A 56,079-nucleotide genomic window follows, 5' to 3' on the forward strand; every position below is an offset into this window, starting at 1 on the left:
GAGTACTTCTTGCAATGACACTGATCTTAGGAAGCATTTGAAGGAGTTCTTCGTCACTAATATCTGCTATTTCACTTGCCTCCACAGCAAGGCGTCCATTATCCAGGATATGAAGCTCATTTGCAATGGCAGTAGCAGTAATAATATTGTCTCCTGTAAGGATCTTTAAATCAACGCCAGCCATGCGGCAATGCTTGACTGCATCGTAAACATCAGCTCGGAGAGGATCGGAGATGGCAACAAATCCGTCAAAGACCATGTCTTTTTCCATGGCATTATGATGGAGCTCGTCTTCATAATCCTTCATTTCCATCAGTTCTTTATGTGCGAAGGCAATGACACGCATCGCCCTTTCCTGGGCCTTTACAATGTAAGCTTCAATTTGAGAACGCTTGTCATCGGAAAGAGAGCACATGGAAAATACGCATTCCGGACTGCCCTTTACGTAGGAGATGATCTTTCCGTCCACCTTACTGATGGTGGTCATATGCTTAAGCTCTGAGGAAAATGGAAAGGCATGAAGAACATCATGATCGGAGCGTTCTTCCTTATAAGATTTTCCGCTTATTTTATGTGCCTTGGAATTCTGGTAAAAGCTTAACATGGCACATTCCGTAGGATTCCCAATAAAGGAGCCGTCAGGGGAAATATCTGCAGTGGTATTCAAACAGATATTGTGTACCAGCCAGTCAGAATGAAGATCCCCGGTCTTTTCCTTCCATTCTCCGTCATAAAAAGCGGAAACAGTCATCTTGTTCTCTGTCAGTGTACCTGTCTTGTCGGAACAGATGACATTGATACAGCCTACGGTTTCAGATGCAATCATCTTTTTAACCAGAGCATTTTGCTTTGAAAGCTTAATGATATTGATGGATAAGGATACCGCTACAATGGTGGGAAGTCCTTCTGGTACGGCGGCTACAATCAGTACAATGCTGGTAACAAAGGCATCAAGAACTGCCTCAAGAGTAAGACCGCCGGAGAGGGAAAAGGAAATAAGCTCGGATACAAATACAATGGCAGCAGCAATGATACCAAGTATGGTAATGGTTTTTCCCAGCCTTGCAAGCTTTTCCTGAAGAGGTGTGCTGGCACGCTCTACATTGGTCAGTTCCCTTGCTATGTTTCCAAATTCTGTGTGGTCTCCAACGGCTGTTACTACCATTTTTCCGTATCCGCTGGTAATATAGTTGCCGGAATAAACCATATTGGCCCGTTCTGCAAGAGGTGTCTTTTCGTCTGGAATCAGAAGCTGTGCGTCTTTTTTTGCTGGCAGGCTTTCTCCAGTCAGTGCTGATTCATCAGAAGCCAGTCCGGAGCTTTGAAGAAGTCTTCCGTCAGCCGGAACCCGGTCGCCGGTAGCTATAAGGACAATATCTCCCACAACGATGTCTTTTTGGCTGAGCAGCACCGTGTTTCCGTCTCTGATGACCTTAATCATGGTGTCATCACTGATTTTTGATAAAGCTTCAAAGGCTTTGGCACTCTTGCCTTCCATAATGACCGTAATCAATACGGAAAGGAAGATGGCGGCAAAGATTCCCAGACACTCTAAAAAGTCTGCCTCTGAGCCGGTAGTGGCTCTTATGATGTTTACAATAAGGGCAATGACACCAGCCATAATGAGCATAAGAATCATTGGCTCGCTGGCGGCTTCTGCAATTCGCTTTAACAAAGATTCAGGCTTTTCCTTTGTCAGCGTATTGCTTCCGTATCGTTCCCTCTGAGCTTCCACCTGTCCGGTGCCTAGACCGACTGACCCGTCGGTGCTTAATCGCTCCAGTAAATCACGTGTGTTCTCCTGAAATTCTTTCAATGCAGTTCTCTCCTTAATTTGTTTATATATAACAAAAACTCATGCATAGACCAGCTACGCATGAGTCAAAAAAAATAGACCATGTATAGCCCAGTGCTATACATGAGTCTCGTTTATTAAGACAAGCCAGACCGTAAAACGGCCAGTATGTTGACTTGGCACGCAGATAAACTGCGCAAACTACTCCCTCAAGTGTTTTACTATCATACCATAAACGGATAATTTTTGTCAACAGTCAAGGGACAGGTTCCTTTTATTCTTTTCTTTGCTTCTATTCTATGTTAAATTATAGGAAATAAGAAAATAACACCGTACAGCTAATAGGAGGCAACTATGAATGGTAATACTACGAAGGACAATCAAGATAATCCAGAGCTGAAAGCAGCAATGGAATCTCTTAAAAAACATCGTATTGGCGCATACTTTGCAGCGGATAAAGAAGAGCTGTTCACGCTTTTAAATACATTTATTCCTGATCATACCACAGTAGGCTGCGGAGATTCTGTTACCTTAGAAGAACTTGGAGTACTTGATGAGCTTAGAAGACGAGATCTTGTATTCTTAGATAAATATGAGCCATCGCTGACAAAAGAAAAAAAGCGGGAACTATATCGAAAAAATTTCTTGGCTGATACGTTTATAACCGGAACCAATGCAGTTACCATGGATGGAAAGCTGTTTAATATAGACGGCAACGGCAGCCGGGTGGCACCCATGCTTTATGGGCCGGATCAGGTCCTTGTGGTAGTGGGCACTAATAAGCTGGTAAAAGACACGGAGGAAGCCATTAAGCGAACCAGACAGATTGCAGCCACATTAGATGCCAAACGGCTGAATAAGGGAACCCCGTGTACTGTCTTGGACCGCTGCATTGATTGCAGTCATAAAAACAGGATATGCAATGATTTTGTTTTGATCGCGGGGCAGTTCACAGAGGAGAGAATCAAGGTCATCTTTGTGGAAGGGGAGTATGGATATTAGGAAAAGAGAGTTTGAGAGCGGAAAAAAGATTTCGTATAGAAGGATAAAAATGCGTCTTGAAATGGCTGTTAGCCGGATCAAGACGCATTCTTTTAATTTCCGCTTTTTTTCGTTCGTTTAATCACCTTAAGCCTTGTAAATTCCTCCCTGTCTTTTTCCTCCAGGGAGTTTGATATGCTTTTTGTCAGTGATTCGTAGCGGGGGATGGTAATATTTTTCAGTGCATTTGCCCGTTTCTGGGTTCGCTTGATGCTGTTTGCCAGACGGTAAGCGGAGTTTTCCACGGAAGAGAGCTTTAAGGTCAGCTCCTTCACCTTTTCAAACTTAGAGCGGGCTTCATCAAGGGATTCCCTGGTGCTGTAGTAGGCATAGGTCAGATTTAAGGGCCTGCCTTCGTGTTCCACAAGAGGAATCTCTGTTCCCATAATGCTTCTGGTCTTAATGCGAACGGTGTCATCCACAGGAACAGCCATGGCAATGTCCTTCACGTAATCAATTCCCAGCTCGATGTTCGCCTTTTGCAGTGCTTTATAGGCGGAGGTAAAGGTCACGTCGATTTCAGACTGAATTCCCCTTGCCTCGTCGATCAGCTCCATCAGCTCTTTGATCAGGATATTCCGCTTTTTATCCATCAACTCATAGCCCTGTCTGGCCAGAGCGAGAGAGTTTTTAGCTAGAATTAGATTTCCCTTGGTGGGAAATGTATTGGGATTCATGAAATTCCCTCCTATTCATTCAAAGCTTCCGGGGCAGTTTCCTTGTAATATTGATCCAGGACCTTTGTATCCACACGGTCTAACTCTCCGCGAGGAAGAAGTCCTAAAAGCTCCCAGCCAATGGTAAGAGTCTCTAATATGTTTCGGTTGGTGTGGTCACCCTGTCCCACAAAGCGGTTTTCAAACTCCTTACCAAAGATCAGATATTTTTTATCAATGGGAGAGAGTTCATCTTCACCAATAACGGAAGCCAGCGCTCTTGCGTCTCCAACCTTTGCATAGCAGGAGAAGAGCTGGTTTGCCACGCCCTGATGGTCGGCTCTTGTAAAGCCTTCTCCGATTCCATCCTTCATCAGACGGCTTAAAGAGGGCAGTACGTTAATGGGTGGATATACGGACTGGCCGTAAAGGCTGCGGTCGAGAACAATCTGTCCCTCCGTTATATATCCGGTTAAGTCGGGAATGGGGTGAGTGATATCATCGTTTGGCATGGTTAGGATTGGAATCTGTGTAACTGATCCATGTCTTCCCTTTACAATGCCTGCTCTCTCGTAAATCGATGCAAGATCACTGTATAGATAGCCTGGATACCCTTTTCTGGAAGGAATCTCACCTTTTGAGGAAGAGACCTCACGGAGGGCTTCTGCATAAGCGGTCATATCTGTCAAAATAACAAGAATATGCATGCCTCGTTCAAAAGCCAGATACTCTGCAAGCGTCAAAGCCACCTTTGGAGTAATGAGACGCTCCACCACAGGGTCATTGGCCAGGTTGATGAACATGGCAACGTGGTCGGAAACACCGCTCTCCTCAAAGGTTCTGCGGAAGAAATCAGCCACGTCGTATTTTACACCCATAGCCGCAAAAACGACTGCGAATTTTTCGCTGGAATCCGCATCATCACCTAAGGATGCCTGCTGAACGATCTGAGCCGCCAGTTCATCGTGGGGAAGACCATTACCGGAGAAAATCGGAAGCTTCTGCCCCCGGATTAAGGTCATCAGTCCATCAATGGCCGAGATTCCGGTACGGATATAGTCTCTGGGATATTCTCGGGTTACGGGATTTAAAGGCTTTCCATTGATATCAAGTAAATGGTCGGAGCCGATATCACCAAGTCCGTCGATGGGAACGCCGATTCCATTAAAGGTACGTCCAAGCATATCTTCGGATACGGAAAGCTCCATCGGCCTTCCCGTAAGCCGGGTGTGTACATTTCTTAGTGCCAGTCCATCGGTGCCCTCAAATACCTGAATGATGGCCTTATCCTCATATACCTCAATAATTCTTCCAAGCTTTTTTGTCTTGCCGGCCACGGTCATTTCCACAATTTCATCAAAAGCAGCATTCTGGACGCCTTCCAATACGACCAGGGGGCCGTTGATGGCACTTAAGCCTAAATATTCGATTGCCATAATCTGCCTCCTTTCTAAGCGTTTCGTTCAATGACGGAATCATAAAAGGCATCAACCTGCTTTTTATAGTCATCAAATAAATCCAGCCGGTCATTGGGGACGTCGTATTTTAAGGAAATAATCTTATCGAAAATGGGATCCTCCCTTAATACAGACATAGGCATTCCCATGGAGATCAGGGAACGTGATTTCTTATATAGATACAGGATTAAATCCATCATTAAAAACTGTTTTTCCATGGGGACACAGGTATCCTCTTTATGAAATGCGTTTTGCTGAAGGAAACCAATGCGGATGACCTTTGCTATTTCAAGAATCAGCTTTTGGTCATCGGGCAGCATATCTCCGCCGATGAGCTTTACGATTTCCATCAGGCTGCTTTCCTGAGTCAGTATGAATACGAGACGGTTTCTGTAGTCCACAAATCGTTTATCCACGTAGTCCACGTACCATGGGGCTAAATCGGTTAAATATTCTGAATAGCTGCTAAGCCAGTGAATGGCAGGGAAATGGCGTTCGTTTGCAAGGTTACGGTCAAGGCCCCAGAAGCAGCGGACGAAACGCTTGGTGTTCTGGGTGACAGGCTCAGAGAAGTCGCCGCCCTGTGGGGAAACTGCTCCGATGATGGTAACAGAACCTTCCGTGCCGTTTAAGTTCTGAATCATGCCGGCTCTTTCATAAAAGGCAGATAAGCGGGAAGCCAGGTAAGCCGGGAAGCCCTCCTCAGCTGGCATTTCCTCAAGACGTCCGGATAACTCTCTGAGCGCCTCGGCCCAACGAGAGGTGGAATCCGCCATAATGGCAACATGGTATCCCATATCTCTATAATATTCTGCCAGGGTAAGACCGGAGTAAAGGCTGGCCTCTCTGGCGGCCACGGGCATATTGGAGGTATTGGCAATGAGCGTGGTACGGTCCATTAGTGGATTGCCGGAACGGGGATCCACTAGCTCTGAGAACTCCTCCAGAACCTGAGTCATCTCATTGCCGCGCTCGCCGCAGCCGATATAGATGATGATATCCGCGTCAGACCATTTGGCGATCTGGTGCTGAGTCATAGTCTTACCGGTTCCAAATCCACCAGGAATACAGGCAGTGCCTCCCTTTGCCAGAGGGAAGAGAGTATCAATGATTCTCTGTCCGGTAATCAGGGGCTTGGCAGCAGGGTAACGCTTTAGAGTTGGCCTTGGAATCCGGATAGGCCATTTCTGGGTCATGGTAAGTTCCTTTACGGTCCCGTCTGCCAGCTTAAGGGTAAGAATTGGCTGGTCAATGGTGTAGGAACCATCTGGGACCACGCTCTCTACAAAGCCCTCCATATCCGGTGGAATCATGACCTTATGGGTAATGGCCGGAGTTTCCGGTACCTCTGCAATAATAGAGCCAGGGAAAAGATGATCCCCCCTCTTAACGGTGATATGAGTATCCCACAGCTTCTTCGTATCAAGGGAATCGACCTGAATCCCCCGGTCAATATATGGGCCGCCTGTTTTGGCGATTTCCCTTAAGGGACGTTCAATTCCGTCAAATATGTTATTTAAGATACCAGGGGCCAGGGTAACGGACACAGGAAGTCCGGTTGAAATGACGGCTTCTCCCGGTTTTAATCCGCTGGTTTCCTCGTATACCTGAATGGTGGTCCGCCGGTCCGTAAGGCCGATGATCTCGCCCACCAGATGGTCTTTTCCTACGTAAACCATTTCATTCATTTTAAACCCGGTATCACCCTTTAAATAGATGACAGGGCCGTTGATACCGGAGATTTTACCTGTACTAGTCATTGGCCTCACCTCCCATAATATCCTTTATATCAAAGCGGAAGTCACGCTTCGCTTCGGAAAGCTTGGTCTGGAACGAATTATCGATTAAAATATGTCTTGATGGGATAACGGCCCGGATACCGCCCATAAAGGAGTATTCACTCACTAAAAGCTCCGCACTTTGGGGAATGCTTAAATCCTTAAGCTTTTCCTCATCCTGAGGATCAATGTAGATTGTGATAAAGTCTTTATCAGCCAGCTCTAAGGCTTTTCGCGCCTGATTATTTAGTAGCGCTTTATATTCCGGGGTCTTCCTATATTCTGTGAGCCGGTCTAAAAGTTCCTGAAACAGCTTTTCCTTTAGTTCGTCCTGCTTCTTTCCGAATTCCCGTCTGATATTAATCTGTTCCAGTGACAGCTTTTTGTTGGTTTCCCGCTCGATCTGCTTTTTCTCCAATTCCACCTGCTGTTCGGCCCGCCGGATGGCGTTTTGCTGATGCTCTGTAAAGGCCTCTTCCAGAGCGGCAGTATATTCATCAAGCATCTTCGCACTTCGGGATCTGGCATCTTCCATACAAAACTCCAGAAAATGCTGTAGTTTTTCCTCAGTTGTCAAGATGACCACCTCTTTCTTATAGTTTTAATCCGATAGCTTGGTTTACATAATCTGTGATAAAGTTGGGCTTGCGGCCGGTACCGTGGCGGTCAGGAATTTCAATGATCAGAGGCAGTTTCCGGTTTAATTTCACATCGTCAATGATGTCAGGAAACTCCCTGCCGAATTTTTCCGTCAGGAGTATGATCCCGATTTCCTTATCGGCCAGTACTTTATCCAGTTCATTTTTAAGCTCAGCTTTTTCATGTACGACAGCTCCTTCCACTCCTGCCAGCCGCATGCCGGCCCAGGTGTCTAAGTTGTCGCTGATTAAGTACATTTTCATGATTAAAGCTTTCCAAGGATCATGAAGGAAATGATCAGACCGTAAAGACAAACACCTTCGGCAAGACCTACGAAGATGAGTGATTTACCTAAAATAGTACTGTCTTCGCTGATGGCACCAAGTGCAGCACTGGCTGCAGCAGATACGGCAATACCACCACCCACACAGGCAAGACCAGTAGAAAGGGCAGCAGCCAGATAACCCATGCCAGCAACACCGGCAGTGGCTCCTGTGGCAGCAGCGGCTGCGGAAGCTTCCGCCTGGCCCTGGAACATTAAAACACTGGAAACGATGAGAGTGCCGAAGAATAAGAGTACATTGACGGATAATGCTGTTTTATAGCGTCCTTTTGTTTTTTCACCCATGGCGAATACAAAGAGGGGAAGAGCGATGCTTAAGGTTAATGCAATAGCTAAGGTAATTTTTACTAATATAGACATAATAGGTACCTCCTGATATGTTTTTTATATTTTTTTTCCGTATGGCTTAAATGCGCGGCCGGTTCCCCGGTAAAAGCGGCTGAATAATTCATAATATTCCAAACGCAGCACCTGGATACCAACAATCAGTCCCTCCATGCCGCAGACGAATAGATTGCCCAAAACCACAACGAGCCAGTTTACAGTTCCGGCTTCATGGCCGGAGAGCATTAGTACCACTTCCATCATGGCCGCATGACTGACGGCAAAAGCCCCCACACGGACAAAGGATAGTGTATTGGAAAAATAGCTTAAAAGCACTTCAAAGAGTTCAAAAAAGCCCTGAACTACAAACATGCCCTTTTCCTTAGGCATAATCCTTGACTTTCGCTCCACCAGATGGGTAAGAGGTTCCTTAAAGAACATGATGACAAGGGGAAGACCGAACATAATGACCAGTAAAGCAGAAGCTGGTATGGGGTTCTCGGTCATATAAAGTACAATTGTGAGCACCAGACCGGCATAAAATACAAATCCAGCCAGGCCATTGGTATCAAAAAAGGTTCGTTCCGGGTCTCTGGAACGGTAGCTGTTTATGATGTTTAGAATCATGGTAAGGAGTATAATTCCCATACCTAATAAGACTGCAACGATAAATACAGTGTTCAGACGTCCGATAAACGGAAGGTTCGTCATATGCTGCATGGGTCTTAGCCACACCGGATGGATGATATCTTCAAATCCGAAGATACTTCCAAACAGGAACCCGAATATGGTGGAGAAGAATCCGCAGCAGGAGACGATGGCTCCCAGGCTTAATTTCTTCATCCGGTAGAGGAGAAAGCCTCCGATTAATAGGCATAGTCCCTGTCCCACATCTCCAAACATGAAACCAAAGAGGAAGGAATAGGTGAGACCGATTAATATAGTAGGATCAATCTCATTATAGGCAGGAAGCCCATACATCCGGATAAACAGCTCAAAGGGCTTAAACAGTCCGGGATTTAAAAGCTTTGTGGGAGGACGGCTGATGATATTTTCATGGTTCTCCTCAACGATGCAAAAGGTCTTTTCATCCTCGGAAATGTCATTTTGAAAGGAATCGGCATCCCGGTGGCTCATCCAACCGCAAAGAATATAAAAGGTATTCCTGCTCTGTCTCGTACAGGCCGCTAATTTTCTTACATTAAAGTTGGTTGAAAAGCTTTCCAGCCGGTCTCTGGCGGATAGAAGATCATCCCGCTTAGATTCCAGAAAGGTTGAAAGCTGCTTTCTTAAATCATTAATCTCCAATTGGACTGTCTTCATATTATCTTCCAGTGTTTTGGTCGCCTCAAAGGGGGTACCCTTATACTCGTCCGGAACGGTAATCTGTTCGAAATGCATGGAAGCATAAATAGCATCAATCCGGTTTGAAATCGTATCCGGTACAAAATAGACCAACCAGACATATTCATCATCTTCTCTGCATTTGTATAAAACCGTATCAATGGTATCGTACACATAATCCTCAAACTTATGGTAATACTCGTGTGAAATGCGGCCAAAGCGGAATTTGATGTACTTAAAATGAAGGATGGAGCTTAAGTCGTAATTCAGTGCGGTAAATGGAAGAATCCGTTGCAGTGATTCCTTTAAAGAATCCCGCTTGGCTAACAAGGTCTCTTCTCTGGCTTTTAATTCTTCTGTTTCGTTCCCAATCGCTTCAATGATATCAGCTGCCTGAGAAACGGTCATTTTTTTGTGGCCCGTCTGTTCTCCGTCTGGAGAGAGAAGCTGGGAAAGCTCTTCGGCTCGCTGACTGATATCCTTGTATGGATTGGTCTCAACAAAAGGCCTTAAGTCTTGCACCGTTTTAAGTTCTGACAAGGCATTTTCCAGATGGATCTCATATTTGGATAGGTAGGTGTCTACTACCCGGTCGATATCCTCCTTGGGCCCGGTGATACTTAAGAATTTCATCTTTTCTATCACAGAAAATGCAACCCCCTTTACTGGTTTTCCACATAGGAGATAATTTCATCCGGACTTAGACGGTACCGGATGCTCTCTATGAGGGTAATAACTTTTTGAATCTCGGCCTCTTTAAAATAGAGGTAAGAATTCAGTGTTGCAATGGAGTACGGATTTTGCTGGCTGGTGGAACGGTAGATCTTGTCAAGTACCTCCTTTGTAAGCTTTTCCAGATCCGGCAAATCGAAAACCTCTATATCCGCTTTCCGGCCATAGTAGGTGGTTTTAAGCACCCCGTAGAATTCTTCTATGGAACCGGCCTCTGCCATTTTTGTAATCTGCTCCTTGTTTAGATGATAATTGGTGGGAATGAGAAGGGAATAAATGTCCGTAGATTGTAGATTGTAGTACTTTTTGGAGCGATAAATCCACTGGATATTAAGCAGGTCCAGCTTGCTGCCAAAGCAGCGGGAGAGCAGTTCTTTTTCTTCCTTCTTTAAATGTTTCCCCATAACCTTCCAAATCGACTTAAAATACAAAAGATCCAGATGGACCTCATAATCAAATAAGGTAGGTTCCCTTGTATCTGACAATCCTTGGAGAAAGTCATAATAAATAGAGCCTTCCAGGTTTGATAAGAAGTCAGAAAGACTTCTGGATGCGGACAGTTTCATTAAGTCCAGCTTGGAATGAAGCTTGAAAAAATCCTCAAAAACAGAAAGATCGATATCCACATGATTGTTTCCAATGGCGTTACGCAGACTTTTTTTCAGAATATCGATTTCAAAGTGCATAAAATAAAGATCAAGAAACTTTCGTTGGTTCAAGTTTGCAAATCGGTATAGCTTGGCAAAATCCTTGTAAAGGGAAAGGATCAGTTTTTGCTCAATGGCACCCCGGTGCAGACTGGTGCCTTCCAGGTCCGTAAAAAGACCTTCATAGGCTTTTAAGTGGCTTAAGTAATCCACAGCCTCGGCAACCGTTGACAGCCCGGCCATTTCTCGAAACTGATTCTCTGAGATCAGATGGCTTTCCATCGCCCTTACTTTGGTGGTAATGCCGCTGTAGGACAGCAGGTCCCCCATGAAATCACTCCTTTATCATAGTTTGAAATAAATCCTCCACATACTGGCTGTGCTGCTCTTCAAAATGGGTTTCCAGCGTGGTCAGGATTCGTTTTGAATCACTTAGCTGCTTTTCAAGCTGTCGGTTCATCTCGACTTCCAGCTGGTTCCGCAGTGCTTCAATCTTTTTATTTGTCTTTTCTTCTAAATCAGAATCGAATGCAGCCGTGCGGTCCTCCATTTCCTTGGCAAATGCTTTTTTTCGCTCGTTAGCGTTATCCATAATGGAAGTTGCTGCCGATTCGATATCAGATATCTTCTCAATAACCTTATCCATACCGTAGCCTCCTTAGTTATGTTTTGTTGAATAACGTATTGTATATATAATGATACTATAATTTGAAAAAAATACCATACCAAATGTGGGAAAATAGACAATTTTATGAAAATTTAATCAATAAGGACAACTTATGCATTACAAAACGCAATTATGCACCATTTATACAAAAACGAAGACAGGGAAAGTTTTCCGCTGTCTTCGTTTTCTCATGTTTATTGACCAGCTTTCTTCGTAGTTTCCGAAGTGGCCGTTGTCTCTTTGGTGTCGGTATCCCCAGTTCCTTCTGATACCGTTAAAAATTCTGTAGCAATGTAAGCTTCTTTACCTTCGAACGTGATGACAGTCCATGTGTCATCATATGTCTTTACAAATTCAACCTTAGTACCGGCTGCAAGGCTGCCAAGTTTGGTACCGTCGGTAGAAGGGGTGGAGCGCACATTCAGCTTGCTTTTTGTGGTATATGTCTTAGGCGCCTCTGTTTCTTCTTCTGTAACCGCCTCGGTGGTCTCCGGGCTGCTGGTGGCCTCTGTCTCGATTTGGGATGATGTCTCAGTTGGTGCCGGGTTCTGTTTTCCTCCCTTACCGGGAACCAGTTTTACAAAGATTAAAACAAGAACGAGAATCCCTAAAAATATCAATGCCGGCTTTAATAAGCCGCTGGTATCCGGCGTATTCCTTGAGGAGCGGCGTCTGCTCCGTCCTTTTGGAGTACCTCTTTGAACTTGTCTTGTTGTGGCTGTCCGATTGGCAGCTTTTCTATCCCCACTACCCTGAGGGTGTGGTCTTTGAGCTTGTCTCTGTCCCTGATGAGCATTGGCTCTTCCTTGGGTGCCTCTCCCTGCGCTGCTACTGCCGGAGCTGTTTCTTGCAGCACTGCTTCTTACGGCAGCACGATCGCCGGATGCAATGGGAACTGGCTTAAGGGGAGCGGAGCGCTGTCTGTAAGCAGCATCCTCCGGACTTTCCCTGTGAAATGTATGAGCAAAGGCATGTACTTCCGCTGCCAGAAGCTTTAAGGCTTCTCCGGCATCATAGGGACTGTCGCTGCCTTCGTGTACGGCTTTGTTGCCGATCATTCGTATTCTGTGATAATGGTCCTTGGAAGTTTGGGAAATCAGACGTCCTTCAAATAGCTGATCAATGCTGTCCGCTAAATCTCCTTCCACAATCAGGGCTTTTTCTCCTAAATAGTTTACCATATATTCCAGTGTCTGTCGGGCTTTGATCATGGACAGATTGAACTGCTGTTGATTCATGAGTATCTCTGTCTCCCTAAGACCCTGCTGGATTCTGATCCAGAAGTTGTTGTCGGTCGTTCCCATATATTTCCTCCTTTGCAAAAACGGATGTATTCCAATATATAGGTATTATACCTGATTAAAAGGGTTTTGGCACCTTTTATTTTTTTACGATTTTTTTTCTTTTATTAATTTTTTTCCGTATCTTGCACCTGTCCCTTCTAATATGATACAATCTACCTGCTATGCCAGAATGGATAGATAGAATACGATAGAACTATTTGGAGGAATTATAATATGAGGTTACGTCACATACCAGGCTCGGAAAAAGAGATTGCAGCCAGTCCATATGTGGTTCAGAACCCGGAGGAGAAAAAGGGCCGGTGGAACGAAGTCTTTGGAAATGAGAGGCCCATTGAAATAGAAGTAGGTATGGGGAAGGGCAGATTTATTATGGAACTTGCATCCCTTCATCCAGACATTAATTATGTAGGAATTGAACGTTACCCAAGTGTTCTGTTGCGTGGGCTTCAAAAAAGAGAAGGCTTAGAGCTTGATAACATTTTCTTCATGTGCGTGGATGCGAAGAATCTTATGGATATCTTTGAGCCGGGAGAGGTACAGAAAATCTATCTGAATTTTTCGGATCCATGGCCAAAGGACAGGCATGCTAAGCGCAGGCTTACCTCTGAGGAGTTCATGGAAGTCTATGATAAGATTTTAAAGCCAGACGGCGTGGTAGAGTTTAAAACAGACAACAAAGGCCTGTTTGATTACTCTCTGGAAGCCATTCCAGGGGAGGTGTGGGAGATTAAGGAATTTACCTATGACCTTCACCACAGCGAAATGGGTGAGGGAAATGTAATGACCGAATATGAAGAGAAGTTTTCCTCAAAAGGAAATCCCATTTATAAGCTGGTCGCAGGAAGAAAATAAAAAAATCAGTAACCGGTGCCAGTTTTTATGAACAGGGCACCGGTTTTGCATATAATATAGAAAAAGAAGATTCAGGTGAATGGTCATGGGAATGAAAGACAAGGTTACAAATAAGCTTCTTCAGGCAACCAGCGACAAGACTGACTTAAATAAGAAGCTTCTTACTTTTAACAAATCATTCGTAGAAGTGAACAAAACACTGGGTGGGAATTCAGGGAAAAATAAGAAAAATAAATAAAATCTAAAAAAGAGTAAATAATTTGTAAAAAAGGTGTTGACTTTTGTTGAATACGGTTATATAATTACACTCGTGCTTGAGACGAGAGCACAGGAAAAACGAAAGACAAGCGCCTTTAGCTCAGTTGGTAGAGCAGTAGACTCTTAATCTATTTGTCCGGGGTTCGAGCCCCCGAAGGCGCACTAAAAAAGTACTGGTTTTGCAGACAGAGAGCTGCGGGGTCGGTGCTTTTCCTTTTTTGAAAAATAAAATATCGGATCGATATTTTTATCATGCAGGATATGATATGCCTGCAATAGTGAAACTGGCGATGGGGAAAGTGTTCTATGACTCCATGCCGGTTTTTTATTGTTTTAATGCTATTTAGGAATCTCTTCTTACCATAATAATGGGACTTGGTTCATGCAATCGAATAAAATGGTAGATAACAAGCATAATAGCCTTAAGAAGCTGTAATTCTCATGTGGTCATCTTGTCTTAAGAAAGAGCTATAGGGAGCATGAAAAACCAACAAGTGAAATACTCCCTTGTAAGCACATCGAATTAAGAATTATTAAGCTGTGCTCCCGTCATTTTTTATTTCCAGTAAAATATTTATAAACAGTAAGGCGAATTTAAGCTTATATTAATTTAAAAGGCTTATTTATGTGTTCCATTTAATAAGAAGAAAAGGTGTTAAAGCCAGTATATTTCCATAGGGAGCATTTGTAGGATTTGTTATGGGGATGGAAAAAGTGGTGATTCATCGTATCTTTTTTTTCCATCAAATAAGTCTCTGGGATACCTTGCTTCGTAAGTAATGACGGTTAAAATTTATGTTATAAAAAAAACATAGTCATTTTTCATAAAATATAAAACAAAAAATTGTGATAAATCCTAGAAAATTGAATCTTAAAATCGTGACTTTACTTTTTTATTACATTTTAATTAAAAATATTGATAATAAAACCCGGATTATAACTGTTTAAGTTGTTTTAAATGTTCAAACAATAACCCGCATTAACAAGATGTTACGAAATATCTAAAAAGTTGACAATTTTCGCGGTTGAAAGTATGATACACCATATACCTCAAGGAAATTGTATGTCCAAAAATACAATTTTAAAAAGAGGATAACAATATAAAAAAGAGAAAGGCTGTCTCTAAGAAAGGAAGTGAGCATTACGGAGGATTTAGCAGAGAAGTTAATGGAAGAACTTAACTGCGAAACGGTATTTACCATCCCGGTATTCGGAGGAATTGGTATCTCAGAATCTGTTGTGGTAACGTGGGTTATCATGGCGGCCCTGACGCTGCTTTCCATTATATTTGTCAGGAACTTAAAGGTTGAGAACCCTGGAAGGAAGCAGCAGGTACTGGAGTTGGCGGTCGGTGGTCTTTATGGTTTTTTTGATGACCTGATTGGTGAAGAAGGAAGACGTTACATTCCCTACCTTGTGTCTGTGGCAATTTACATCGGTGTTGCGAATCTCATTGGTTTGCTAGGGCTTAAACCGCCTACCAAGGATTTAAATGCCACCGCAGCGCTTGCTATTATGAGCATTCTGCTGATTGAATATGCAAGCTTTCACAGAAAAGGCCTTAAAGGCTTTATTAAAGGCTTTGCGGAGCCGGTCGCGATTATCGCGCCGATCAATATCCTGGAACTGTTTATCAAACCGCTTTCCTTGTGTATGCGATTGTTTGGTAATGTTTTAGGAGCGTTCGTTGTTATGGAGCTTATTAAGCTGATCGTTCCGGCGATCATTCCAATTCCGTTTTCTATGTATTTTGACATTTTTGACGGATTGATTCAGGCGTATGTATTTGTATTTTTGACGGCTCTTTTCATCAAGGAGTCAGTAGAGTAAAACTAGTTCAAATTAAAAGGAGAGATTATTATGTTTACAGCTATTGGAGCAGGACTCGCAGTATTAACAGGTTTAGGTGCAGGTATTGGTATCGGTTTAGCAACCGCTAAGTCCGTAGATGCTATTGCTAGACAGCCAGAAGCAGACGGCAAGATCAGCAAGGCTCTCTTATTAGGTTGTGCTCTTGCAGAGGCAACTGCTATTTACGGTTTCGTTATTGCCCTTCTTATCATCTTATTCCTCAAATAATGCCTGAAATCAGGATTCGATTGGAAAATATAAATAGAAAGGCAGGCGGTAGAGATGCTTAGACTGGATATGAACGTTGTGTTTAATATGTTGAATCTTATTGTCCTGTATCTTTTGCTAAGGCATTTCCTGATTAAGCCGGTTATGGAAGTAATGAATAAGCGGCAGGCGATGATTGAGAACAGCATTTCAAATGCCAAAAATTCTGAGGGCCAGGCAGCAGAGATGAAAAAGCAGTATGAAGATAAGCTGGCGGAATCCTCAAAAGAAGGATTAAAGATTATCGAAGAAGCAAAAAATCAGGCCAAGGTTCAATATGACCGTATTTTAGAGAATGCGGAAGAAGAGGCTGGCCGGGTGATTTCAGAAGCACAGAGAAAAGCGGAAGCCGATCAGGAAAAAGCGCTTAACGAAGCTAAGGCTCAGATTGCCGGCTTAGTAATCGCTGCGGCGGCAAAGGTAGTCAATCAGGAAGCGAGTGCCATGGCAAACAAGGCGCTTTATGATTCATTTATAGCAGAAGCAGGTGATTCTCATGATGCAGGCAGCAATTAATTACGGACGGGTTCTTTTTGAACTTTCCATTTCCCAGACGGCCATAGAGGAGACGGCTCTGGCGCTAAAGACAGTGCCGGAGCTTAAGCGTGCCTTAAGCAGTCCTGTGATTCCAAAGGGCAGCAAGCATAAGGTGATTGAGCGCGTGTTTCCAAAAGAGATGATAACCTTTTTAAAGGTAATCGTGGACCGGAGAGATATGGACCTTGCAGATGATATCTTCGAGGCGTATCGTACGCGGGTAGCGGAGGAAGAGGGAGTTTTAGAGGCTTCCCTTTACTATGTTACGGAACCGGAAGAAGCACAGCTTCAGGAAATTAAGGCGATGCTTTGCAAAAAGTACGAGAAGAAGGACATAAGACTCCGCTTGATCGAAGACCCCGGTTTAATCGGTGGATTCATCATCCGTGTAGGAGATGTGGAGACTGACTGGAGCTTAAAGGGACGTCTGAGACAATTAGAACAAAAAATAATGCGGAGGTGAAAAACGTGGCTTCCATCAATTCAGATGAAATTATTTCAATATTGAGAAGTGAAATTGCAGATTATGACGCGCATGCCAGGGACCAGGAAGTGGGAACTGTAATAAGCGTTGGAGACGGCATTGCAACGGTATATGGTATTGACCATGCAATGTACGGAGAAATCGTTGTATTTGATAATGGAATTAAAGGAATGGTTCAGGATATCAGAAGAGAAGATATCGGATGCATCCTCTTTGGTTCTGACCGCGAAGTAAAAGAAGGTTCTAAAGTAACAAGAACCAAAAAACGTGCAGGTATTCCGGTAGGTGATAAGTTCGTAGGAAGAGTTGTAAACTCTCTTGGAGCTCCTATCGATGGAAAGGGTGAAATCGTTTCTGACGATTACCGTCCTATTGAAAATGAAGCACCTGGCATCGTTGACCGTAAGAGCGTATCCGTTCCTATGGAAACAGGTATTCTTGCCATTGACTCCATGTTCCCTATCGGACGTGGACAGCGTGAGCTTATCATCGGCGACCGTCAGACTGGTAAGACTTCCATCGCTATTGATGCGATTTTAAACCAGAAGGGCAAAGATGTGATCTGTGTTTACGTTGCAATCGGACAGAAGGCTTCTACCGTTGCAAAGCTTGTTAACACTTTATCACATTACGGCGCTCTGGAATATACCATCGTGGTAAATTCTTCAGCAAGCGAACCGGCACCCCTTCAATACATTGCACCTTATTCCGGAACTGCTCTTGCAGAGTACTTCATGCATAAGGGAAAAGATGTACTGATCGTTTATGATGATTTATCCAAGCACGCAGTGGCTTACCGTTCCCTGTCACTGCTTTTAGAGCGTTCTCCCGGACGTGAGGCATATCCTGGTGACGTTTTCTATCTCCATTCCAGACTGCTGGAGCGTTCCAGCCGCTTAAAGGATGAACTTGGAGGAGGTTCCATTACCGCTCTTCCAATTATTGAAACTCAGGCAGGAGACGTATCTGCCTACATTCCAACCAATGTTATCTCCATTACTGACGGACAGATATTCCTGGAGAGTGATCTTTTCTTCTCCGGTATGAGACCGGCTGTTAACGTTGGTCTTTCCGTATCCCGAGTTGGTGGTGCGGCTCAGACTAAGGCGATGAAAAAGGCAGCAGGAAGCATTCGTATCGATCTGGCTCAGTGTCGTGAGATGGAAGTATTCACTCAGTTCAGTTCTGATCTGGATGCAGCGACCAAGGAGCAGATCCAATACGGTAGAGGACTGACAGAGCTGTTAAAGCAGCCTTTATGTCATCCATTAAGCCTTCATGACCAGGTAATCAGCCTGCTTGTTGCGAACAATCGTCTTCTTGTTGATGTTGAAGTTTCAAAGATCAAGGCATTCCAGAGAGATATGCTTGACTACTTTGAAAATGCACATCCGGAGATTGTCAAGGAGATTGAAGAGACGAAGGCCATCTCTGATGAGCTGAAGCAGAAGATCCTTGACACAGCGGTTGAATTTAAACAGAAACGGGTGTAAGATATGGCAAATGCGAGAGAGATACAAAGCAGGATAAACAGTATTAAAAGCACCATGAAAATTACCAATGCGATGTATACCATTTCCTCGTCAAAGCTTAAAAGGGCAAGGAAAGCCCTGACTGATACGGAGCCTTATTTTTATGCACTGCAGAGCACCATCGCAAGAATTATCAGACATACACCGGATATTAATGATCCGTATCTGGATACCCGGCCGGAGATCAAGAAAGAAGACCGTAAGATCGGATACATCGTGGTTACGGCTGATAAGGGACTTGCGGGTGCTTATAATCATAATGTATTTAAACTGGCCCAGGAGCAGATTGACAAGGGTGGTAATCCCATGCTGTTCGTCGTAGGTGAATTGGGGCATCAGTATTTTGTTAAAAAGGGAATACCAGTGGAACAGGATTTCCGGTATACCGTACAGAAGCCTAACATGAGCCGGGCCAGAATCATTGAAGAAAAGATCGTGGATTATTTCCTGTCTGGAAAACTTGATGAGGTGTATATGATTTACACCAGAATGGCCAATGCGATGAAGATGGAGGCAGAGGTGCAGCAGCTTCTTCCTATTCCTAAAAAGCAGATCACCCGAAATGTACCGCTTAATGTACATTTGGAGGAGGTCACCATGTACCCGTCACCTCAGGCAGTGATTGATACCATTGTGCCCAATTATATCGCAGGTTTCATCTACGGCGGTCTGGTGGAATCCTATTCCAGTGAGCAGAATTCCAGAATGATGGCAATGCAGGCTGCAACAAACAGTGCTCAGGATATGTTAAGCGAGCTGGCGATCACTTATAACCGTGTCCGTCAGGCAGCGATCACTCAGGAGATCACTGAGGTAATCAGCGGGGCAAAAGCCCAGAAAAAGAAAGCGAAGAAAGCGTAGCTTCATCGTGTTTTCAATAAATTGAGAGAGGAGGAGTCCTCACGACTGTGAGTAACAGATTATGAATAAAGGTAAGATCGTTCAGGTCCTTGGACCTGTAGTAGACGTTGAGTTTTTAGAGGGCAGTGAGCTTCCGGCTATTAAGGATGCCCTTGAGGTATACAATGAAGGCAGACGCTTAGTTATGGAGGTTGCTCAGCATATGGGCAACAGCACAGTCCGTTGTATTATGCTGGCATCCAGCGAAGGACTGAGCAGAGAGATGGAAGTAACTGCTACCGGAGAAGGAATTAAGGTTCCGGTTGGTGAGAAGACTCTTGGACGTTTGTTTAACGTACTTGGTGAAACCATTGATAATGGAGAGGAAATCTCCGATGCACCCCAATGGGTCATTCACAGAGATCCCCCAGCATTTGAGGAACAGAGTCCGGTTGCAGAAATCCTGGAAACAGGTATTAAGGTAATTGACCTTTTAGCTCCTTATGCTAAGGGTGGAAAGGTTGGTCTGTTCGGCGGTGCCGGTGTTGGTAAGACAGTTCTTATCCAGGAGCTGATTCACAACATTGCTACTGAACACGGCGGATATTCCATCTTCACCGGTGTTGGAGAGCGTTCCCGTGAGGGTAATGACCTTTGGACCGAAATGGGTGAGTCCGGTGTTATTTCAAAGACTGCTCTGGTGTTCGGTCAGATGAACGAGCCGCCGGGAGCACGTATGAGAGTTGCAGAATCAGGCCTTACCATGGCGGAGTATTTCCGTGATGAAGAGCATAAGGACGTGTTATTATTCATTGATAACATCTTCCGTTTTACTCAGGCTGGTTCTGAGGTATCCGCTCTTTTAGGACGTATGCCTTCCGCCGTTGGTTATCAGCCGACTCTGGCTACAGAAATGGGTGAGCTTCAGGAGCGAATCACTTCCACAAGAAATGGTTCCGTTACCTCTGTTCAGGCTGTTTATGTGCCTGCCGATGACTTAACTGACCCGGCTCCTGCAACCACCTTCGCTCATCTGGATGCAACCACTGTTTTATCCAGAAAGATCGTAGAACAAGGTATCTATCCGGCAGTTGATCCTTTGGAATCCAACTCCCGTATCTTAGAGCCTGACGTAGTAGGAGAAGAGCATTATGAAGTTGCACGTAAGGTACAGGAGCTTCTTCAGAAGTATAAAGAGCTTCAGGACATCATCGCGATTCTTGGTATGGAAGAGCTTGGTGATGACGATAAGACTACCGTATACCGTGCAAGAAAGATCCAGAAGTTCTTATCCCAGCCTTTCTCTGTTGCGGAGAACTTTACTGGCGTAACAGGAAAGTATGTGCCTCTTAAGGAGACCGTACGCGGCTTTAAGGCCATTGTTGACGGTGAGATGGATCAGTATCCAGAGGCTGCATTCTTTAACGTTGGAACCATTGATGAAGTGATTGAAAAGGCCAGGAAATTAGAGGCTTAACTTGGAGGTGCTGCCTGTGGGTAAGAATACATTTTTCCTTCAGGTTCTTGCCAGCGACAAAGTCTTTTACAGAGGCTCATGCCAGGAACTTGTAATTCCCCTGGCGGATGGCGAAAAAGCGGTTCTTCCCCACCATGAAAATATGGTCATTGCCGTAGCGATTGGTGAGATGCGCATGCTTGACGGAAACGGTCAGTGGATCAGCGGTGTGGTTGGTAATGGGTTCGCCCAGATTATCAACAACCGTGTCACTGTTCTCGTGGACACAGCCGAGCGTCCGGAGGATATTGATGAACGCCGGGCCGAGGAAGCAAGGGAAAGAGCAGAGGAACAGCTTAGACAGGGCAAGAGCCTTCAGGAACATTCTCATTTTGAGGCGTCTTTAGCCAGATCACTGGCAAGACTGCGTACAAAACAAAAAATGGGATCTGATAGGAAATAGATAGGTTAGAAAAGATATCCGGCAGGCAGCTGCTTTGGATATCTTTTTTTATACGATAAAGACAGTGAGCCAGCTTGTTATGGCAGAATAAAAGGCGCATGGATCAGTGACAAAGACTGATACCATGCGCCTGTTACATAATTATATTTATTAACCCAGAGCCACATCAAGGATCATCATGATCAGGAATCCCACCATGACCCCAAGGGTTCCTATGTTGGAGTGTTCGCCTAAGTGTGCCTCGGGAATCAGTTCCTCAACGACTACATACATCATGGCTCCGGCTGCAAAGGACAGTAACCAGGGCATGAGAGGGGCGATATTTCCTGCGATCAAAACAGTTAAGATACCAAAGATTGGCTCAACAATTCCGGATAAACTGCCTTTGATAAATGCTTTTTTGGCAGAAAGTCCTTCTTGCCTGAGAGGCAGGGATATGGCAGCGCCCTCAGGAAAGTTCTGAATGCCGATACCAATGGCAAGTGCCAGTGCAGATGTATAAAGTGCCGGATCATTGCCGTGCTGGGCTGCTAAGGCGAATGCCAGGCCCACGGCCATACCTTCGGGAATATTGTGCAGGGTAACTGCCATTACTAAAAGTGTGGTACGTTTCCAGGTTGATGAAATTCCTTCGGCCTCATTGCCCTTAGGATTGCTCATATCAGCATGAAGATGAGGAAGCAGAGAATCCAGAATAATCAGGAAAAGAACTCCTAATACAAATCCTCCTGCGGCCGGGATCCAGCCAATGCCTCCGGCTGCTTCTGCTTCTTCAATCGCAGGTATTAAAAGTGACCAGATGGAAGCGGCGATCATTACGCCGGCAGCAAAGCCAAGAAAGGTCCGCTGAACAGACTGATTTACTTCCTTCCGAAAGAAAAACACCAGGGATGCTCCTAAGGTAGTCATTAAAAAGGTGAAGCCAGTGCCTCCGGCAGCCCACAAAATCGGTGTCATAAAAATCCCTCCTTTTTATTTCTTATCCTTTCAAATGGGAGTCCATTTGATGGTTTTACTATATCATAAGCAGTCTTTGGGCGCAATGAGATAATTTCCCTTTCCCTTTCTGACAAAATTATGCTAAAATAGACCTGATTTTACATATGAAAGGAATTCATTCAATGAACATAAAAATAATATGGAGAAAGCGTGTGATCCGTTCCTTTTTTCTGGCTGCGACAGCAACAACTTTTTTATCTGCCTGCACCAGCACGGAAACGTCTACCAATAAAAGCTCTGCAACCCCTTCCACAGCCACTGTCTCTGAAGCGAAAAAAGAGTACCAGCCCATTGCCAGACTGCTTCCAGGAGAGGTGCTGCTTCCAAAGCTTAATGGGGTGCCGGATTTAAAAGAAAACCCCATTCCTGAATATTTGAGAAACGGCGTGGAGCACCCCGTGGTTGCAAGTCTTCAGGAACGTCTGATGAAATTAGGCTTCATGGATAACGATGAGCCGACCCAGTTTTTCGGTAACGTAACAGAAGCAGCCATAAAGGTTTATCAGCGCCAGAACGGTCTTGCTCAGGATGGAATCGTAGGTCCTGAGACCTTCACCTCCATCATGTCACCGGCAGCGAAGTATTACGCCGTTGCAAAAGGCGTTTGCGGTGATGATATAACGAGAATACAGACTCGTCTGTATGAGCTTGGTTATCTGGCCGATGCAGCCCAGGTAAATGGAACCTTTGGAGATGAGACAGAGGTAGCGGTAAGAAAACTTCAGGAAGTCAATGGTCTGAACATCGACGGAAAAGTAGGCCGTCAGACCATCAATCTTTTATACAGTGAGGAAATTAAGCCCAATCTGGTGTCCTATGGGGAAAAGAGTGATGTGGTCTTAGCCAGCCAGAAACGGTTAAAAGAGCTTGGTTACCTGATGACAGAAGCAGACGGTGCATACGGCAATGATACAGTAACCGCAGTAAAGCAGTTCCAGGCACGTAATGACCTTGTAGTAGACGGATACTTAGGACCATCTACCAGAGTGGCTTTAAACAGCAGGGAAGCCCAGCCAAACGGAATGACACTGGGGGAACAGGGAGACTCTGTTACGAATGTTCAGAAGCTCCTTAATAAGTATGGTTATCTTGCTTCCTCCAATGTAACTGGTTATTACGGAGAATTAACCGTAAATGCCGTAAAAGCTTTCCAGAGCAACAACGGCCTTTCTGCAGACGGTTCTGTAGGTAAAGATACCCTTAACAAGCTTTCAGGAAGCGGAGTAAAGAGTGCTGGCTCTAAAAGCAATACCGGAAAAGGCGGCAGCGGTAACAGCAGTGGCCCTGTAAAGGGTGGTTCTGGTGTTAACGGACTTTTATCCATTGCAAGGTCTAAGCTTGGTAAGCCTTACGTATGGGGTTCTAAAGGCCCTGGTTCCTTTGACTGCTCCGGATTTATTTATTGGTCCTTAAATCAGGTAGGGGTAAGACAGAGCTACTTAACGTCAGCTGGCTGGAGAAGTGTTGGAAAGTATACAAAGATCAGCAGCTTTGGAGACTTAAGAGCAGGAGATATCGTAGTCGTTAGCGGCCATGTTGGAATTGTAGCTGGCGGTGGTAATGTAATTGATGCTTCTTCAAGCCATGGAAGAGTCGTGGAGCGTTCTTTAAGTAACTGGTGGAGAAACAACTTCATCTGCGGCTGGAGAATCTTCGGATAAGACTTTAATATGTTATAGTTTGGTGTTTGAATATAATTTGTTCCAATATAGTAGGGAGGGGAAGCCTGAATCAGGCTTCCCCTCCCTATTATCATTTCCTGACAGGAAATGCAACACTTGCTTTAAATAAGTCTCCGTCAATATAAAGGTTAAACTGTCCGCCTTGAAGCTCAGTGAGGCTCTTGGCAATGGAAATTCCAAGTCCGCTACCTTCCGTGGTTCTTGCCACATCTCCACGGACAAAGCGTTCGGTCAGTTCATCCGCCTTTATGTTCAGGGGATTTTCTGAAATATTCTTCATGGTGAAAATCACCATATCGTCTTCTTTTATCATATCTACATACACCCTGCTGTGCTCCATGGCATACTTAAAGGCATTGTTGTAGAGATTTTCAAGGACTCTCCATAAGTATCTTCCGTCTGCTTCTATAAAAATAGATTCATCTGGCAGAGAAGACACAAGTTCCAGATGGCGGAGGGAAAATTTCTCTTCAAATTCACCATTTGTCTGCTGTATCAGTTCCACAAAGTCTATATTTAGTATTTCCAGCTTTAAATTGCCAGAACTGGCCTTAGAAGCTTCTACAAGATCCTCAGTCAAAGTTTTAAGACGGTGGGACTTTTGTTCCAGTACCTCTAAGTAACCTAATATTTTCTCATCTTTAATTCCTTCTCGCTTGATGAGATCCACATAGTTAATGATGGAGGTAAGGGGGGTTTTTATATCATGAGACACATTGGTAATAAGATCCGTTTTTAATCGTTCGCTACGCACCTTTTCCTGTAAGGCTGCTTCCAGACCGGTGCCGATGTGGTTGATATGCTCTGCCAGCTCCCGCTCTTTTCCGTTAAAGGAAGCGGTATTGATCTTATAGGTGGTGTTACCCTGTGATATATGGAGCAGTGCCTGGTTGATCTGATCTGTTTCCCATGCATGGCGGTACATTTTATGAAAGACCCACAAATCAAAGGCTAGAAATAAAATGCTGATAGCGCCCATTAAGATTCGGGATGCAAGGTCCGTATAGGTAAATAACAGGATGCAGAAGGACAGTATCATGATGATGTTAAATGCCAGGTAAAAAATATAGGCGAACATGATTCTGGTGGTGAAGCGGTGGTTCTTAAAGTAAAGAGATAGATTTTTCCGCCACCGGAATAAAAGACTTCCGGTCCAGAGGGTGCCTGCCTTATACCGCTTTAGCAGACTTAAAGAGAACATGAGTCCTGCGGCATAGTAGATTAATACCCGTAATACCAGTTCCCCGTAATACCACTGCTCTTCGGCAAGAAACAGATGTATGATCTTATTAAACAGCTGGTCAGCCAGAAACAGGGAGCATAAGGTAGCGGCCAGGTATATTAAAAAGCAGCCTTCCGCTGGAAGGAGCTTTACCCGTTTGATCTTAGGCTGATAAGGGCCTTTTTCTTCCAGTCCGGTTAAGCTTACCAGGACATAGAGAGTAGCGGCACTGCCTAGAATTCCAAACAAAAGACTTACAATCCCAGAGATGTACAGCAGCCGAACCTGATTATAGGCTTCAGAGGCTGTTTCATAAGCATCGTGATAGGGATAGGAAGTATCAACCCCTATGGTCATGTGGTAATTGCCATTGTTATAGGGATTCATCTTTTCCAGCTGAGCGGAGACGTCCTTAGGGACTGTCGTTAAGTTAGAATCCACGTAAAGAGATTCCCCGGTCACATATAAGTATTTCCCCATGGCCTTAAAATCATCCACGGACTTCCCGGCAACGTTTCGGTATAGCTTATATTCCTTCTGTGAATTCTGGTAACGTACTTCGAATTTTAAGTTGCTTGGATTTTGGATAAAGCGGTAATAAAAGGAGTAATAATTGCCCAGATGGGTAAGGACTTCATACGAAAGCTGATCCATGGTAAGAAAGGCCTGTCCTGGCTCTGTAGCAACAAAGTCAGGCTCATAGGCTCTATAGTCCACCCGGACGTTTAAGTTCTTATTATCAGAGTCAGGAAGATGCCCACCGCTGACCTTAAACTGTTCATTTAAGTAATACCCCTGGGACTTGGCCCGACGGATCATCTCATCTACGGTATACTCCTTGGTAGAATTAGGGCCGTCCGTAACTCTGACAATTGGCTTTGAGTAATCAATTCTTCCGTCTGTTTCAAAAACCTCTTTGTATTTAACGTAATTGAAGATTTCGTCAATATCAGCCCGTAGCTGCTTTGTAAACTCCGGGGTGTCTTCATAGGTTTCGTGGGTGATCCAGCTGATGCCTTCTCCGTAGTGGATGTTGTTGTACATGATGGTAACGCCTACCACCACGAGAAAGGAGAAGATGATATGCAAAAGGACGGCTGCTTCTTTTCTCTTTTTCATAATCGCTCCTATTGTTTCTCGATCTTATACCCAACTCCCCAGACCACCTTTAAATAGCGGGGCTCTCTGGGATTGATTTCGATTTTTTCCCGGATGTGTCGGATGTGCACGGCTACGGTGTTGTCTGCGCCAATGGCTTCCTCATTCCAGATCTGCTCGTAAATTTCGTCAATGGAAAATACTTTTCCTGCATTCTTTACAAGAAGTAACAGGATGTTATATTCAATTGGAGTCAGCTTGATTAACTCATCGTCAACGGTCACTTCTTTATTGTCGTCGTTGATAGAAAGGCCGCCGCATTTATAGACTGCTCCCGCAGGCTGCTGATTCATGTTTCCAAGCTGGGTGTAGCGGCGGAGCTGAGATTTTACCCTGGCAACCAGCTCTAAGGGATTAAATGGCTTTGTGATATAATCATCGGCACCGATGTTAAGACCTAAAATCTTATCGGTGTCTTCTGCTTTGGCGGACAGGATAATGATTGGGATGCTGCTTGTCTCCCGTACCTTTAAGGTGGTCCTAATTCCGTCAAGTCCTGGCATCATTACATCAAGGATCATGAGATCCACTTCATTCTCTTCTAAAAGCTCCAGGGCCTCAAAGCCGTCATAAGCTTTAATGACCTGAAAGCCTTCTCCTGTTAAATATATATCAATGGCTTCTACTATTTGTTTGTCGTCATCACATACTAAGATATTCTGCATAAGAAAACCTCCTTTTCAATTATTATACAACGAAGGTAGTAAAAAAGCACTTTACTTTTTTATGAAGCAAGGGAGCCCTTTATTTATGCGTGTTTGAGGGCTATTATTTTATCACTTGACTGCATTTTGACTGCATCGTAGTATGAATCCAGTTTATCCATTTTTACATCCGCGTATCCAAAATGGGTGTAAGTGTCCATGGTTGTCTTTATGTCATCGTGGCCTAAAAGGTATTGTGCTTGCTTAATATCCACCCCCGCCTTATATAGATCGCTTGCATAGGTATGACGGAAGATATGTGCGGTAATATCGTTTGATAACGGAGTTTTTGACACGGCTTGCAATTTCATAAGTATTTTATTCCAGCGTCCATTAAATGAACCTAAACCAATATAATTGTCAGTATTAGACTTGAACAAAATACCTGACTTTTCGGCTGTGTACTCAAGTAAAATATTAAGAAGAACGTTTGGTATGGGAATATATCGTTTTCCAGCCGTTGTTTTTGTGTAATCTTGTAAACAGTCGCTTAATTTTTTACTAGTGACCAATGTTTTTGATACCTCGATACGCTTCTTTTTAAAATCTATATCCGATACATTCAGTGCCAGGGCCTCGCATTTTCTCATACCTGTGTACAGAAGTAGGTTAATAAAGCAACGTTCAAAAGCATTCAAATCAGCCTTATCAATAAGTTGTCTTTCTGATAATGTTAGGGCTCGCTTTTTTGCCTTTCTCGCATTTCTAATGTCCTTCATGCCTGCTGTAATATCTCCCACCATTATTTCTTTATACACAGCGTAACGAACAATCGCTCGAATTCTTCCTAAGCACGTATTGTAGCGGATTAATTTACCGGAAGCGATCATGGCCGCGCGGAAAGCCTCAATATGGCTTTGTCTTAAGCTCTTTGCTTTGATCTCTCCTATGTATGAATTTATAGTTCTTAGCTCACTACGAATAACAGTAACTGATTGATCCGTAATACTACCTATTTTCTCATTGGTAAGCCACAATTCGGATAGCTCCCGGAATGTGATATTTTCCTCTTGAAGTATAATCCCCTTGTCCTTAAGGCTCATAAAGTCTCTGTAATTCTTATCCAATTCCTTTAAAGTCTCTCCATAAAGAGTTTTGCGGACAGGTTTACCATCTTTTATCCCGATGGTTACCTGCTTTGCGTATCTGCCGTCCTTTCTTTTCTTTCGTTTTTCAGCCATATTATCATTTCCTTTCTATTTTTGAGTATAAAAATAACGCCCCTTGCCAGCGCGTTTCGAAAATGATATAATCTGTTTGGGAATGATTGTATCTTTTCGGCATATCCGGTAAGAGAAAATCTATATGTAAAGCCGTTCGGTACGCCAATACCGGGCGGTTTTTGCGTACTATATTAGTTTAAGTTTAAAGTTGCTTTGGTAGTCTTTTTGCTCGTACTCCAGTCCCACAAATCTTCAAGAGTGAGAATGATATCACTTTTGTCAGAAATCTTGAACGCTTCAGCCACATTAAGGGTTATTCCGGGCATTACATTCTTGGTACGATTATTGATAGCCTTATTCTCTGCAGATGGTAGATACGCTCTGTCGCATTCAATACCATTTTGGTAAGCCTTTATATAACTTCCACTTCCCATTGCACTTAATTCCTTATCTGATTTGTTAGTAAAATCGTAATATACAATAACACATGCATTGCCCTCATAGTCTGTAGAGATTTCATGTTTGGTATATCTGACTTGACTGTCTTTAATGGCAAAATCAAAGAGTGGAGCCTGAATCATGGCGCCGTCTGCCCCTACTTGCTTGCCGTCAGGAGTGGTTGTGTTTGTAAGAATATAACCAGATTCATTAAAATAGTATTGCTTTCCATCAATATCTTGCCAGGAGTTAACTGGGTATCCCCCATCCTGATTCTGATACCACCAACCGGTTGCGTCCTGCTTCCATTCTCCTGCAAAAGTTGTTATGCCCATTACTGCAGACAGTGCTGCGGTCACAAGTAGTAATCTTGTCTTTTTCATCCCATTACCTCCGTAATATTATTTTATTAAAAAGCCATAGGCTATTTTAATTTTTTATTTATATATAATCTACTCATCAAAGAAAGCATCATCGTGTTTTTTCATTTCTTCAGTTACTTCTATATCTGTGCGCTCATGGGCTGCATTAGGAAGGAGATGTGGCTTTTCAAGAGAGGGATTTTTTTCTCTTGGTAAATGAATTGTAACATCAAGCTCCTTTACCTGCTTATTAAGTTCTGCTATGGCTTCGGTGCGGGCGGTCTCTTTGTCTAATATATAATTTACTATTTCTTTTCCGGAAGAATCAAGTAATCGGTATTTTATTATGTGTTCTATTTCAGATGGCTTTATATTAAAGTCAGTGCCATTTACATTTATGGTATAGGTATCTGAGTCTGTAATATGTGGAACATCTTCATCTTCCCAACCCATTAGATACGGAACTGTTGTGCGCAAAGCTTTAGCAAATTCAACTACCTTACTTTGTACGATATCATTGGTACCATTTTCTATCTTAGCTATAGTGGATTTATTTCTGTAACCGAGCGACGTTGCTAAATCCTCCTGGGTCATGCCTATAGATTCTCTTTTTTCTTTTATTCTCTTACCAATATCCGCCATAAAAATCCCTCTATTTCCTAAGTGATAATATAAATATAACACAGAGTTTATTTTAAATCAATTATTTTTGTGTAAATATGGAAAAGTAGTTGACTTTGAATCACCACAATGATATATTATATATAGGTGATTTAAAATCATCAAAAGAAGGGAGGTAGTAATATTGACTAACACAGTCCTTTTAAAAGATTTGATAGCTAAAAAAGGCTTAAAAATGAAGTTCGTTGCGAATCACCTAGGACTCTCAGCATATGGATTTCAATTAAAGATTAGTAATAAGCAGGAATTTAAAACAAGTGAAGTATCGGCTCTTTGTGATTTGTTGGGAATTAGATCGTTAAGAGAGAAAGAAGAAATTTTTTTTGTCAAACAGATGATTTAAAATCACTAAACTATGCAAACTAAGAATAAATAATAGTAACTAAAGCTTGCAATTATAATGTTTGATTCTGCTCTATCTGTGAAAGTAGAAGAATCTAAATTCTTAGTAGAGAGATTACCAACTTTCAACACATTAAAATCTGGAGGTAACAGAAAGGGAAATGAGTCTATTGTTTGCTTTAATCGCAGCCTTAACCAGTTATACAATAGCATTAAAATATGGGTTTGGCTTAGGTCTGTTAGCATTTTCTATTTGTTTTTTTATATTTAAAATCAATAATTAAAAGTTCTTTTCAAAAATCTTAAATAAGCCAAGGAAGCAAACACTTCCTAAAAGAGTAAAAATTATTTGAGTTGTTTCATTTACTGAGTTGTAAAAAAGTTTTCCTAATGCAATTAGAATTGCGAGGATAAAAAGCGCTGCAAAAAGCGTGATAGCAAATATTATGGTTTTTATTATTAAGTAAAACACAAAGAAAAACTTGCTTTTGTATTGATTCCTGTTTAATCGGTATTCTAGAGTGCGTGTTTTTAATTGTAGTTTGCGACAGGATTTATCAAATGCTTTGTCTATGTATGAGCAAAGTGAGTTGAAGTTTTCAGTATTAGGGTTTACCTTACAGTAATAGTGCACACTTAGTAAATTTCCATCTGCTAGACTTTTGTTTGTTTCTATTATATCTAATGCTTTTGAGAGTATTTCTGGATCAGGATTTTGATAAAGAATAGGTTCAAGTATGTCAAAAAGTGGAAATATTAGTTTTTCATGACGCTCTTTTGTAAAAGAGATAGAGGTTTCAGATCTGAAAATGTAAATAGAAACAACAACGGTAGCCAATATACCTATAAAATTCAGTGGGTCAAAGTTTGCTTGAGGATTGTTAATAAACTGCCCTATTAATTCCATTTTGAAATCTCCTTAATCCAAAATATTATTATATTTCATTATAAGCTCATAGGAATAAATTTACAAGAAAGAATGGTAGTACATATAGAAATTATACTATTATGCAAATCTTATCAGTAACTTAGGTGCCGTCCTGAATGTAGTAGAAGGCATTCCTATAAAGATTATGAAAGGAGGAATAGCAGTGTCAGACAGACAATTTCTATCAATCAAAGAGTGCGTAGAGCGCCATGGAATAAGTCATAACACGATTGAAGCCTTGTTTAAGAGAAAAGGATCTCCAGCAATTCGTGTTGGACGTAAATGGCAAGTGGACGTTGATAAGTGGGATCAGTATCTCCTTAAACTTGCAGATGAAGGTAAAGGATAGGAAAGGAGGAAACTCATGCGAAAGTACTATGACAATTTAGACGATTATACCGACACCAGCCCATCAAAGCTGATGGAGCTTACAAAGCGGATTATGCCGGCGGTGATATTTACAAGTAGCTTATTCCTGATGCTTGCGATTTGTGGAGCGTTAGAGGTTATGTGAGAGGAGGTGAGAGGAGATTGGAAAAAAACAAAAATACAATTGCTGGCTTGAATGATTATGCTTTATCAGCGTGTGGATGTGATAAAGAGAAAATAGTAAAAGCTGTTGAGAATTGCGTGCTTGCAATGAGCGAATTAACCATTACAGAAAGTAAAATAGCGAGGACGCATCTGGACAACGTCATGGAACGTATGTACAAACGTAGCCCAGATACAGTAATAGGTACTATTCAGCCTCGTCTATAAGTTTGTTTTCATGGGCAATGAAGTTATATGCAAAATTATAGGCATCAACATATACGTTGGCAATAGGGAAAATGGAATCCTGAGCTATGTAACCATCTGCAGGAAGTTCACTTGATCTAAAAGCGGATTGTATATAGGCGAGAGCAATGTTGTGCGCAGCTGTTTCTGGATTCATAGGGCGAATTTCAGATATTTCTGAAAAGGACATGCCAAATTTGTTATCGGTCATTATATTTTCTCCTTTCTTTTGTACTCGACCCTGCACGGCCTGTAAGTACAGTATAAGGAGAATTGAAAAATTTTACAAGAAAGAAGGTGAAGGAATCATGATATTTGAAAAATGGATATTAGAAGAACTGGAGGACGTTCCGGTTGATGTGTTGGCAGATTCGATTGAAAAAGGAATACTCAAACCGTTGCTGATTAACGATGGCCGCATTGCGGGCTGTGAAAAAGCAGAAACCCCAGGAGCTGCAACTCCCAGGGAATCAAAGTAACAAGTAAATACTATACACCCCTATTATAAATGGGGATCAGGAGGATTTCAAGATGGATTCAAAAATTACCAATAATACAGTGGTTTTGGCAGGAGAAGTTGTCTCCGGATTCAGGTACAGTCACGAGGTTTACGGAGAGGGCTTTTATACAATGACTTTGGCTGTCAAGAGACTTAGTGGGGAGATTGACCACCTTCCGGTAATTATGTCTGATCGGTTACTTGATGTAGACCAGGACTATACTGGATTGACTATGCAGGTATCCGGACAGTATCGTTCCTACAATAATGTAAAAGGAAATAAAAAGGGATTATCCCTCAATGTATTTGTTAGAGATTTTTATTTTCTAAGCGCCGATCTGATTGACGCCACTAAGTCAAACAATATTACCCTAACAGGATTTGTCTGCAAGCCACCTGTTTATAGAAAGACTCCCCTTGGAAGGGAAATCGCTGATTTGCTGCTGGCAGTGAACCGCCCCTATGGGAAGTCTGATTACATACCTTGCATTACCTGGGGAAGAGATGCCAGATACGCCGCAGGGTTTGAGGTAGGAGCAGCCATTAAGATAACTGGTCGAATCCAGAGCCGTGAGTACTCTAAGCTCCTGGAGAACAACACTGCGGAGACTCGGACCGCTTATGAGGTTTCTGTTAATCTAATTCATGAATGGAGGATTGCAAGATAATGAATTTAAAATTAAAGAATATTCTTATTGAAAACTTTAAAGGAATTAAGCAGTTGGTCATTGATTTTCAGGAAAGAACTATCATTTCTGGTCAGAATGCAACCGGGAAAACTACCATTATGGATAGTTTCACATGGCTTCTTTTCAACAAAGACAGTGAGGGAAAAACTGACTTTAATATTCGTCCAAATGATGGACAAGGAGTCCCTATTGATAATCTGGTTATTAAAATATCCGCTACACTAGAGGCGGATGGGAAAGAAATAGTACTTACTAAGACCCAGGAGCAGAACTGGGTTAAGAAAAAAGGAAGTGAAGTTTCTCAGTTTCAGGGCAATATCAACAAGTATGAAATTAATGAGATTCCCAAGACAGAGAAAGATTACAAAGCCTACATAGATGATCTAATGAATGAGGAGCTGTTTAAGCTGATAACCAGTCCCCAAGCTTTTACATCACTGAAATGGAAGGATCAGAGAACCATTCTTTTAAAACTGGTTTCAGAAGTTACGGATCGGGATGTTATTTCTTCGAACGAAAAGTTCCTTGCACTGTCAGAGCGCTTAAAGGATTTCACAGTAGACGATCTGACCGCAAAAGCAAAGAAAGCTTTAAAAGAACTCAACAAAAGGCAGGCGGAGCTACCGGCCAGAATCGACGAAGCTAGTAAGGGATTGATTCAGGCAGATTTTACGCAGAGTGAATTACTTAAATTGGAGCTTGAAAATCAGATTCGCAGTCTTGAAGAACAGGAGTCTAATGCCTCCAAGGCGGGCGAGGTCATTTCGGGGATCAACAATGCCATTATGCAAAAGCAATTCGATCTTAGCGATTTAAAGCGTAAGGCCAATGAAAAATTAGTGGTTCAAAAGCGTGAAATACAGAAACGGATAGACGATGCTAACTACGCTTTTTCAGATGCAATGCGGGAATGTGAAAGAGTTGAAAGAGAGATTCAGCAGAAAGATGTACTTCTGGAAAGTAATAGAGCCTTTAGGGAAGCGTTGTTAAAGAATCATAAAGAAGTTCAGGCAATGCAGATAGACTCAAAAGACCTATGTTGCCCTATGTGCAAACAGGCCCTTCCAGCTGATCAGGAGGGTTCTAAAATAGCGGAGTTTCAGGCCAATAAGCTTAAGAGCTTAGAGGACATTGTAAAAAACGGAAAACAGACTGCAAGCAACATTGCAACCATGGAAACAGAAATAACGGCTCTTACCCAGCACTTGGAAAAATGTAAAGCCGATAAGATTGAACAGAATAAAAGAAAGACTGCGGCTATGGAAGAGTTGGCGGTTTTACCTCAAGAAGTGGAATTGCAAGATAATTCTGAATACCAGTCTCTACTAGCCGAAATCGAACAGCTAGAAAATCAGGTTCGTGAAATGGGTACAGGTTCTGGTTATATAAATCAGTTAAGGCAAAAAAAGGAAAGTCTGGTTCTGGAACTTGATAAGGTTAAAAATATCCTGAATGGAAAAGAAAACAATCAGAGAGTACAGGATCGTATCACAGAGCTACAGCAGGAGCAAAGAGCCACTTCGCAACAGATTGCCAACCAGGAAAAGGATCTGTTTCTCCTAGAGGAATTCATAAAGGCTAAGATGGACTTACTTTCCTCGCGGATCAACGCAAAATTTAAACTGGTTAGTTTCCGCCTTTTTGAAACGCAGATTAATGGTGGGTATAAAGAAACCTGTGAGTGCCTTGTAAATGGTGTTCCATTTAGTTCCTTAAATACAGGCCATAGAGTTGTTGCTGGGTTAGATATCATTTCAGCCCTACAGGGGATTTATGAGGTAACAGCACCAATTTTTATTGATAACGCAGAATCCGTAAATGATTTTAATATTCCTGACATGGACGGGCAGTTAATTCTCTTAAAGGTATCAGAAAACAACACATTGGAAGTGGAGGCATAAAGAATGGGCAATGAAATTACTACACAGCAGAAGACAGGTATAGCAACTTTTTTAGGAAATGACAAGGTAAGAGCCAACATCATGCAGGTGGTTGGACAGAAGAATACCACGAGGTTTATTGCGAGTGTTGTATCCGCAGTTCAGAATACACCAGCCTTGCAGGAATGTAGCAATAATAGCATATTAAGCGCAGCTTTACTAGGGGAGGCTTTGAATCTTTCCCCTAGCCCGCAACTGGGCCAAATTTACATGGTCCCTTATAAGAAAAAGGACCGTGAGGGTAACGTTATTTCCGTAGACGCTCAGTTCCAACTTGGAGCCAAGGGGTACAAGCAGCTTGCTATGAGAACAGGGCAATACCTTGATCTTGATGTCGTTTTAGTAAGACAAGGGGAATACCTGGGCAGGGACAGATTGACAGGAAAGCATAAATTTGAATTTATAGAAGACGATGCGATTAGAGAAGAACTTCCGGTCATTGGGTATCTGGCATATTTTGAACTTCTTAACGGTTTCAGAAAGCAGATCTATTGGACCCGGACCAAAATGGAAAAACATGCAGACCAGTACTCTCAAGCATTTAACTTAAATGAGGTTAAGAGTAAAAATTCAAAGTATGATCGGGTTTCCTATGAGGACTTTTTAGCAGGAAAGTATCCAGAGAAGGACTCATGGAAATACTCCAGCTTTTGGTATAAGAGCTTTGACGAGATGGCAGAAAAGACCATGATCCGGCAGTTAATCAGCAAGTGGGGCATTATGAGTATTGAAATGTCCGACGCATACGAGCGGGACATGGCAGTCATAAATGAAGACGGAAGCCCGCGGTATATTGACAATGAAACAATCAATCAGCATGAAAGCAATTTAAGTCAGGCAAATACGGTTGATTTTGAGGAAGTACCAGAGACAGTGTCAGAGGCAGTCAGTAATGAAGTTGTCCAGCAAACTGGTGGTGATCCATTTTGAGAATAACATGTTTAGGGAGCGGATCGGCAGGCAACTGCTATCTGCTCCACAATGAAACAGAATGCTTGGTTATTGAAGCAGGAATACCGTTTAAAGAGGTCAAGAAAGCCCTGGATTTTAATATCAGAAAGATTGTAGGGATAGTGGTGTCACATGAGCATGGTGATCATGCTAAGTACCTACATGAGTACATAAAAGTTGGTATACCTGTCATGGCTCCAAGCATGGGACACATAACCGGAGCGCTAACAGCAATAAGTAAGCCTTTCGCTGTCAGGTCGTTTCCTCTGGTTCACGATGTACCGTGTACCGGATTCCTGATTGAGCACTCGGAAGTTGGCAGGCTACTTTTTGTTACTGATACCGAGTATGTAAGGTATAGATTTAAAAACCTAAACCACATCATGGTTGAGTGTAATTATAGCAATGAATTGTTGCAAGCATACCATGAAAGCCTACAAGGTCGAATCAAACTAACACATATGGAGCTTAGTACCTGTAAGGACTTCATTCAGGCAAATAAAGGTCATGAGTTGAAAACGGTATGCCTGTTGCATCTTTCAGGCAGGACCAGTGATGAAGTGGTTTTTAAGAAAGAAGTCAAAGAGTTAATAGAATGTCCTGTTTATGTAGCAGATAAGGGGCTTGAATATGAACTATAGAGGAGGAATGACATATTAATAAGGTGATTTTAATAGGCAGGCTAACCAGGGATCCAGAGGTTAGATATTCAGACGGTGGTCATACCGTTGCCCGTTTTTCAGTAGCGGTTGATAGGGAATTCAAAAAAGAAAATGAACAGACTGCAGATTTCATCGGTTGCGTGGCTTTCGGAAAAACTGCGGAGTTTGTTGAAAAGTATTTCTTTCAAGGAAACAAAATTGTTATTGAAGGACGTATTCAGACAGGTTCCTACACTAACCAGGATGGACAAAAAGTTTATACGACGGATGTAGTTGCAGAGAATGTGGAATTTGGAGAATCTAAGAATTCAAATAATACCGCAGGTGCACCCAGTGAAGCAAGGCCAGCACCCAGTAGCGCAATTGGTGATGGATTCATGAAAATTCCTGACAGTGTCGAAGACGAAGGTCTTCCATTCAACTAAGGAGGGATCAGATGGTAATACAAATTGATTCCAGAGAGAAAGCCAGGGCAATCCGTAAAATCGTAGACGCTTTCGATCAGCAGGGAGTGCAACACTTCATTAGCAAGCTTCATGTAGGTGATTACATGAATTTTGATAATCCACGGTTAATCATAGACCGCAAACAAAATTTAACCGAGGTAGCGTCTAACGTATGCCAGGGTCACAAAAGGTTTACTGATGAATTAAGAAGGGCGCAGGAGATAGGTGTCAAGGTGATTATTCTGGTAGAGCACAGTAACCAGATCAAGAACATTGACGATGTTCACGAATGGAATAATCCACGTCTGAAAACTTCTCCTAAGGCAGTTACCGGAGAAAAGCTGGAAAAGATATTAAAGACCATGGAACGTAAGTATGATACGCAATTTCTGTTTTGCGACAAATTACATACTGGTAAAAGGATTGTTGAACTTTTAGGAGGTGTCTCTGGTGACCGTTGAGGAAATCAAAGATACTTACAGCATGAGGGATATTGTGGCCCGGTACGGCTACCAACCGAATCGTGGGGGATTTATTTCTTGCCCGTTCCATCAAGGGGATAGGCAAGGTTCCCTCAAGGTTTACAATCGTGACTTCCATTGTCATGCCTGTGGTGCCAATGGGGATATATTTTCCTTTGTTCAAATGATGGACAATGTTGGATTTAAAGAGGCGTTCATCGAATTGGGAGGGGATTATGGCTCCATAGACAAAGTAAGCCTGTCTCAGATATTAATGAGAAAAAGGGAACGGGAAGCAACTCGCAGACATGAAGAGGCTTTTAATGCATGGAAAAAGCGAAAGCTGATTGAAGTCTGCCGGTCACTTCGAATGTACGACGAACTGGAAATGATTTTCGAACCACTCTCGGACGAATGGGGAGTGGTAATTAATAAAAAACAAGTCTTGGTAGAAGATTACAGTATTTTAGTATCTGGCAACCGGGAGGAGCAAGAGGAGTTGAGAAGCTTAAATGAATGAACCTTTAAAGGTGTACACCCAGGAAGAATTTAATACCGAAGAGCCTTATATGCTCCTTTACTCTCACCGGGACGATGGGTTTAAATACATGCAGCTTTTTAATGAATTAGCTGCCAATGCTGAGAAGGTAGGGTTTCGACGTTTCGGTACCATGGTCAAGGCTTACTTCGCGCAGCATGGTGATAAAAAGAGCATGAACAGTGTTGTAAATAACGTCACTAACTTTAAGGACCAGCCGATTGAACTTTATACCGGGGATTGGATTGCAAATGATGAAGGCATTGTAAGACGCAACGACAAACAAGGGCTTGATGTAGCCTGTACGCACCCAATTCTACCCGTTCAAAGGCTTGTCAACATTGAAGATGAAAGCGTAAGGCTTCGGCTCATGTTCCGCAGAAATTACGGAGCCTGGGGGAGTGTGGTGGCGGCTAAGAAAGCATTGTTTACGGCAAATGGTATAAAGGATCTTGCTGACAAGGACATATCTGTATCGGACAAAAATGCTTCCTATTTGGTGGAGTACTTACAAAATATTGATGATCTTAATCATGACATTATTCCAAGAGTCCAGTCAGTAAGTCACTTGGGCTGGACGAAAACAGGACATTTTTGTCCATATACTGGAAACCTGGAGTTTGATGGTCAGGACAATTTTAGAAAAATCTTTCAGTCTGTCAGTTCAGAGGGAAAGTTGGAATCTTGGGTTACTGAGGTTAGAAAGGTACGAAAAACAAATTCACCGGCAAAAATCGCCTTGGCTGCAAGCTTTGCATCAGTAGTTCTGAAAACCATAGGGAAACTTAACTTTATCGTACATCTTTGGGGAGGGACTGAGACTGGTAAAACAGTGGCCCAGCTTCTTGCTGTATCAGTATGGGCCAACCCGAACGATGATGCCAGTTACCTTCAGACGTTCAACGGAACCCCGGTAGGTTTGGAGCAATTAGCAGGCTTTGTAAACAATCTTCCTCTGATACTTGATGAGTTTCAGTTGGTGAAAGACAAGAAATCCTTTGAGCAGGCAGTCTATATTTTGTGTGAGGGTATAGGAAAGACCAGAGGAGCAAAAACAGGAGGTCTCCAGAATACTCTTACATGGAAGAATTGCACCATTACATCCGGAGAATCTCCCATTACCCATAATGCATCAGGTGGTGGATCTGTAAACCGTATCATTGAAATTGAGTGTCGGGAAAAGCTATTTAAGGATGTGCACGGGCTGTTAGAGGTTATAAGGACGAATTACGGCCATGCCGGACGGTTGTTCATGGGGTTTCTATCAACGGAAGGGGCTAAGGAAAAAGCCAAGAATTATTATAAGCAGTTCTACCAAGAACTAGGGACTTCTTCAACCGAAAAGCAGACGATGGCAGCTGCAGCAATTCTGACCGCTGACGCTTTGGCGACAGAATGGATATTTTGTGATGGACAAGCATTGACCGTGGCCGATATAGAAAAGCATCTTCATACCAAAGAAAACGTCGATGTAGGCGCTCGTGGTTTTGAGTATATACAGGACTTCTGCGTCAGCAATCAAGCAAAGTTTGAGAATGGTTCTGATCCCTGCTATGGATCCATTAAAGGGGACGAGGTCCGTATAATACGGAATGTCTATGAAAAGATCTGTGAAGATGGAGGTTTTAATCCTAAGGCGTTGCTGTCATGGCTTGATCAGAACGGGCGGCTCACCAAAGACAACCAGGGCAATCTGTATAAATCAACAAATGTATACGGAAAATCTGCTAGATGTGCCTGTATTAATGTGGCAGAAGGCATTCAAAAGGAAGCCGAGTTCGTGTCCGTAGGTGATGGGGAATTACCTTTTAAGTAAAGAAATTACACTTATTTTTAAGAAATTACAATTCGAAACATGGATTTTGTAATCTGAGAATGTAGGTTTTATGCGGGCTAGAGGGCATAAATTACAAAATTACAGAAATTACAAACTTTTTATACCTTACACGTAAGCACATATATTTTTTGAAAAATTAGTAACTTACATACAACGCACGTATGAGGAAAAATAATTTGTAATCTTGTAATTTTGTAATCTTTCTTAAAAAACGTAGGAAAACCAAGGGTTTAAGAGGTGTAAAAAGATTACAAAGCACTGCGACAAATTGTAATTGTTGTAATAAATCGGAGGAATTATGACGGAAACAGGAATAAATGAGTATCGGTCTTTGCTTGGAACCTTGAAACGTAATAAAGAAAATATACCCCTCCAGCAGTTAAAGACCGAATATCAGAAGGGATATGACCAGCTAACACAAAGAATACAGTCCATGACCAGGGAAGTCATTCTGGATGTGATTATTGAGGGATTACGGATTGAACGTCCCCAGGCTGATAAGTGGTACATGGAGATTAATTCAGCAACCAGGGAATCCGGATATATGAAAAAGGCAAGTCAAGCAGCTTTCCTCCAGCAGGATGCTGATCTGGTTCTTGAATATGCCAATAAGCTGCGGGAGATTGTTCATAGCACTGTGAAAGGGTGTGAAAAAAATGCCGGCTAAGAGAAAGACTAATGCTCTTCCTCCACAGAAAATCTACATCTGCTATATCTGCGGAAAAGAGATTCACGGAGATTGTGAGCACATAACAACTAGGAGGCGTACCGAGTTGCACATACATTTTGAGTGTGTGCCGGGAAAGGGGAATAAATCATGAAAATAAGAGTATCAATGCCAGAAGCAAGTGTTGCTATTGATTTTGAAGAAGGAAAGGCCCTGGAGGTATTTGGCAAACTGAATGAAGTCCTTCTTGCTATGAAGAAAAAGGGAAAGGTTTCTGTGCCGGAAGAAATTATCATTCCGATTAAGGCGGTAGTAAAGCCAGAAGTGAAAATTCCACCAAAACAAAATTATGAAGTCATACAAAAGCCCGTAGCCAATCCGATGCCGGATTCGGTGATTGCAGAACTGGATGCGAAAATTCCATCTTTGGACACTCCAAAATACAAAGGATTTATGTACATAAAATGTCCTGTGTGCGGAAAAGAAAAAGGACTTTGTATGAAAAAAGAAGCGGATCACTACCACTGTGACAGCTGCGGAAAGAGATCCGAATTTGAAAAACCATTAGTCCCTTTGTTTGTAAATTGTGAATGCGGTAGGAGATTTAAGTATCTTACTAACATGATGGAATCCTTGTTTGACATCAATTGCCTGGACTGCGGAGCTCCTGTAGCTGTGAAATGGAATGAAGACAAGCAGATTTATGAGACTATCAGGTAGAAAGGAGTTTCAGATGGCAGATCAGAATGAGATAGAAAAAATCGTCACCTCCATGAGGGAAGATATATGCGATCACTTATGCCGGTTTCCTAAGGAGGTTCCCGATCAGGACGCGCTGGAAGAGATATGTGCAGAGTGTCAGATGGGAAAATATGTGTGCTTGATATTAAATACATATAACGCAGCGTGTAAGCTTCAGGTCGCGGCAGAAACGGTAAGAAATGAACTCGTGGAAAAAGGCGACTGGTACGATGCGCTGGTCGAATCCATCTATGGTTATCTGCGTAGTACTGATGGTTCAGTGCCATGGCATCAGATGGCTTTAGAACTGGCGGATCAGATTGTGGGAATCGAACCATATCCCGGCCAGGGCGCAAAACAATCTTCCGAGGCTGGAGACGTTGTGGATGAATTTTGAACTACATTGAAGGTCATTCAATATTTCTTGAGTTTATCATAGCAGCATATTCTGTCTCTACTTTTACAAATTGTTGAAGTAGGGCGAATTTAAAACCTTCTAAAAAAGCAAGATTAACCAAATGTCCTTTAGGAGTCTCAACCTTTTCATAAAAATATCTAAGATCTATAAATGAGTTTGCTATGATATTAAGTTCTTTATCAAAATCAACAGAATCAAGTGATTTACATTCCTTTAGAAAATGGGTCTCAGTATTTTGTTGAATATTTTTTATACATTCAGGGCTTAACACTGAATTTAATGATTGATACAAATTAAGCAAATTATGTTCATTATCAATTTCAACGTCTTTCATTGCTAACATTGATTTTAAACAAAGCTCGCATGTAAAAGCACTTAAAACAATAGAGGGAAGTATGTAAGTGATTTTTTGATTTTTTTTACTATCTTCCTGGAGACTAATTTTTTGAAGTTCAATTGAAGCATTATTCATACCATGAATTTCGGTAAACATTGCTTTTAATTGTAACGGTGTTAATTTCTTTGTTTTCTTCTTTGACATAGAACACCTCCTGCTTTTATACGATAAGAGTTTTATATATTGTATTACTAATCTAAATAATAAACAAGAGAGAACGTTTGAACATAACTATTTAACAAGAGAGGCGATAAATTGAGAAAATCATCAAAAGACTGCAGAGCAGATAGAGCCAGCGTGAAAAGTCGTATACAGGCCGAAGTGGTTGCAGCTATAAAGGCCCCGCCGGTTATGAGCTTCAGTGCACGGATGCCAGCTTATACATATACAAGCCTTTGTCCGGACCGGAGCCTCAGGAAGCCTCCTGTGAGGAAGAAGGTGGAGAATGAAACTTAAATATCTCTACGAAATGTACGATAACGGAGTAAAACAGGGAGAGCGCACCTCCTTGGAATGGGAAGAATTGCTGTCAATCCCCAGACAGGCTATAAGAGATTATGCCCGTGAAGGTAGGTCGTACAAGCACCGGTATACTTTTAAGGCTGTACGGGAGGAGAACCTGGAGGATAAAACTCAGCAGGAGGAAACCGAAATTACGGTACAGGACCTAAGGGAGTTTAGGCGGTCTTTGAAGATAGGATCCAAATTCGAGTATGAGGATTCCTGTAAGGTTATAGTCGTGAGAAAGTACCGTAATATTGTTGAGTTGGTCAGCTTAAAAGATCCGAAGAGATCAGTCACAATGACGTATATGGAACTTCTGAAACAGCAAAAAAATAAAGTGAAAAGATATATTGACAGCAGGGGGTGAGTTTTTGGAGCAGGTAAAAAATTTGAATGAAGAGAAGAAGGAGTATCTTAATACGTATAAGAAATCTAGGAACCGCCTAAAATCTCTGGAGCTTCAGCTTGAGCAGATAAAAATTGATATTGTCCATGTAAGAGCTTCTCAAGGAAACGGAATGCCCAGGGGGAAAGGCGGAATAAATGATATATCAAAATACATGGAGCAGATGGCCAACCTTGAGGAACAGATTGACAATATCCGATTGGATATTGTAGATAGGCAGATTAAGATCACCTCCGCTATTAATTTACTTAGTGATGATGACGAATGCACAATTATGACGGATAAGTACTTAAATTGTAAGACATGGGAAGAGGTTTCCGAGGATAACGGATATTCATGGAGAACTGTACACAGGATCCATGGTCGAGCATTAAAAAAGATAAAATTGGAAAATTTGGCATAGTATGGCACATTCATCCTGTGTTATAGTGTAAACAAGAAATTGGGCTTCCTAAAGGGAGGCCCCCTTTTTTATCCTCATTAACTAATTGTAATATTTTTATGTTAAAATATTGTTTTGATATTTTATTTAAGTAAGTATTGTGTTACAATTATTCGCTAAGGGAGCGTGTGGCATGTATGAGGAAGAAAAAAAATAAAGAAGTTTTAGATGAAAAAAAAGGCGAAAAAGATATAAAAGATGAAATTAAACTTGATAATATAAAGCAAATTCATAGTGCAGTACTTCAGTTTTCTAGTAATACTATGGAAATTAAAAAATTATTTATAAGTGTACTAATAGCGTATTTTACTATCATGGCGGGAATGATTACTAAAATATCCATATCTACTAATTTGGCAATTAAAATATTAGCCACCATTGTTGTACTGTTTTGGATATTAGATGCACAATCATATTATTACCAAAAAAAATTAAGACGTTTAATTACTAAATTGCAAAATGAATTAATAGAAAAAGCGGATGTTACTGAAAATACTGGAAGTAGCATGAAAACTCTACAGCGTCTAAAAGTCTTTGCGGGACATATTTTGAAGAGCATGTTTAATATGTCGATGTTCATATACTACCTTATCATAGCTGCGTTAATAATTGTGGGGTGACCTAATGAAGATATTTGTTTCATATACAACAAAAGACAAAAACATAACCAGCGATTTTTTAATGCAAGTTTATAATATGCTAAAAAAATTCGGGGAAGTTTATATCGATTCTTTAAGCAATAATTCCATAAATATTCAAAAGGACATTTTTGATAATTTGTATAATTGTGATGTAGTGCTAGTATTACTGCCAGATAGTAAACTTACATCTAAATGGGTGATGTCGGAAATTAGTTTAGCTAAATTATTAAATAAAAGGATAATGCAAATATATAGTTCTCAAATATTATCATTTGATCTTCGTAATTTATTTTAGGGGACACTGGAGTGTCTCTTTTCTTTTGGTGAATTTTGGTGTATGATGGAAGAAAAAGCAGGGGGAGGCTTATGTCTGATATAGAGTTATTAAAAGAAAAGTACATAAAAAGTGTATTGCTTGAAGAAGATCCTGATCTCGATCTTTTAAAGAAAATTAAACCTAAAAGTCTATTTGTCTATAAGAGTGGTCAAGATTATCACTTAAGATCTCTGAAAGCCAGTAGAGAGTGGATGTGTGATCCTGGTAAATTTAATGATCCTTTTGATTGCTGTATCGATATAGATATAAAACATATATTTGATATGGGATTGAAGCACGATCAGCATTTGCAAGAGATTTATGAAAAAAATTCAGATAATGAAAATGCGTTAAATAATTTTATTCTTAAAAATCAAGAAGCATTATCAAGAAAATTCGAGTCAATTAAACACAGTTTATATATAACATGCTTTAGCACCAGCAATCAATCAATTCCTATGTGGAGTTATTACGCTAACAAACACGAAGGGTTTTGTGTGGAATATGATTTTGAAGAAGTTTTTGCTATGTATGGCGATTGCTTATTCCCCGTAATGTATAAAGAACGATATGATGCAGCGTTATCAATGGTTAAAAATGAAGAAAACATAGAAGACAATTGGTTGTTATCTTTTGCCACAAAATCAAAACAATGGGAGCATGAAAACGAATGGAGAATAATGAAAGTAAAAAAATCCGCGCCATTGTTTGATAAAACAGAAGATGGCGGAGCTTTGGCAATGCCGTTTCCGACAGCTGTTCATTTGGGGTGTAGAATCAAGGCGGAATTTGAAAGGGATGTTATAAAAAATATACCTTTTAATAAAACTAAAATATCCAGAGGGTCAGCGGATAAAACTGAATACAAATTAATGTTCTCGTAAAGTTGTTAGTCACAGAGACGGCCAACCCCGTCTCTTTTCTTTTGGCAATTTTTGATGTATTATTGAAGAAAAGATAAAGAGAGAATGTAAATGAAAAAGTGGATCAAAGAAAATAAAAAAGGTATTATTATTTTTGGAATTTCAATAATAATTTTATTCCCAATCATCATTTATTTTTTATCAACACTTCCGATTTTCCCTGCTGGAGGAAATAATGATTGGGCTGGCTTCTGGGGAGGATATCTTGGTGCAATTATAGGAGGTATTATCACTCTTTATGTTTTATTTGTTACTCTAAATGATAATAAGAAAATACAATTAAGAAATGAGAAAATAGAGTTTCTTAATAACTTAGTAGATATGACAGCCGAGTACATATGTTTTGCAGGAGATTTTATTCAAAATACAATAATGTATATGGAGAGTAACGATACAGACATTCAAAAAACAGAGAATTATCAAAAAGAATTAATGGTATCTCAATCAGATTTTAGAAGAATAGGAGTAAAAATAGTAATTCACTTAGAGTTATGCAAGGAAAAAAAATATAAAAGTGTAGACTTATTATTGAATTATATTAAAGAAACTAATAGTTTAGTTTATAATACATATTATGTGATTATAAATAATCCAACCGATTTGTCCTATGAAACTTTATTAGAGGACAATGGAAAAGTTGCAAGTGCAGTAAATATCGATAAAGTAAGACAAAATCTAAATAAGTTAAATTTAAGTTTGTCCGAATTTGAAGACAAGATAAAAGAATTCATATTCCAAAATCTTGATGATTAGCAGGGCAAAGAAGTTTGTTTATTCAGACGTACCCCAGTGTCTCTTTTTTGTTATAAAAATTAGCCAGATTGGAAGGTGAGGTGAGACTGATGGCATTAACAGCCAAACAGAAAATATTTGCAGATGAATACCTGATTGATCTTAATGCTACCAGAGCTTACAAGGTGGCATATCCCAAGGTTAAGAAAGATGAAACTGCTAAATCAGCGGCAAGTAGGATGTTAACCAATGTTAACGTTGCGTCTTATGTTGAAAAGCGCATGAAAGACCGAGAAAAGCGTACTGAGATCACTCAGGACATGGTTTTAAAGGAACTTGCAAAAATCGGCTTTGCGGATGTCACTGATTTTGTGACGATTGAAAACAAAGGGACCTATAAAGCGGTACAGGTCAAAGCTACAGAAGAAATGCCGGGGGATAAGCTTGGAGCCATTGCTGGGATCAAGGAAGGTGCGAACGGAATTGAAATCAAGCTGAACGATAAAGGGAAAGCCCTGGAGCTGATCGGGCGGCACTTGGGTATGTTCAAGGAAAAGGTGGATGTAAATATCCAGACTTCCGAAAAGCTGGATGATATCATGTCCCAGATGGGTGGTGAGGGCCTTGAAGAGTAGTAGCTTCCCTTTGTCCCAGAAATACCTTGATTTCATAAACACAGTAAATGGAGTTGATGCAGACTTCCTGGAGGGAACAACTGCTAGCGGTAAAACAACAGTTGGTGCCGGTGTTAAGTTCATGCGTATGGTCAGCCGGAGCAGTAAGAAGCTGCACATTATTGCATCAAAGACAACCGGTACCGCAGAAAAGAATGTGATACAGCAGGATAATGGGATTTTGGATATTCACCCAGGGGCAAGATATTATGGGAACGGTGACAAGGATTATAAGATTCCTCATATCGTATTTGAGGGAAAGATCATATTTGTATTGGGATATGATAATCGGGATAAATGGGAGCTGGTCCTGGGTTCCCAGTTTGGCTGTGTTTACATAGACGAGATCAACACGGCTAATATTGATTTTGTCAGAGAGATTTCAACCAGAAACGATTATCTCATGGCAACGCTTAATCCGGACGATCCAAACCTCCCTATTTACAAAGAATTTATTAACCGCTCCCGGCCGTATAAAAAGTACGCTGCCGATGTGCCAGCGGAGATCATGGCAGAACTTACAGAAACGCCAGTACCTAAGTGGAGGTACTGGTTTTTTACGTTTAGGGATAACCTTTCTCTAACAAAAGAAGCCATTGAGAAAAAGATCCGATCAGCTCCACCAGGAACGAAGCTATACAAAAATAAGATACAGGGGCTACGTGGTAAAGCAACCGGCCTGATTTTCAGTAACTTTGACCGCAAGAAGCATGTGGTCACAAAGGAGCACGCAAAGCAATTTATACGGAATCAGAATGACCGCCATCAGACAGAATGGTTTGTACACTTTTCAGCAGGACTTGATACGTCTTATTCCCAGAAGTCACCGGATACCATATCCATGAGCTTTATCGGTATCACGAACCGGGGCAACTGCTATGTGCTTGATGAAAAAGTATACAACAATGCAGATATGGGAACGCCTCTGGCCCCAACAGATACGGTCCGTAACTTTATTGACTTCCTCGATCGCAACCGGAGTGAGTGGGGCTTTGCCAGAGATACCTTTATTGATTCTGCTGACCAGGCAACTATAACAGAGTTCTTAAAGTATAAGCGCTTGAACGGTTGTGTTTACAATTTCAATGATGCCTGGAAGAAAGAACAGATCATTGACCGTATCATCAATCAGTTAAACTGGTTTGCCGACGCAGGAACAAAGCCTTGCTTCTATATCGTGGAGACATGCGTTAATTACATTCGGGAGCTTGAGGTCTATAGCTGGTTGGAAGACAAGGACAACACACCAGAGGACAAGAATGATCACATGATAAACAGCGTGCAGTACTCATGGCTGCCATACGAAGTGAAAATTGGAACAGGAAGGAGGGGTTCGTAAATGGGTTGGTTTAAGGATATGTATTTTAAATTGCTTAAGATTGTACATGCAAAAGAGAGACAGGTGGTTATAAAGGAACCGCTTTCCTTTCAAGGAAATGTCTTGAAAAATAAGATCTGGTACCGAGGAGATCCGTCAGAGTTAGAACAGTTCTTTAAACAGACTGCATACTGTGATGTATTCAAAGCAAGGTTCTGGGCTTCCGTTCCATACCGGAAAGTAAGGAAAATCCATTCCGGTATTGTGGGAATTGTAGTGGACCGCTTCAAAGATATTATAACGGCAGATCTAAACGATATCAGCTTTGGAGAAAAAGGAGATAATCAACCTTTAAAGCAGTTATGGGATGAAATTGCTGAGGATAACAACTTCGACGGCCTCCTGGGCGAAGCGGTGGCCGGTGCTCTATCAGCTGGAGATGGTGCTTTTAAAATAAGCCTAGATACAGTTAGCAATTATCCAATCATAGAGTTTTATGAGGCAGATCATGTGGAGTACAAATATCAGCGGGGCAGATTAATTGAGATTATCTTTTCCACTGTGTACCCTTACCCAAATAATGAGACAAAGGAATACCGCCTGGAAGAAACCTATGGAAAGGGTTATGTGACTTACAAGCTGTTTGATGATGGAGGAGAGGAAGTCAAGCTTAATACCCTTCCAGAAACAGCAATCTATGAAGATACTGCTTTTGATGGTGATTATATTATGGGGGTGCCCCTTATCTTCTTTACATCAAGCAAGTGGAAGGGACGAGGCAAGGCGTTATTTGAGGGAAAGACGGACGATCTGGACGCTTTAGACGAAGTAATCAGCCAGTGGCTTGATGCCGTTAGGAAAGGAAGGGTGAACCGGTATATCCCGGAAGATATGGTTCCCAGGGATCCAAACACAGGGCAGCTCATTGAGCCGAATGAGTTTGATAACGATTACATAGCCATTGGAGCAGTAAAGAAAGAGGGCTACAGTGATAAGATTGAGGTAGTCCAACCTCAGATATCCTACGAGGCGTACCTAAACAGTTATACCTCCTTTCTGGATCTGGCCCTGCAGGGAATCATTTCCCCGGCCACTCTTGGTATTGATCTGAAAAAGACCGATAATGCCGATAGCCAAAGGGAAAAGGAGAAGATTACCACACATACTAGGGGGACACTGGTTAAGGTGCTGGGTAAAGTTCTTCCAGAACTGGTAAGTAAGGTTATGATGACTTATGACCAGATGCAAGAAAAAACACCTGGAGAGTATAAAGTTTCCGTCAAGTTTGGAGAGTATGCAGCCCCAGGATTTGATGCTGTAGTGGAGACGGTAAGCAAGGCACGGACTAGCGGTGTCATGAGCATAGAAAAGTCCATAGATGAAATGTATGGAGATACCTTGTCGAAGAGTGAAAAAGCAGAGGAAGTTAAGCGGATAAAGATTGAGCAAGGTATTTTAGAATCAGAGGAGCCAGAAGTTGCTGGCTATGATGGAATGGAGGGCGCAATAAATGAGCCGGAAACAGGAGTCGCCCAGTGACGGTGCATACAACCTTCGGAAAGTCTTCGAGGAGATAGAACTTGATCTCATTAAGAACCTTAAGCGAAACCTAACACACCATGAAAAGGAAGAGAAAGAGGAAGGCTTCCGGTGGGAGATGTGGCAGAAAGCAAAACTCCGAAACCTCTTTAATTTCAGGAAAGAAAATCAGGATATTGTAGACAGCCACAGCTCTGAGATCAAGGAAACCATTGAAAAGACATTACAAGGCGGTTTTGACAAGGCTAAAAAGGCGTTGTATCGTCTGATCAGATCCGCTGGCCAGTCATTAAGTCTTCCAAAGCCAGTGGAAAAAGAAGATTTGGATATACCAACTAAGGCAGAGGAGAGCTTTTTTGGAATCAATGAAGACAAAGTAAATGTGATGCAGGAAACAGCCGAGGATACATTCCACCCAGAAGGGGAAGAAAAGGTCTTAACTGGAAGAGATAATGATCAAAAGGTGGAGGATTTAAAGGCGCAGGTTAGTAAGGATATGCAAAAGGTGCAAGGAACTGTCTGGAGATACATGGATGATGTATACAGGCAGACAATCTATAAAACTGGAATGTATATGGCTGCCGGTACAAAATCATTAGATCAGGCCATTGATATGGCTACAAAGGATTTTCTAAATGCCGGAATCAACTCCATTGAATACAAATCTGGCAGACGGGTCAATATTGCCAGTTATGCAGAAATGTCTTTGCGTACTGCTTCCCAGCGGGCGACGTTTCTTGCTGAGGGAAAGCTAAGAGATCAATGGGGAATCCACACTGTCTTTGTGTCAGCTCACGCCAATACTTGCTCAAAGTGTGCGCCCTGGCAGGGAAAGGTGCTTGTCGATGATGTATTCAGCCACGGAACGGCAGAGGAAGCAAGGGAATTAGGCGTTCCTCTTTTGTCTGAGGCCATGAGCGCAGGATTGCTACACCCGAACTGCCGACACACCATAGCAACCTATTTTCCAGGCATAACAGTGCTCCCCACTGTACCAGATAGTAAAAAGGCAAATAAGAGGTATAAGGCAGAGCAGGTGCAACGAGCCCTTGAAAGAAAAACCCGAAAACAGAAACGTATTGTAGAAGGGGCAGCAGATAGCAATACGACAAAAGCAGCAAACCAGAAACTATCAGAGCTGCAAAATGAGATGAGGGAACATTTAGATGCTCACCCAGATCTAAGAAGAGCTCCTGAGCGAGAAAAAACACGAGGTTTATGGGAGGAACCTGGTAAAGAAAAAAAGAAACAGGGTAAGAAAAGTTAGGCTAATTCCCTCCGGGAAGGCGGGGTGATGCCTCCTACTGAAAGATATAGTTACTGGACGCGCAGGATCTCCTGGGCGTTATTTTATTGCATAGAAAGGATGAGATTATGAAAAAAGAAGATTTTGTTGCACTTGGATTCAGTGAGGAACAGGCCACAAAGGCAGCGGAAGCGTCTAAAAAGGAGCTGGAGTCCTATGTCCCTAAAGCAGACTATGACGCTGCCAATCAGGCAAAAGGCCAGCTTGAAAAGGATATCAAGGACCGGGATAAACAGCTGGAGGATTTAAAGAAGAACAGCGGAGACAATGCCGAGCTTCAAAAACAGATTGAAACCCTGCAGGCAGAAAACAAAGCTGCAATGGAAAAGAACGAAGCAGATATGAAGGAGCTGAAGCTTTCCACTGCTATTACGCTGGCACTTGGTGAGTCTGCCCAGGATGCAGAACTGGTGGCTGGCTTATTTGATAAATCTAAGCTAATCCTTTCTGACGATGGGAAAGTCACTGGTCTGGAAGAGCAGCTAAAGTCCATTAAAGAATCTAAGCCGTTTTTATTTAAGGAAGATAAGGCAGAACCTCCAAAAAATACGGGCTTTCGTCCGCTTGGAGCTCCTGGTCAGCAAACTCAGACAACAACCAAAACCGATGATGGTAAGGTAGATATGAAAGCAGCTATTGAAGCAAAGCTTCAGGCCCAGATGCCATCCAAATAAATTTAAAGGAGACTAAAAACTATGGCTATTACGTTAGAAGAATCAAAGAAAAATGTGCAGGACGACCTGCAGATCGGGGTGATTGATGAATTCAGAAAATCCAACTGGATCCTGGATCATATCACCTTTGATGATGCCGTTTCCCCAACTGGAGGCGGAGCAACCCCTACTTATTCCTACACCAGATTAAAAACACAGCCTACGGCGCAGTTTCGAGAGATTAACAAGGAATATACGCCTCATGAAGTAACCAAGGAACGTCATTCCGTTGATATTAAGGTATTTGGTGGATCATATCAGATTGACCGTGTAATTGCTAATATGGGCGGTATCGTATCGGAAGTGGAGCTTCAGCAGGCGCAGAAGATTAAAGCAGCTCAAGCATTGTTTAATGATACTTTCATCAATGGAGACAGTGCGGTGGACAGTAACGCTTTCGATGGCTTAGAAAAAGCCCTGGCTGGCAGCTCTACGGAGTACAATGCCGGAACATCGGTAATTGATTTATCAACTTCTCAGATGGTAACAGATAACTTTCAGTACTTTCTGGATATGTTAGATGAATTTCTTCGCGGCCTTGATGGGGAACCATCTTTCATTGCTGGAAACACTAAGTTGATTTCTAAGCTTAGAGCCTGTGCAAGGCGTGCGTCTATGTATCAGGTGACAAAGAGCGACTGGGGAACCAATGTGGAGTCATACGGAAACATTCCTTTCGTGGATTTAGGGGCAAAGCCTGGAACCAATACAGAGGTAGTGGACATTGATGCTACAAAAGGAACCACTTCCCTCTTTGCCGCAAGACTAGCGCTTGATGGACTCCACGGTGTGTCATTTGCAGGAGTGGCACCGGTTCAGACCTGGCTTCCTGACTTTACAACGGCAGGAGCAGTAAAGACCGGTGAGGTGGAAATGAATGCGGCCATTGCTTTAAAGGCTTCCAAAGCGGCTGGTGCATTTCGTAATATCAAGGTGAAATAATAAGGAGGAGTTGTCTATGAAAGTATATGCGCCTAATGAACAATATACAGGCACATCTGCCAGTGTATCTTTTTGCAATGGTGTGGGAGAAACAAATGATCCCCGCCTGCTAAATTGGTTTCGAATCCATGGATATGAGGTTGAGGGACTACCCGAACCTGAGGAGACAGTGGAAGATGAGATGGAACCTCAGGAGGAGAATCCGGAAGTTCCAGAAGAAAATGTGGAAAAAGAACCTGATAAAGAAACAAAAAGAGGAAAAGCTGGGAACCAGAAAGCAGGTGAGTAAGATGGCATATCTCTCTTACGTAACACCAGAATATTACAAAGAAAGTTATAAAGGCAGCATCGTACCAGAAGATGATCTGGAGAAAGCGCTTCGTCAAGCCAGCCGTCATATTGATTCCCTGACCTACAACCGTATTGTGGGCCGGGGATTTTCCAATTTGACCGAGTTTCAACAGGAAGTCATTCAGGAAGTAGTTTGCTTACAGGCTGACTTTGAATATGAGAACGCTGACGAGATTAACACGATTCTTTCCAGTTACAGTCTAAATGGAGCATCAGTTACTTTTGGCAGTTCATGGAATGTGTTTACAGATAAAGGTATTGCTATGATGCGTGATGTGTACGCACAGTTATCACAGACTGGCCTGTGCTGCCGGTTAGCGAGGTGAGCTATGAAATACCCGTGTTTAGTGCCAAAACGGCTGTGTAAGACAGATATTGCGTTAGTACTCCATGAAGAAGGGCTGTCCGAATCTGGCGGCCCTTTGGTGGCGGCTGAACTGTCTTTAAAATGTAACTACCAGGACTCCACTAAGATGATTATGGATACAGAGCAGAAGTTGGTTCAGATTTCCGGGAAAGCACTACTTCCAAATGATATCTGCCCGGATCTGCCTGTCATTAGTGGTGGAGTCGCTACAATATTTGGGAAAGAAAGAACCATTATTCAGGCTCTTAAAGTCAGGAATCCAGACGGAACTGTTAATTATACGGAATTGAGGTTGATCTAATGAAGGTAAATGTCTCTGTCAAATTGGATCCGGGGAAGTTAAGGGAGATTCAGGAAGCAATTGAACCATCAATTCAACAGGCGGTTGCAGCAGTAAAGTCTGATATTGTAAGCAGCCAGGTGGTACCTAAAGAAACTGGCGAGTTGGAGCGTAGCGTCTTCATGAAAAAGAAGTCCAGGTCCAAGTATAGAATTATATACGATACACCTTACGCAAGGAGACTTTATTGGCATCCTGAATTTGATTTTCGCAAGGATAAAAACCAGAATGCAAAGGGGCTATGGTTACAGGAATACATAGATGGTGATAAGAAAGATCTATTTAAAACAGCTTTCAAGGCTCGTCTGAAAGTAAATACGAAGGGGCTGATAACATGACACTGTCAGATGTAAAAGACTACCTGAAATCAAAGACAGATTCTCCCTGCTGGTACATAGGAAAAATCAATGGGAATGATAAGCAGTGCATTGGTATTTATTCCATTCAGGGACCAAAACGTACAATTCCAATTGGTGGCTTAAAGAATAAGTCTTATGATACAAAGGCAGTTTCCGTCCTGATTCATTGGGGAGTTGATGCAGTTTGTGCAGAATCAAAAGCGCAGGAACTATACGATCTCCTGTATGGGCAGAGAGGTCTTATAGGTGGTAATGAGGTGTTTTTATTCGATATGCAAACAGATTGCCCTGTGAGCGTAGGAACAGATAATAAGGGTATCTATGAACACGTAATCAATTTTGTTATTTATTATAAGAAAGGAATGTAAGTGATATGGATAATTTAGGCGTATTTCCAGTCTATGGTTTGGTGTTTAAGATTGGAACTAAAGGAAAAGACAGCAAAGATAGTGATATGACTGAGATTGCTGACATGGAAAGTTTTGAAATCAGCATTGATGGGGGTGTTCAGGACTGGACGCCAATGACAACAAAGGGATGGGGACGTACTCTAATGACCTCTAAGAAATTCAAGGTTAGCTTAAAGGGAAAACGAAATATTGGAGATCCAGGAAATGACTATGTTGCTAGCGTTGCATGGAAAGATGGTCTGGAATGTAGTACCAAGGCATTGATTGAATTTCCAGACGGGGCAACTCTAAAATACGATTGTGTATTAGACGTGAAGTCCGTTTATGGTGGAGATTCTACCAGTGTAGCTCCGTTGGAGTTTGATATGGTGGGAGATGGTCGTCCGGTTTATACACCAGGAGACAGTGGCTCTGACAATAAATCAAGTTCTGACAATAAAGCAAGTTCCGGAAAATAAGAAGAGTCATTAAGGAGGATTAAGAAATGGCAAGAGCGTATGATATTGTTGCAAGATTACAGAGTGGTAATGAAAGACCTACAATCAAGATAGATGAAAGTCATGAGTTTAAAATCAACACAAGCAAAAGTGCAGTTCTTTTTATCCGAGCATCTACGGAGGATAAGGATAAGGACGAATTTGAAAAGATAGATGCTATTATCAAGATTGCCTTGGGAGAAGATGCCTTTGAGTATATAATGTCCCAGGATCCTCCAATGGAAAACTTAAGCCTGATTGTAAATGTCATTATGGCAGCTATCAGCAATGAGGATTTAGAAACGTTAGAGGCGCAAGCTGGGGAGGAAAAACAGGCAGGGAAGAAAAGTAAATAATCCCTGGTATGACATTTTCGAGGACTGGGAGCTAATCGAAGCTTCCTTTGCCATGCAGTATAATATTCGCCTCATAGATGCGGAGGATATGGACTGGAAAGAGTTCTGTACCCTGTTATCAGGAATCATGCCTAAAACTCCTCTTGGTCAAATTGTAAGCATTCGATGCGAAGAAAATGAGGATATGCTAAAGCAGTTTACCAAAGACCAGCATGAAATCAGGAACAAATGGAGAAGGCGTCATAATCAAATGAAAAGTATGACTGAATCAGAAAAAGTAAAAGCAGTAGAAGAAATACAAGCAATTATTGCACGGGCATTCGCATAGGAGGTCCGTTTTTCTATGAAGGGCAGGTGATAATGTGAGTGACAGTGTAGGTAAAATAGGTTTAGACCTAGAGGTCCAGTCTGACATTGGGAGACAGATATCCGAGGCAGCCCAGAAGATCGGTACAGGATTAAAGGGAAGCCTGGAAAAAGCAACGGTGGGCGTAAATACGGATAAAATGTTTCAGGACATGGATAGTCAGGTAAAGGGTACCATGCAAAACGTTACCAGCACAATAGAAGCCGCCCTTGATAAATGTTTCGAAAGAGCAGAAGCCGGAATTGATAATTTAGGAGAACGCCTAAACGCTGCAATTGAAAAGGCGCTTTCTAGGTTTACTAATGTTAAGGCTACCCCTGGAGCTATAGAGGACGCAGATCTATCCGGTAAAAACGTCAGTCCTGCAAAACCAAGGGGGCCGCCTGTAAAAATGCCTTCCGTTAAGCTTGACGCTACCACCGACGTTTTACAAAGGCAAGCAGATCAAACAGAGGCCGTTATCAATAATTTGGGAAAACAGATAGATGTCCAGGAAGCCAAATTATCCGGTCTGAAGGAAGCCTATGAACGCACCTTTAATGAGTCCAAAAAGTTAAAGATCCAAGAGCAGATTGTAAAAACAGAAGGAAGCATCATTAATCTGCAGGGGAAAGTTGAAAATCTGGGT

At 42.0% G+C, this 56,079-nt stretch carries 69 protein-coding genes and 1 tRNA gene (2 of these 70 running past the window's edge); 50 read left to right on the forward strand and 20 right to left on the reverse strand.

Annotated elements, in window-relative coordinates; genetic code table 11:
- Positions 1-1,846 carry the 5' portion of a calcium-translocating P-type ATPase, PMCA-type gene (locus OW255_RS00215; protein ID WP_326498165.1) on the reverse strand. It extends 836 nt beyond the left edge of the window, so the window shows 1,846 of its 2,682 coding nt (coding positions 1-1,846); the start codon lies at positions 1,844-1,846; the stop codon falls past the left edge of the window.
- 303 nt (positions 1,847-2,149) lie between these two features.
- Between OW255_RS00215 and OW255_RS00220 the strand changes: the two genes are divergently transcribed.
- Positions 2,150-2,797, forward strand: a complete 648-nt coding sequence (locus OW255_RS00220; protein ID WP_268115234.1) for a lactate utilization protein — start codon at positions 2,150-2,152, stop codon at positions 2,795-2,797.
- A 92-nt stretch (positions 2,798-2,889) separates the two neighbouring features.
- On the opposite strand, the gene OW255_RS00225 is transcribed toward OW255_RS00220, so the two are convergent.
- The 10 genes from OW255_RS00225 to OW255_RS00270 all read right to left on the reverse strand — a co-directional run bounded on the left by OW255_RS00225 (position 2,890) and on the right by OW255_RS00270 (position 12,727).
- Entirely contained in the window at positions 2,890-3,513 is a 624-nt protein-coding gene (locus tag OW255_RS00225; RefSeq protein WP_268115235.1) for a V-type ATP synthase subunit D, read from the reverse strand.
- Between the two features lie 11 nt (positions 3,514-3,524).
- Positions 3,525-4,928 carry a V-type ATP synthase subunit B gene (locus OW255_RS00230; RefSeq protein ID WP_024837853.1) on the reverse strand — a complete coding sequence of 468 codons (1,404 nt, stop codon included), beginning with the start codon at positions 4,926-4,928 and terminating at the stop codon, positions 3,525-3,527.
- Positions 4,929-4,942: 14 nt separating this feature from the next.
- A complete protein-coding gene (locus OW255_RS00235; protein ID WP_268115236.1) occupies positions 4,943-6,709 on the reverse strand; it encodes a V-type ATP synthase subunit A in 1,767 nt (588 codons plus the stop codon).
- Entirely contained in the window at positions 6,702-7,304 is a 603-nt protein-coding gene (locus tag OW255_RS00240; RefSeq protein ID WP_268115237.1) for a V-type ATP synthase subunit E, read from the reverse strand. The genes OW255_RS00235 and OW255_RS00240 overlap by 8 nt, the downstream gene beginning before the upstream one ends.
- A gap of 16 nt (positions 7,305-7,320) precedes the next feature.
- The gene (locus OW255_RS00245; protein WP_024837850.1) at positions 7,321-7,629 is read right to left on the reverse strand and encodes a V-type ATP synthase subunit F; all 309 of its coding nucleotides are present in this window, start codon (positions 7,627-7,629) and stop codon (positions 7,321-7,323) included.
- Positions 7,630-7,631: 2 nt separating this feature from the next.
- On the reverse strand, positions 7,632-8,069 hold the full coding sequence (locus tag OW255_RS00250) for an ATP synthase subunit C (protein WP_024837849.1): 438 nt from the start codon (positions 8,067-8,069) through the stop codon (positions 7,632-7,634).
- 24 nt (positions 8,070-8,093) lie between these two features.
- The gene (locus tag OW255_RS00255) at positions 8,094-10,022 is read right to left on the reverse strand and encodes a V-type ATP synthase subunit I (protein WP_268115238.1); all 1,929 of its coding nucleotides are present in this window, start codon (positions 10,020-10,022) and stop codon (positions 8,094-8,096) included.
- Positions 10,023-10,039: 17 nt separating this feature from the next.
- Positions 10,040-11,086, reverse strand: coding sequence for a V0D/AC39 family V-type ATPase subunit (locus tag OW255_RS00260; RefSeq protein WP_024837847.1), 1,047 nt, complete (start codon positions 11,084-11,086; stop codon positions 10,040-10,042).
- A gap of 4 nt (positions 11,087-11,090) precedes the next feature.
- Positions 11,091-11,402 carry an ATPase gene (locus OW255_RS00265; RefSeq protein WP_268115239.1) on the reverse strand — a complete coding sequence of 104 codons (312 nt, stop codon included), beginning with the start codon at positions 11,400-11,402 and terminating at the stop codon, positions 11,091-11,093.
- A 215-nt stretch (positions 11,403-11,617) separates the two neighbouring features.
- Positions 11,618-12,727, reverse strand: coding sequence for an SH3 domain-containing protein (locus tag OW255_RS00270; protein WP_268115240.1), 1,110 nt, complete (start codon positions 12,725-12,727; stop codon positions 11,618-11,620).
- Positions 12,728-12,940: 213 nt separating this feature from the next.
- On the opposite strand from OW255_RS00270, the gene trmB reads away from it, so the two are divergent.
- The 11 genes from trmB (at position 12,941) to atpC (ending at position 21,267) form a co-directional block, all read left to right on the forward strand.
- The gene (gene trmB, locus OW255_RS00275; RefSeq protein ID WP_024837844.1) at positions 12,941-13,579 is read left to right on the forward strand and encodes a tRNA (guanosine(46)-N7)-methyltransferase TrmB; all 639 of its coding nucleotides are present in this window, start codon (positions 12,941-12,943) and stop codon (positions 13,577-13,579) included.
- Between the two features lie 85 nt (positions 13,580-13,664).
- Positions 13,665-13,817: a hypothetical protein gene (locus OW255_RS00280; protein ID WP_166429841.1), complete on the forward strand. Its 153-nt coding sequence runs from the start codon at positions 13,665-13,667 to the stop codon at positions 13,815-13,817.
- Between the two features lie 109 nt (positions 13,818-13,926).
- Positions 13,927-13,999 (forward strand) — tRNA-Lys (locus OW255_RS00285).
- A 1,005-nt stretch (positions 14,000-15,004) separates the two neighbouring features.
- Complete coding sequence (locus OW255_RS00290; protein WP_268116646.1) at positions 15,005-15,667, forward strand: F0F1 ATP synthase subunit A; 663 nt, start codon at positions 15,005-15,007, stop codon at positions 15,665-15,667.
- 30 nt (positions 15,668-15,697) lie between these two features.
- Positions 15,698-15,916 (forward strand): ATP synthase F0 subunit C, encoded by a 219-nt coding sequence (atpE, locus tag OW255_RS00295; RefSeq protein ID WP_026893070.1) that lies wholly within the window; start codon positions 15,698-15,700, stop codon positions 15,914-15,916.
- 54 nt (positions 15,917-15,970) lie between these two features.
- A complete protein-coding gene (gene atpF / locus OW255_RS00300) occupies positions 15,971-16,471 on the forward strand; it encodes a F0F1 ATP synthase subunit B (RefSeq protein WP_268115241.1) in 501 nt (166 codons plus the stop codon).
- On the forward strand, positions 16,452-16,955 hold the full coding sequence (gene atpH, locus OW255_RS00305; RefSeq protein ID WP_026893072.1) for an ATP synthase F1 subunit delta: 504 nt from the start codon (positions 16,452-16,454) through the stop codon (positions 16,953-16,955). Before atpF ends, atpH begins: the two co-directional genes overlap by 20 nt.
- Before the next feature lie 5 nt (positions 16,956-16,960).
- Complete coding sequence (gene atpA / locus OW255_RS00310) at positions 16,961-18,469, forward strand: F0F1 ATP synthase subunit alpha (RefSeq protein ID WP_268115242.1); 1,509 nt, start codon at positions 16,961-16,963, stop codon at positions 18,467-18,469.
- Positions 18,470-18,472: 3 nt separating this feature from the next.
- Entirely contained in the window at positions 18,473-19,369 is an 897-nt protein-coding gene (gene atpG / locus OW255_RS00315; protein WP_268115243.1) for an ATP synthase F1 subunit gamma, read from the forward strand.
- Positions 19,370-19,430: 61 nt separating this feature from the next.
- Complete coding sequence (gene atpD, locus OW255_RS00320) at positions 19,431-20,825, forward strand: F0F1 ATP synthase subunit beta (RefSeq protein ID WP_024837833.1); 1,395 nt, start codon at positions 19,431-19,433, stop codon at positions 20,823-20,825.
- Between the two features lie 16 nt (positions 20,826-20,841).
- Complete coding sequence (gene atpC, locus OW255_RS00325; protein ID WP_024837832.1) at positions 20,842-21,267, forward strand: ATP synthase F1 subunit epsilon; 426 nt, start codon at positions 20,842-20,844, stop codon at positions 21,265-21,267.
- Between the two features lie 150 nt (positions 21,268-21,417).
- Here the strand turns inward: atpC and OW255_RS00330 are convergent, their stop codons facing one another.
- Positions 21,418-22,224 carry a ZIP family metal transporter gene (locus OW255_RS00330; protein ID WP_268115244.1) on the reverse strand — a complete coding sequence of 269 codons (807 nt, stop codon included), beginning with the start codon at positions 22,222-22,224 and terminating at the stop codon, positions 21,418-21,420.
- 164 nt (positions 22,225-22,388) lie between these two features.
- Here OW255_RS00330 and OW255_RS00335 point away from each other — a divergent pair, with 164 nt between their 5' ends.
- Positions 22,389-23,927, forward strand: a complete 1,539-nt coding sequence (locus tag OW255_RS00335; protein ID WP_268115245.1) for a C40 family peptidase — start codon at positions 22,389-22,391, stop codon at positions 23,925-23,927.
- 91 nt (positions 23,928-24,018) lie between these two features.
- Here the strand turns inward: OW255_RS00335 and OW255_RS00340 are convergent, their stop codons facing one another.
- From OW255_RS00340 to OW255_RS00360, 5 genes are all read right to left on the reverse strand, one after another.
- Positions 24,019-26,289, reverse strand: a complete 2,271-nt coding sequence (locus tag OW255_RS00340) for a sensor histidine kinase (protein WP_268115246.1) — start codon at positions 26,287-26,289, stop codon at positions 24,019-24,021.
- A gap of 8 nt (positions 26,290-26,297) precedes the next feature.
- Entirely contained in the window at positions 26,298-26,993 is a 696-nt protein-coding gene (locus OW255_RS00345; protein ID WP_268115247.1) for a response regulator transcription factor, read from the reverse strand.
- Positions 26,994-27,076: 83 nt separating this feature from the next.
- Entirely contained in the window at positions 27,077-28,213 is a 1,137-nt protein-coding gene (locus tag OW255_RS00350) for a tyrosine-type recombinase/integrase (RefSeq protein ID WP_268115248.1), read from the reverse strand.
- A gap of 173 nt (positions 28,214-28,386) precedes the next feature.
- Positions 28,387-29,016, reverse strand: a complete 630-nt coding sequence (locus OW255_RS00355) for a DUF5067 domain-containing protein (protein ID WP_268115249.1) — start codon at positions 29,014-29,016, stop codon at positions 28,387-28,389.
- 69 nt (positions 29,017-29,085) lie between these two features.
- Complete coding sequence (locus OW255_RS00360) at positions 29,086-29,637, reverse strand: helix-turn-helix domain-containing protein (protein ID WP_268115250.1); 552 nt, start codon at positions 29,635-29,637, stop codon at positions 29,086-29,088.
- 163 nt (positions 29,638-29,800) lie between these two features.
- Between OW255_RS00360 and OW255_RS00365 the strand changes: the two genes are divergently transcribed.
- A complete protein-coding gene (locus OW255_RS00365; protein ID WP_268115251.1) occupies positions 29,801-30,019 on the forward strand; it encodes a hypothetical protein in 219 nt (72 codons plus the stop codon).
- Positions 30,020-30,298: 279 nt separating this feature from the next.
- On the opposite strand, the gene OW255_RS00370 is transcribed toward OW255_RS00365, so the two are convergent.
- Positions 30,299-30,925, reverse strand: coding sequence for a hypothetical protein (locus OW255_RS00370; RefSeq protein WP_268115252.1), 627 nt, complete (start codon positions 30,923-30,925; stop codon positions 30,299-30,301).
- A gap of 184 nt (positions 30,926-31,109) precedes the next feature.
- Between OW255_RS00370 and OW255_RS00375 the strand changes: the two genes are divergently transcribed.
- Genes OW255_RS00375 through OW255_RS00385 form a run of 3 tightly spaced genes read left to right on the forward strand, consistent with a single transcriptional unit; the run spans position 31,110 to position 31,705 of the window.
- Positions 31,110-31,295: a MerR family transcriptional regulator gene (locus tag OW255_RS00375; RefSeq protein WP_268115253.1), complete on the forward strand. Its 186-nt coding sequence runs from the start codon at positions 31,110-31,112 to the stop codon at positions 31,293-31,295.
- A gap of 15 nt (positions 31,296-31,310) precedes the next feature.
- Entirely contained in the window at positions 31,311-31,460 is a 150-nt protein-coding gene (locus tag OW255_RS00380) for a hypothetical protein (RefSeq protein WP_268115254.1), read from the forward strand.
- 17 nt (positions 31,461-31,477) lie between these two features.
- On the forward strand, positions 31,478-31,705 hold the full coding sequence (locus OW255_RS00385) for a hypothetical protein (protein ID WP_268115255.1): 228 nt from the start codon (positions 31,478-31,480) through the stop codon (positions 31,703-31,705).
- Here OW255_RS00385 and OW255_RS00390 read toward each other — a convergent pair.
- Complete coding sequence (locus OW255_RS00390) at positions 31,686-31,934, reverse strand: hypothetical protein (protein ID WP_268115256.1); 249 nt, start codon at positions 31,932-31,934, stop codon at positions 31,686-31,688. The genes OW255_RS00385 and OW255_RS00390 overlap by 20 nt on opposite strands.
- Positions 31,935-32,031: 97 nt before the next feature.
- Between OW255_RS00390 and OW255_RS00395 the strand changes: the two genes are divergently transcribed.
- The 12 genes from OW255_RS00395 to OW255_RS00450 all read left to right on the forward strand — a co-directional run bounded on the left by OW255_RS00395 (position 32,032) and on the right by OW255_RS00450 (position 41,551).
- A complete protein-coding gene (locus tag OW255_RS00395) occupies positions 32,032-32,202 on the forward strand; it encodes a hypothetical protein (RefSeq protein WP_268115257.1) in 171 nt (56 codons plus the stop codon).
- 52 nt (positions 32,203-32,254) lie between these two features.
- Positions 32,255-32,890, forward strand: coding sequence for a single-stranded DNA-binding protein (locus OW255_RS00400; protein WP_268115258.1), 636 nt, complete (start codon positions 32,255-32,257; stop codon positions 32,888-32,890).
- Positions 32,890-34,812, forward strand: a complete 1,923-nt coding sequence (locus tag OW255_RS00405; protein ID WP_268115259.1) for an AAA family ATPase — start codon at positions 32,890-32,892, stop codon at positions 34,810-34,812. Before OW255_RS00400 ends, OW255_RS00405 begins: the two co-directional genes overlap by 1 nt.
- 3 nt (positions 34,813-34,815) lie before the next feature.
- Complete coding sequence (locus tag OW255_RS00410; RefSeq protein WP_268115260.1) at positions 34,816-35,781, forward strand: recombinase RecT; 966 nt, start codon at positions 34,816-34,818, stop codon at positions 35,779-35,781.
- Positions 35,778-36,443 (forward strand): MBL fold metallo-hydrolase, encoded by a 666-nt coding sequence (locus OW255_RS00415; protein ID WP_268115261.1) that lies wholly within the window; start codon positions 35,778-35,780, stop codon positions 36,441-36,443. The genes OW255_RS00410 and OW255_RS00415 overlap by 4 nt, the downstream gene beginning before the upstream one ends.
- A gap of 14 nt (positions 36,444-36,457) precedes the next feature.
- Positions 36,458-36,889, forward strand: coding sequence for a single-stranded DNA-binding protein (locus OW255_RS00420; protein ID WP_268116647.1), 432 nt, complete (start codon positions 36,458-36,460; stop codon positions 36,887-36,889).
- 11 nt (positions 36,890-36,900) lie between these two features.
- Entirely contained in the window at positions 36,901-37,371 is a 471-nt protein-coding gene (locus OW255_RS00425; RefSeq protein ID WP_268115262.1) for an ERCC4 domain-containing protein, read from the forward strand.
- On the forward strand, positions 37,361-37,891 hold the full coding sequence (locus OW255_RS00430) for a CHC2 zinc finger domain-containing protein (protein WP_268115263.1): 531 nt from the start codon (positions 37,361-37,363) through the stop codon (positions 37,889-37,891). The genes OW255_RS00425 and OW255_RS00430 overlap by 11 nt, the downstream gene beginning before the upstream one ends.
- Positions 37,884-39,725 carry a DUF927 domain-containing protein gene (locus OW255_RS00435; protein WP_268115264.1) on the forward strand — a complete coding sequence of 614 codons (1,842 nt, stop codon included), beginning with the start codon at positions 37,884-37,886 and terminating at the stop codon, positions 39,723-39,725. Before OW255_RS00430 ends, OW255_RS00435 begins: the two co-directional genes overlap by 8 nt.
- A 319-nt stretch (positions 39,726-40,044) precedes the next feature.
- Positions 40,045-40,413 (forward strand): hypothetical protein, encoded by a 369-nt coding sequence (locus OW255_RS00440; protein ID WP_268115265.1) that lies wholly within the window; start codon positions 40,045-40,047, stop codon positions 40,411-40,413.
- Positions 40,414-40,563: 150 nt separating this feature from the next.
- Positions 40,564-41,133, forward strand: a complete 570-nt coding sequence (locus tag OW255_RS00445; RefSeq protein WP_268115266.1) for a hypothetical protein — start codon at positions 40,564-40,566, stop codon at positions 41,131-41,133.
- A 13-nt stretch (positions 41,134-41,146) separates the two neighbouring features.
- Entirely contained in the window at positions 41,147-41,551 is a 405-nt protein-coding gene (locus tag OW255_RS00450; RefSeq protein WP_268115267.1) for a hypothetical protein, read from the forward strand.
- Between the two features lie 13 nt (positions 41,552-41,564).
- Here the strand turns inward: OW255_RS00450 and OW255_RS00455 are convergent, their stop codons facing one another.
- The gene (locus OW255_RS00455) at positions 41,565-42,113 is read right to left on the reverse strand and encodes a hypothetical protein (protein ID WP_268115268.1); all 549 of its coding nucleotides are present in this window, start codon (positions 42,111-42,113) and stop codon (positions 41,565-41,567) included.
- A gap of 301 nt (positions 42,114-42,414) precedes the next feature.
- Between OW255_RS00455 and OW255_RS00460 the strand changes: the two genes are divergently transcribed.
- The 21 genes from OW255_RS00460 to OW255_RS00555 form a co-directional block, all read left to right on the forward strand.
- Positions 42,415-42,840: a hypothetical protein gene (locus OW255_RS00460; protein ID WP_268115269.1), complete on the forward strand. Its 426-nt coding sequence runs from the start codon at positions 42,415-42,417 to the stop codon at positions 42,838-42,840.
- 4 nt (positions 42,841-42,844) lie between these two features.
- The gene (locus OW255_RS00465; RefSeq protein ID WP_268115270.1) at positions 42,845-43,282 is read left to right on the forward strand and encodes an RNA polymerase sigma factor sigma-70 region 4 domain-containing protein; all 438 of its coding nucleotides are present in this window, start codon (positions 42,845-42,847) and stop codon (positions 43,280-43,282) included.
- A 176-nt stretch (positions 43,283-43,458) separates the two neighbouring features.
- Entirely contained in the window at positions 43,459-43,941 is a 483-nt protein-coding gene (locus OW255_RS00470; RefSeq protein ID WP_268115271.1) for a hypothetical protein, read from the forward strand.
- A 61-nt stretch (positions 43,942-44,002) separates the two neighbouring features.
- Entirely contained in the window at positions 44,003-44,257 is a 255-nt protein-coding gene (locus OW255_RS21020) for a TIR domain-containing protein (protein WP_416861729.1), read from the forward strand.
- 71 nt (positions 44,258-44,328) lie between these two features.
- On the forward strand, positions 44,329-45,162 hold the full coding sequence (locus tag OW255_RS00475; protein ID WP_268115272.1) for a DUF2971 domain-containing protein: 834 nt from the start codon (positions 44,329-44,331) through the stop codon (positions 45,160-45,162).
- A gap of 90 nt (positions 45,163-45,252) precedes the next feature.
- On the forward strand, positions 45,253-45,954 hold the full coding sequence (locus OW255_RS00480) for a hypothetical protein (RefSeq protein WP_268115273.1): 702 nt from the start codon (positions 45,253-45,255) through the stop codon (positions 45,952-45,954).
- Between the two features lie 89 nt (positions 45,955-46,043).
- Positions 46,044-46,568 carry a terminase small subunit gene (locus OW255_RS00485; protein WP_268115274.1) on the forward strand — a complete coding sequence of 175 codons (525 nt, stop codon included), beginning with the start codon at positions 46,044-46,046 and terminating at the stop codon, positions 46,566-46,568.
- Positions 46,558-47,946, forward strand: a complete 1,389-nt coding sequence (locus OW255_RS00490; RefSeq protein ID WP_268115275.1) for a terminase — start codon at positions 46,558-46,560, stop codon at positions 47,944-47,946. The genes OW255_RS00485 and OW255_RS00490 overlap by 11 nt, the downstream gene beginning before the upstream one ends.
- A complete protein-coding gene (locus OW255_RS00495) occupies positions 47,947-49,464 on the forward strand; it encodes a capsid protein (protein ID WP_268115276.1) in 1,518 nt (505 codons plus the stop codon).
- The gene (locus OW255_RS00500; RefSeq protein WP_268115277.1) at positions 49,436-50,731 is read left to right on the forward strand and encodes a phage minor capsid protein; all 1,296 of its coding nucleotides are present in this window, start codon (positions 49,436-49,438) and stop codon (positions 50,729-50,731) included. Before OW255_RS00495 ends, OW255_RS00500 begins: the two co-directional genes overlap by 29 nt.
- Before the next feature lie 107 nt (positions 50,732-50,838).
- Positions 50,839-51,444 (forward strand): phage scaffolding protein, encoded by a 606-nt coding sequence (locus OW255_RS00505; RefSeq protein WP_268115278.1) that lies wholly within the window; start codon positions 50,839-50,841, stop codon positions 51,442-51,444.
- A gap of 21 nt (positions 51,445-51,465) precedes the next feature.
- The gene (locus tag OW255_RS00510; RefSeq protein WP_268115279.1) at positions 51,466-52,425 is read left to right on the forward strand and encodes a major capsid protein; all 960 of its coding nucleotides are present in this window, start codon (positions 51,466-51,468) and stop codon (positions 52,423-52,425) included.
- A gap of 16 nt (positions 52,426-52,441) precedes the next feature.
- Positions 52,442-52,714, forward strand: coding sequence for a hypothetical protein (locus OW255_RS00515; RefSeq protein WP_268115280.1), 273 nt, complete (start codon positions 52,442-52,444; stop codon positions 52,712-52,714).
- The gene (locus OW255_RS00520; protein ID WP_268115281.1) at positions 52,647-53,102 is read left to right on the forward strand and encodes a head-tail connector protein; all 456 of its coding nucleotides are present in this window, start codon (positions 52,647-52,649) and stop codon (positions 53,100-53,102) included. Before OW255_RS00515 ends, OW255_RS00520 begins: the two co-directional genes overlap by 68 nt.
- Positions 53,103-53,105: 3 nt before the next feature.
- Complete coding sequence (locus OW255_RS00525; protein WP_268115282.1) at positions 53,106-53,444, forward strand: hypothetical protein; 339 nt, start codon at positions 53,106-53,108, stop codon at positions 53,442-53,444.
- Positions 53,444-53,821 (forward strand): hypothetical protein, encoded by a 378-nt coding sequence (locus OW255_RS00530; protein ID WP_268115283.1) that lies wholly within the window; start codon positions 53,444-53,446, stop codon positions 53,819-53,821. Before OW255_RS00525 ends, OW255_RS00530 begins: the two co-directional genes overlap by 1 nt.
- Positions 53,818-54,210 carry a phage tail terminator protein gene (locus tag OW255_RS00535; protein WP_268115284.1) on the forward strand — a complete coding sequence of 131 codons (393 nt, stop codon included), beginning with the start codon at positions 53,818-53,820 and terminating at the stop codon, positions 54,208-54,210. The genes OW255_RS00530 and OW255_RS00535 overlap by 4 nt, the downstream gene beginning before the upstream one ends.
- A gap of 5 nt (positions 54,211-54,215) precedes the next feature.
- A complete protein-coding gene (locus tag OW255_RS00540; protein ID WP_268115285.1) occupies positions 54,216-54,710 on the forward strand; it encodes a phage tail tube protein in 495 nt (164 codons plus the stop codon).
- Between the two features lie 26 nt (positions 54,711-54,736).
- Positions 54,737-55,084 (forward strand): hypothetical protein, encoded by a 348-nt coding sequence (locus OW255_RS00545; protein WP_268115286.1) that lies wholly within the window; start codon positions 54,737-54,739, stop codon positions 55,082-55,084.
- 52 nt (positions 55,085-55,136) lie between these two features.
- Entirely contained in the window at positions 55,137-55,412 is a 276-nt protein-coding gene (locus OW255_RS00550; RefSeq protein WP_465245367.1) for a Gp15 family bacteriophage protein, read from the forward strand.
- A 34-nt stretch (positions 55,413-55,446) separates the two neighbouring features.
- On the forward strand, positions 55,447-56,079 hold the beginning of the coding sequence (locus OW255_RS00555; protein WP_268115287.1) for a phage tail protein. Its footprint extends 3,498 nt past the window's final position; only the first 633 of its 4,131 coding nucleotides appear in the window; it begins with the start codon at positions 55,447-55,449; its stop codon lies off the right edge, out of view.

This window comes from Lacrimispora xylanolytica, assembly GCF_026723765.1.
GTDB lineage: Bacteria > Bacillota > Clostridia > Lachnospirales > Lachnospiraceae > Lacrimispora > Lacrimispora xylanolytica.

Excerpts from the sequence above, each read along its gene's own strand:
- OW255_RS00220 (WP_268115234.1), top strand. The coding sequence starts at position 2,150 with ATGAATGGTAATACTACGAAGGACAATCAAGATAATCCAGAGCTGAAA.
- OW255_RS00225 (WP_268115235.1), bottom strand. The coding sequence starts at position 3,513 with ATGAATCCCAATACATTTCCCACCAAGGGAAATCTAATTCTAGCTAAA.
- OW255_RS00230 (WP_024837853.1), bottom strand. The coding sequence starts at position 4,928 with ATGGCAATCGAATATTTAGGCTTAAGTGCCATCAACGGCCCCCTGGTC.
- OW255_RS00235 (WP_268115236.1), bottom strand. The coding sequence starts at position 6,709 with ATGACTAGTACAGGTAAAATCTCCGGTATCAACGGCCCTGTCATCTAT.
- OW255_RS00245 (WP_024837850.1), bottom strand. The coding sequence starts at position 7,629 with ATGAAAATGTACTTAATCAGCGACAACTTAGACACCTGGGCCGGCATG.
- OW255_RS00250 (WP_024837849.1), bottom strand. The coding sequence starts at position 8,069 with ATGTCTATATTAGTAAAAATTACCTTAGCTATTGCATTAACCTTAAGC.
- OW255_RS00260 (WP_024837847.1), bottom strand. The coding sequence starts at position 11,086 with ATGGGGGACCTGCTGTCCTACAGCGGCATTACCACCAAAGTAAGGGCG.
- OW255_RS00265 (WP_268115239.1), bottom strand. The coding sequence starts at position 11,402 with ATGGATAAGGTTATTGAGAAGATATCTGATATCGAATCGGCAGCAACT.
- OW255_RS00270 (WP_268115240.1), bottom strand. The coding sequence starts at position 12,727 with ATGGGAACGACCGACAACAACTTCTGGATCAGAATCCAGCAGGGTCTT.
- trmB (WP_024837844.1), top strand. The coding sequence starts at position 12,941 with ATGAGGTTACGTCACATACCAGGCTCGGAAAAAGAGATTGCAGCCAGT.
- OW255_RS00280 (WP_166429841.1), top strand. The coding sequence starts at position 13,665 with ATGGGAATGAAAGACAAGGTTACAAATAAGCTTCTTCAGGCAACCAGC.
- OW255_RS00290 (WP_268116646.1), top strand. The coding sequence starts at position 15,005 with ATGGAAGAACTTAACTGCGAAACGGTATTTACCATCCCGGTATTCGGA.
- atpE (WP_026893070.1), top strand. The coding sequence starts at position 15,698 with ATGTTTACAGCTATTGGAGCAGGACTCGCAGTATTAACAGGTTTAGGT.
- atpF (WP_268115241.1), top strand. The coding sequence starts at position 15,971 with ATGCTTAGACTGGATATGAACGTTGTGTTTAATATGTTGAATCTTATT.
- atpH (WP_026893072.1), top strand. The coding sequence starts at position 16,452 with ATGATGCAGGCAGCAATTAATTACGGACGGGTTCTTTTTGAACTTTCC.
- atpG (WP_268115243.1), top strand. The coding sequence starts at position 18,473 with ATGGCAAATGCGAGAGAGATACAAAGCAGGATAAACAGTATTAAAAGC.
- atpD (WP_024837833.1), top strand. The coding sequence starts at position 19,431 with ATGAATAAAGGTAAGATCGTTCAGGTCCTTGGACCTGTAGTAGACGTT.
- OW255_RS00330 (WP_268115244.1), bottom strand. The coding sequence starts at position 22,224 with ATGACACCGATTTTGTGGGCTGCCGGAGGCACTGGCTTCACCTTTTTA.
- OW255_RS00335 (WP_268115245.1), top strand. The coding sequence starts at position 22,389 with ATGAACATAAAAATAATATGGAGAAAGCGTGTGATCCGTTCCTTTTTT.
- OW255_RS00340 (WP_268115246.1), bottom strand. The coding sequence starts at position 26,289 with ATGAAAAAGAGAAAAGAAGCAGCCGTCCTTTTGCATATCATCTTCTCC.
- OW255_RS00345 (WP_268115247.1), bottom strand. The coding sequence starts at position 26,993 with ATGCAGAATATCTTAGTATGTGATGACGACAAACAAATAGTAGAAGCC.
- OW255_RS00350 (WP_268115248.1), bottom strand. The coding sequence starts at position 28,213 with ATGGCTGAAAAACGAAAGAAAAGAAAGGACGGCAGATACGCAAAGCAG.
- OW255_RS00355 (WP_268115249.1), bottom strand. The coding sequence starts at position 29,016 with ATGAAAAAGACAAGATTACTACTTGTGACCGCAGCACTGTCTGCAGTA.
- OW255_RS00360 (WP_268115250.1), bottom strand. The coding sequence starts at position 29,637 with ATGGCGGATATTGGTAAGAGAATAAAAGAAAAAAGAGAATCTATAGGC.
- OW255_RS00370 (WP_268115252.1), bottom strand. The coding sequence starts at position 30,925 with ATGGAATTAATAGGGCAGTTTATTAACAATCCTCAAGCAAACTTTGAC.
- OW255_RS00380 (WP_268115254.1), top strand. The coding sequence starts at position 31,311 with ATGCGAAAGTACTATGACAATTTAGACGATTATACCGACACCAGCCCA.
- OW255_RS00390 (WP_268115256.1), bottom strand. The coding sequence starts at position 31,934 with ATGACCGATAACAAATTTGGCATGTCCTTTTCAGAAATATCTGAAATT.
- OW255_RS00395 (WP_268115257.1), top strand. The coding sequence starts at position 32,032 with ATGATATTTGAAAAATGGATATTAGAAGAACTGGAGGACGTTCCGGTT.
- OW255_RS00400 (WP_268115258.1), top strand. The coding sequence starts at position 32,255 with ATGGATTCAAAAATTACCAATAATACAGTGGTTTTGGCAGGAGAAGTT.
- OW255_RS00405 (WP_268115259.1), top strand. The coding sequence starts at position 32,890 with ATGAATTTAAAATTAAAGAATATTCTTATTGAAAACTTTAAAGGAATT.
- OW255_RS00410 (WP_268115260.1), top strand. The coding sequence starts at position 34,816 with ATGGGCAATGAAATTACTACACAGCAGAAGACAGGTATAGCAACTTTT.
- OW255_RS00425 (WP_268115262.1), top strand. The coding sequence starts at position 36,901 with ATGGTAATACAAATTGATTCCAGAGAGAAAGCCAGGGCAATCCGTAAA.
- OW255_RS00435 (WP_268115264.1), top strand. The coding sequence starts at position 37,884 with ATGAATGAACCTTTAAAGGTGTACACCCAGGAAGAATTTAATACCGAA.
- OW255_RS00440 (WP_268115265.1), top strand. The coding sequence starts at position 40,045 with ATGACGGAAACAGGAATAAATGAGTATCGGTCTTTGCTTGGAACCTTG.
- OW255_RS00445 (WP_268115266.1), top strand. The coding sequence starts at position 40,564 with ATGAAAATAAGAGTATCAATGCCAGAAGCAAGTGTTGCTATTGATTTT.
- OW255_RS00450 (WP_268115267.1), top strand. The coding sequence starts at position 41,147 with ATGGCAGATCAGAATGAGATAGAAAAAATCGTCACCTCCATGAGGGAA.
- OW255_RS00455 (WP_268115268.1), bottom strand. The coding sequence starts at position 42,113 with ATGTCAAAGAAGAAAACAAAGAAATTAACACCGTTACAATTAAAAGCA.
- OW255_RS00460 (WP_268115269.1), top strand. The coding sequence starts at position 42,415 with ATGAAACTTAAATATCTCTACGAAATGTACGATAACGGAGTAAAACAG.
- OW255_RS00470 (WP_268115271.1), top strand. The coding sequence starts at position 43,459 with ATGAGGAAGAAAAAAAATAAAGAAGTTTTAGATGAAAAAAAAGGCGAA.
- OW255_RS21020 (WP_416861729.1), top strand. The coding sequence starts at position 44,003 with ATGCAAGTTTATAATATGCTAAAAAAATTCGGGGAAGTTTATATCGAT.
- OW255_RS00475 (WP_268115272.1), top strand. The coding sequence starts at position 44,329 with ATGTCTGATATAGAGTTATTAAAAGAAAAGTACATAAAAAGTGTATTG.
- OW255_RS00480 (WP_268115273.1), top strand. The coding sequence starts at position 45,253 with ATGAAAAAGTGGATCAAAGAAAATAAAAAAGGTATTATTATTTTTGGA.
- OW255_RS00485 (WP_268115274.1), top strand. The coding sequence starts at position 46,044 with ATGGCATTAACAGCCAAACAGAAAATATTTGCAGATGAATACCTGATT.
- OW255_RS00495 (WP_268115276.1), top strand. The coding sequence starts at position 47,947 with ATGGGTTGGTTTAAGGATATGTATTTTAAATTGCTTAAGATTGTACAT.
- OW255_RS00500 (WP_268115277.1), top strand. The coding sequence starts at position 49,436 with ATGAGCCGGAAACAGGAGTCGCCCAGTGACGGTGCATACAACCTTCGG.
- OW255_RS00505 (WP_268115278.1), top strand. The coding sequence starts at position 50,839 with ATGAAAAAAGAAGATTTTGTTGCACTTGGATTCAGTGAGGAACAGGCC.
- OW255_RS00510 (WP_268115279.1), top strand. The coding sequence starts at position 51,466 with ATGGCTATTACGTTAGAAGAATCAAAGAAAAATGTGCAGGACGACCTG.
- OW255_RS00515 (WP_268115280.1), top strand. The coding sequence starts at position 52,442 with ATGAAAGTATATGCGCCTAATGAACAATATACAGGCACATCTGCCAGT.
- OW255_RS00520 (WP_268115281.1), top strand. The coding sequence starts at position 52,647 with ATGTGGAAAAAGAACCTGATAAAGAAACAAAAAGAGGAAAAGCTGGGA.
- OW255_RS00525 (WP_268115282.1), top strand. The coding sequence starts at position 53,106 with ATGAAATACCCGTGTTTAGTGCCAAAACGGCTGTGTAAGACAGATATT.
- OW255_RS00530 (WP_268115283.1), top strand. The coding sequence starts at position 53,444 with ATGAAGGTAAATGTCTCTGTCAAATTGGATCCGGGGAAGTTAAGGGAG.
- OW255_RS00535 (WP_268115284.1), top strand. The coding sequence starts at position 53,818 with ATGACACTGTCAGATGTAAAAGACTACCTGAAATCAAAGACAGATTCT.
- OW255_RS00540 (WP_268115285.1), top strand. The coding sequence starts at position 54,216 with ATGGATAATTTAGGCGTATTTCCAGTCTATGGTTTGGTGTTTAAGATT.
- OW255_RS00545 (WP_268115286.1), top strand. The coding sequence starts at position 54,737 with ATGGCAAGAGCGTATGATATTGTTGCAAGATTACAGAGTGGTAATGAA.
- OW255_RS00550 (WP_465245367.1), top strand. The coding sequence starts at position 55,137 with ATGCAGTATAATATTCGCCTCATAGATGCGGAGGATATGGACTGGAAA.